The sequence below is a fragment of the Lysinibacillus parviboronicapiens genome (assembly GCF_003049575.1).
In the GTDB taxonomy this organism is placed as follows: Bacteria; Bacillota; Bacilli; order Bacillales_A; family Planococcaceae; genus Lysinibacillus; species Lysinibacillus parviboronicapiens.
Map to the genome: position 1 here is coordinate 1 of NZ_PYWI01000025.1, position 57,671 is coordinate 57,671.

The window sequence follows — 57,671 nt, forward strand, 5'->3', positions numbered from 1 at the left end:
CTCGTCGGCAGCGTCAGATGTGTATAAGAGACAGTTACTAAAAGGATACTTAGTGTAAATTAATAAATCTAATATATAATTTATATAAATCTATAAATTTTTTTTATATGAGGAGGGATATTTTGAATTTACATGCACTCCGACTATTCACAAAAGTTGCCGAGCTTAAAAGCGTGTCAAAAGCTGCACAAATACTTAGGATTAGTCAGCCAGCTGTCACAATCCAAATCAGAAATTTAGAAAAAGAAGTAGGTATGATACTGCTTGAATCGAAAGGAAGAGGAATTACCTTAACCCAAAATGGAGAATTTTTATTTACGCAGGCACAGCGATTATTTGATTTAGAAACAAATATTGAAAGTAAGCTAGAGCAATTAAAATGTATGGGTATTGAGGAATTACAAATTGCTTCAACACATGTTCCATCCCATTTTTTATTACCTAAATGGTTAGCGACCTATAAGCAGGCAAACCCTGCTACAAATATCCATTTAAAAACCGCCAATTCACAACAAGTTATTGAAGAGTTGCTCCATTATCAAGTGGATATGGCTTTTATCGTTAAAGAAGATGGCCACCATCCGGATATCGATTACAAATTTCTAATGAATTTAGATTATTGGTTTATCGTGCCTTATGGACATCCATTTGCTAAACAAAAAGTATCATTAGCCGAATTAATGCAGGAGCCATTTGTTTCAAGGGAGGATGGCAGTTCCACGAAAGAATTTTTAAATGCTTTATGTAAAGTTCATAAGACACCTCCACCAAAAGTAGGTCTGCAACTAGATGGCATCAATGAATCCATTCATGCCATTGCAGCTGGTTATGGCGCAATGCTTGCACCTTCTATAGCCGCCTCAAGTTTTATGGAACGACAACAGATTGCTCGTGTGCATGTAAAAGATTTGAATATTCAACGCCCTATTTATCTATGCACAAGAAAAAATGAACATAATACACCTTCAACTTTCAATACCTTTATTGAATTTATCAATCAATCAATTTCATAAAATATTTTCACACTACATTTGGATTTAATTTTACGATGAATTTGCCACCATGAAAATTTTCGTAACAAAGAAAAATGTAGTTTTTTTCATGTGTCATCTAGCAGTAATTGAGTGAGAAATTGTCTTTCATTAAATTCCTCTCGCTAGACAGCGGTCTGTCCTATAATATCTCTATTTCTAGATGACCAAGCGAGTACAAAGGGAAAATTGCTGATATTTTACGAAGTTTTTAGGATGGTGTATATCGTATTTTTGCGCTGTGTAATGGACCTTTCATGTCGCTGACCAACATATAGCCTCCATATATATATTCGTTTTTTTATAGACTTAGCAGTTAAAATGCCCTATAATAATCCATGAAATTATCAAAATACGAACATTAAGGTGGATTCCATGTCTGAATATACGCAAATATTTAAAGGGACTGCTTTTTCAAGTAAGTCATCACAAGAAGTACAAATCTTAAAAGGTTATTTATTCTGTATCAACGCTGACGGTATGATCGCAAAAACTGTAGCACCAGACCATACTGATTATCAAAAATTACTACATACATATCAAGGAAAAGAAAACTTTCACCATTTAGCAGATGGACAATATTTTTTACCTGGCTTTGTCGATCTACATGTCCATGCACCACAATGGGCACAAGCCGGAACTGCATTAGACATTCCACTTTATGACTGGCTGAACACATACACCTTCCCAATTGAAGCCAAATTCTCTGATTTACAGTTTGCCCAAGAGGTCTATGAAGATTTAGTTAGCACGCTACTTGCAAATGGCACAACTACCTCTCTCTATTTTGCGACTGTTCATAAAGAGGCAAGCTTATTGCTAGCGAAAATATGTGCTGAAAAAGGACAACGCGGCCTAGTTGGTAAAGTCGTGATGGATGACCCTGAACAAAACCCAGCATTTTACCGTGATGCCGATACCCAAACTGCGTTAGCTGATACAGAGGAATTTATCTTAGCTGTGAAAGCATTAGCGAAATCGACTAAACAAGGGGTCTATCCGGTAGTCACGCCACGTTTTATACCAAGCTGTACGAATGGCGCTTTGCAAGGTTTAGGAGAATTAGCTGCTAAGTACGATACGCATATCCAGTCTCATTGCAGTGAAAGTGATTGGGAGCATGGTTACGTACAACAGCGATTCAAGAAAAATGATGCCTTTGCGTTACATGATTTCGGTCTGTTAGGCGATAAAGCCGTGATGGCACATTGTAATTTTTTAAACGAGGAAGATGCAAATTTATTTGCTGAGACAGGCACTGCCATTGGCCATTGTCCAATCTCCAATGCTTATTTTGCCAACAGTGTTATTCCAATTGCGCAGTTCCATTCAAAGGGCGTGGATATCGGTCTAGGATCAGATGTTTCTGGTGGTTTTTCTCCTAGCCTTTTCGATAATGTAAGACAAGCTGTCATGTCATCTAGAATGCTAGAGGACGGTGTGGATGCCACCCTCCCGGCAGAACAACGAGGCGTACCAAATGCTCGAATTACTATCAATGAAGCATTTTATTTAGCTACAGCTGGTGGTGGCGAAAGTTTAAGCCTGCCCATTGGACGTTTACAAGAAAACTTCACATGGGATGTACAAATTATCGATACGAAATTATCATCTGCCAAACTACCAATTTTTAATGATCATGAAGATTTAAGCGATATCTTTCAAAAAATCATGTATCTTGTTCGCCCAGAAAACATTCGTGAAGTCTGGGTTCAAGGTAGTAAAGTTCATGAAAGAGCTAAATAAACGATTGACCATGAATTTATATGGAACAATGAAATCTTTGATTAATAACTTAACATTTCGAGGTGTGCATCTTAGTGGAAACGCAAATTAACAAGCAAAGTAACGATAAAAATAATACGCATCATTTAACCGTTTTACCCGATGAAAAAGTACCATTTGGTCAATCAGCCCTACTCGGTTTACAACATGTCATGGCTATGGATGTCTATGTCGTACCATTCCTAATTGCAATGCTAATAGGTCTACAATCAGAGCAATCAACCGCTTTGATTCAGTCAACCTTTATTGCAGCAGGCATTGCGACAATCGTGCAAACTCATTTCTGCATGAAACTTCCGATAGCACAAGGTCCTTCTTATGTACCTCTAGGTGCCATTGTAGGCATCTACGCCGCTAGCGGGAGTGGGGAACTTGGTTGGAGCTCAGTATTAGGCGCCAGCTTAATCGGTGCTATTTTAGTAATTATTCTAGGCTATACTGGTGTTTTCAATAAAATTGTGAAGACCTTCATCCCACCAGTTGTCGGCGGGACAATTATCTTCGTCGTTGGCCTTTCGCTCATGCCCGTTGGTTTAAGTTCTAATATTTATAACGGTGCTGGTGCTACGATTAAACAAAACATCTACTTAGCGCTTATTTCAGCAACTGTGTTAATTATCTGTGTGATGCTTGGTTCGGTCTTCCGTAAAAAAGGTCGTGTATTCCGTATCACCTCTGTCATTCTTGCTTTAATCGTAGGCAGTATTTCGGCAAACTTTATGGGCGTTTTAGATTTATCACCTGTTTCACAAGCAAAATGGTTTAGCATGCCACAACTTCCTTTTGTAGACTTCGGTTTCTCGTTTAATCTTTCTGCAATTATTACAATGGTTATAATTTATATTGTGTTAATGGCTGAAACAACTGGTACTTGGTTTGCAGTGAGTAATGTCATCGACAAACCATTAACAGATAAACAAATTAACCGTGGCGTTATTGGCGAAGGCATCGGCTGTTTCATCGCTTCGTTATTAGGTTCAACTCCTGTAACGGGGTACTCAACAAATGCAGGTGTTATTTCTATCACAGGTATTGCCAGCCGCCGTGTCTTTATTGTTGCGGGTGCTTGGTTTATTTTATTCGGATTTTCTGGGAAATTAGCTGCTTTAATTTCAGCCATTCCATCAGCAGTAATCGGCGGTGTATTTGTCATCGTTTGCGGCATCATTGCGATCAGTGGTTTACAAGTCATGAAAAATGAGAAAATTGGTGAAAAGGAAATGTACGTCATTGCTGTGCCTATGATTTTAACTCTAGCCTTAACATTACTTCCTGATGATTTCTTATATTCTTTACCAACAACTGTGCAATATTTATTCGGCTCACCAGTGGCAACGGCTGCTATAGTCGCCATATTATTAAATAAAGTATTACCAAGTGTTAAATAATACAAAATATTTAATACGATAAAAAGAACGTATAAAACCTCTGCTTACAATAAAATTTTGCAGTGGTTTTATACTGTAGCTATCAATTTTTTATTACATGAACAACTTGCAAGTCAGGAAAATGCTTCTTTCTTTCCACGGACGAGCCATCTAGCCTCCCCCTCAGAGCTTTCTTCCATTTTCTTTTTTTATATTTACAAATCTAGAAAATTAGATATAATATGCACATGGAACCTTTATTGATTTATAAAGCATTGTCAAACGAAACTCGAAGTCAAATCATGTCATGGTTAAAAAATCCTAGTGAATACTTCGATGAAAAACCGTATTTAGAACAAAACCTCAATTTTAAAATTGGTGTATGCGTAGGCGATATTCAAGCGAAAGCAGGACTTGCCCAGTCTGTTATTTCCGGTTATTTGTTGACGATGCAAAAAGCTGGTTTATTGGAATCTGAACGAATTGGTAAGTGGACGTACTATCGTCGAAATGAAAAGACCATACAAGAATTTTCTGAGTACATCAAAAAGAAACTATAAAGTGAAACTTCACTCAGGGGGATTTTCTTCATCCCCACTGAGTGTTAGTTGAACCAATCGGGCTTTTATGGTCAGTTTATCGCCCCACCGAGCTGATCGTTGTCATCTTTCAACTTGAAATGGACGTCTTACTGACCATTAATGCGGGATAAAGTGAAACTTCACTCAGGGGGGGGTTTTCTTCATCCCCACTGAGTGTTAGTTGAACCAATCGGGCTTTTATGGTCAGTTTATCGCCCCACCGAGCTGACTCGTTGTCATCTTTCAACTTGAAATGGACGTCTTACTGACCATTAATGCGGGATAAAGTGAAACTTCACTCAGAGGGGTTTTCTTCATCCCCACTGAGTGTTAGTTGAACCAATCGGGCTTTTATGGTCAGTTTATCGCCCCACCGAGCTGATCGTTGTCATCTTTCTACTTGAAATGGACGTCTTACTGACCATTAATGCGGGATAAAAGGAAGGGAGGCTTTTTTTGTTTTAACATATCTATAATTATAGATATGTATATATGATTGGAGGAAAATTTAACATGAAAAAAATTAACCCGTTACTTATCAGTATTCTAGCGCTAGGCGTATTCGGCATTATTACCACAGAAATGGGTATTATAGGTGTTCTACCACAGGTTACTGAAAAATTTAATATAACAACTTCACAGGCCGGATTGCTAGTAAGTATATTTTCTTTAGTCGTCGCCATTTCAGGTCCATTCCTGACATTGCTCGCTTCTGGTATTAACCGTAAAGTCATTCTATTAACGGCTGTTCTTATTTTTGGGATTTCAAATATTGTTTATGCCTATACAACTAAGTTTGACGTAATGTTAGTTTTCCGTATCATCCCTGCTATTTTTCATCCTGTCTTTTTTTCAGTTGCCCTCGTGACAGCGGCTAAACTTGTCTCTCCGGAAAAGAGTAGCAAGGCAGTAACGAAAGTTTTCTCCGGTATAACAGTAGGATTTGCTTTTGGCGTCCCAGTGACTTCGTATCTGGCTGAAAAGATTTCATTAGAAGCAGGTTTTCTGTTTGGAGCTGTTGTTAGTGCAATAGCCTTTTTAGGCATACTCGCTTGGCTGCCCTCTTTGCCTGTTACTGAAAAATTATCTTATGGTAAACAGCTTGGAATATTACGTAAACCACAGTTGTGGCTAAATATCCTGACCGTTATTTTTATTTTTGCGGCAATGTTTTCTGTGTACAGTTATTTTGCTGAATATCTAAGTCAAGTGACTAATATGAATGGGTCATGGATTAGTGTCATGTTGATGGCTTTTGGTACAATCATGATTTTCGGAAACTTTTTATTTGGAGGTTTGTTACACAAAAGTGTAACAAAGACCGTTATCATGTTTCCTCTACTATTTGCACTCGTGTACTTATTTATTTATTATCTGGGTTCGTATTTCATCCCGATGATTGTTATCGTATTTATTTGGGGTGCTGTGCATTCTGGGGGACTTATTGTCAGTCAGGTATGGTTAACAACTGAGGCAAGTGAAGCACCAGAATTCGGAAATAGCTTGTTTGTGTCATTTTCCAATCTTGGTATTGCCATTGGAGCCGCTGTCAGTGGTTGGTTTATCTCTTATTTTGGCATACATAATTTAATTTGGATTGGGATTATATTTTCACTGCTTGCCTTCTTACTAATCATAGTAAAAATCCAAATTTTCAAACCAAATGTGTAAAGAATCAATATGCATTAAGCTAACAAAAATCGTTAGGTAGATAAATATAGACAAGAATAGAAAAAGCACTCTCGTTTATAAACAATCGAAAGGTTCCCTGGTGAATAATTTACATTATTCCAAAATAAAAACTGGTTAGACATTCTAACCAGTTTTATTCGTATTATTTCTTCGTTATCTGTTCAAAATCACATAAATCAATCCATTTTTGAATGGACTGAATAACTTCTTGGAACGCTAAGCCATTGGGTGTCAGCTCATATTCTACTTTTTTTATGGAGGAATCAATGAATTTTTTATTGATGAGTCCAGCATCTACAAGCTCATTTAAACGCTCTGTTAACAAACGATCGGAAATTCCAGGGATAGCAGCATGAATTTCATAATACCTTTTCGGCCCTGCTAACAAGGTATAAATAATCATACCCACCCAACGTTTCCCTATAAATTCAATCGCCTGATGATAGCTACTACAAATATGTGAACAATTCGGTTGAGTCATATCATAACCTCCCGCCTGAGAATTTATTTTCTTCTATTGTAACATAAAATTATTTTTTATTTGACGTATAAACTTACTAATGGTAAGATTTAAAACATCAACTTACAATTAGTAAGTTTTAAGGAGGAAATTATGTCAACAACTCATACACAATCTCAACTATATACAATTATGCAAGAAAGAAAGTCTGTTCGTGTATACGATCCTACATTCAAAATCCCTCAAGTGGAGCTTGAAGAAATCCTAAAAGAAGCCACAACTGCACCTTCTTCTAGCAATCTTCAAGCATGGAGATTTCTTGTCATTCAAGATGATGCAACGAAAACAGAGCTTCGTGCCATTGCTAACAATCAAGCACAAGTTGAAACTTCATCTGCAATAATTGCAGTTCTAGGTAATGCAGAAATGTATAAACAAGTTGAGCAAATTTATACGCAAAATGTGGCGGAAGGGCATATGGATGAAGCGCAAAAGAATTTGATGATTCAAAATACACTTTCTACGTATCCAGCAGCTCCATTAGAGGTTAGAAAAAACATTGCAACATTTGATGCAGGTTTAATTTCCATGCAACTCATGCTGATTGCCAAAGAAAAAGGTTATGATACAGTGACAATGGGTGGATTTGATAAAGTGAAATTTGCTGAAAGATTCGAATTACCAGACCATCTCTTCCCTGTTGTCTTAATCGCTATCGGTAAAGCTGCAGCACCAGCATATGGCTCATCACGTTTGCCATTAGAAAATATTGCTCGTTTTATCTAAATTTGTGTAGACAAAAGGTATTCTGAATGATTACATTCAAGAATACCTTTTGAAATTTTAACAGAAATATTAGTTACACATATACCCTGGATTTTTCCATATTTAATTAGCTCTGTATGGACAATTTTTTAAACCCTCATAAAATTGCCTTTCTTTCGTATCCGCAAAATACATGTTTAATATTTTTATAATTCTTATTTAAACAGACACTAGCTGATTGGGGCGCAAGCGACGAGTGTCGCTGACAGCATTCGCCTTTCGCTACAAAACAAAGCTTCCTGGGGAATAGCAGACGCTGAAGATCACGCATGAGGAGTCTGAAGCCATACCCGCGAAAAGCATCCGCCATAGCGGAAATCAACGGTTTATACAGCTATTTCCATTATAAAAGACAAAAGACTATCACCAAACGCAAGCTTTTGAATTTTTCTACAAACTGAACTAAGTTTGTATTTTTTTCACACGTTCCTTATCAAATAAAATAATGTATTTTTCCGAAATTTCTGTTTTGTTTTATAATTCTTTGTTATACTTGAGCAAAAAGGTAGGGATTTAGATGACTTATGATTGTATTATAATCGGTGCTGGTTCGATGGGAATGGCAACGGGCTATTATTTAGCGAAGGCTGGAAAAAACGTATTAATGATTGATACCTTTGATCCCCCACATGAAGAAGGTAGCCATCATGGTGAAACAAGAATTATTCGTTTTGCTTACGGCGAAGGTGCTAGCTATGTACCTTTTGTTAAACGGGCTGGCGAGCTATGGCGTGAACTAGAAGCACAAACGAATGCATCACTATTTTACCAAACAGGAGTTATGAATGTCGGTGAAGTGAGCCATTCTTTTATTCAAAATGTCCTAACAAGTGCCGATCTTTACGATTTACCATTACAACAATATTCAGCTATTGAAGCAATGGAAAAATGGCCTAGCTTAACATTACCGGAAAACTTCGTGGCTTGTTTTGAGCCTACTGCTGGTGTACTTCGTGTGGAAGCTTGTATTAACGCCTATAAAAAGTTAGCTTTAGCAGCAGGTGCATCATACCATCCGAACGAAAAAGTACAGTCGATTGATGCCGGTGAGATTGTGCGTGTACATACGAAAAAAGGCATTTATGAGGCCAAGCAGTTGATTGTGACAGCAGGTGCATGGGCAACAGAGCTACTTCAAACAATGGATATCTCCTTACCTGTTACGCCAACACGAAAAACATTTGCTTGGTTTGAAGCTGATGAAACCCTTTATGGTGATGATGTATTCCCTGCTTACTGTTTTGAATTTGCAGATTCTGCTTACTATGGCTTCCCAAGCATTAACGGTGCTGGCTTAAAGCTTGGCCGACATGATGGGGGTGAAGCGATTAATCCAAACGAACCGCTTCGTCCATACGACGAACAGGATACCGTGGATTTACAAAATTTCATCAATCGCTTTATGCCCAAGCATGGTGCACTTAAATTCGGAAAAACATGTAAATATTCCATGACACCAGATGAGGATTTCATTATTGATTTTTTACCTAAACATCAAAATATTGTGATTGCAGCGGGTTTTTCAGGACATGGCTTTAAATTTAGTAGCGCGGTTGGTGAAGTATTAGCGGACCTTACCCTTCATGGAAAAAGCAAACAAGATTTATCACTCTTTCAGCTCAGTCGATTTAGCTAAATAACCAACAAAATGACTTCCATATTGACGAACAAATTATTTTTGTTACATACTATTATTTTTAATAATGGAGTGGCAATAATACTTACATCTTTTTTAAAAAAATCATTTTTTAGCTATGGTAATTGATGAACCTTGCTGTTTTAAGCTCAATTTATTGAATCTAAAAAAGTGTTCATCTCTTGACAGATGGACACTTTTTCCAGGCTAGTTTCTCTGACTAAGACCAATAAGCTAAAGAGCGCTTTCTCATCGATTCTCTGTATTGCTTCGTTGAGATTGGCAATGCTTTATTCGTTTTGTAATCCATGATAACACCATAGCGACGTACAACATCCATTTGATTAATTTCGCCTGTATTGTACAGTTTCTCCACTTCCAATAGATCTGTTTCTAACCATTGATAACGATTTTTGCGAATATAATCACGTTCGCTTACTGTAGCAGCAACATCAATTTCAAATGCATCGATATCGCGATCGATTTCATGGATAACTACGCCATAATCAAGCTTCGCACGTTCAAGCGAAACATATTCATCTTTTACATCCTCTAAAACAGCGTTTATATCACGCTCTAATGGATCGCCTAAACCGCCCCCTCCTGCTGAAGGACGTGTAAAGGAATCTCCCTTTTTCACTTCAATATTTGAGAAAATCGTGCCTAAAAACTTCTCTCCCTCTTGATTTGGATTCAAGATTGCTCCTTGTGCAATAGAGGGTAACCCGCCCATGATTCCCCAAGTAATGGAACGAGAGCGATCACAGCAATAGGACATAACTGTCTGGTCTACGTCTGTTAAAAGGCCTCCCTTTTCAACACCACAGCCACCACGATATTTACCAGGACCTGCAGAATCTGTAATGATTTCATGCTTCGTCGTAATGACTGGCGACAAACGTTCTTGACCTTCACATGGCTGGACACTCAATCCTACCCCGAACACCGGTGAAGTAGCGTTCGCACCATCACGATCAATACGACCGCCGTGCCCCCCTGCCATCCAGTCATACCACATAAAGTACCCACTGCTATTTTGTCGTTGATCGTAGCCCCCAATTAGTAAGTACTCTAAGTTAAACGAACATGCAATGGCACGCTCAGGCATAAGGTTCGACCATAACTCAAAGCATGCATTCATAATCTTTTCAAAAGAGCCTGAGCAATAGCCCGATACAGCTACTGGACTAGGGGCATTGACAACAGAGTTTTCTGGAAGATAAATTTTCACGACACGATAGAATCCTGAGTTCAATGGGATTTCTGGAAAGAAAGTTTTTGTCCCTGCATAAGTTCCCGAAAGTGCTGAACCGAATCCGGCATTTAAAAAACAACTAATAGCAGGATGAGAACCACTTAAATCATATAAGATTTCATCCTCTGTAATGGTCATTTTCACACGAATTGGAATCAAACCATCGCCTATTTGCGGATCCATGTCAATATAATCTACTGTTTCCCATTGTCCCTGCGGCAATGTCTTAATTTTCGCTCTCGTTAAACGTTCTACGTAATTTTGTACTTCGTCGAAAGCTAATAACACTGTATCCATACCATACTTCTCAATCATCTCTATTAGTTGCTTTTCACCAACTTTGGCTGCTTCTACTTGTGAACGTAAGTCCCCAATACGTTCTTGTGAAATACGCATATTCATCACAATGATATTCACGACATCTGCTAAATATTGACCTTTACTATAAATACGTACAGGTGGAATACGCAACCCTTCCCCGTAATGTTCTTTTGCCGTAATATCAAAGGATCCTGGGTTAGAACCGCCGACATCCGCCCAGTGTCCATTTGTTTGCATAAGCGCAATTAGCTTCTCTTCATGGAATACAGGAAGAATAACGCGAATGTCACTAAAATGTGTCCCACCACGATATGGATCGTTTATTAAAAATACATCGCCTGGATGAATATCATCTGCAAAATCCTCTAACACAGCTTTCGCAGTTAAATGCAATGTCCCAACATGAACGGAAATATCTTGCGTTCCTTGCATGATAGTATTTCCCTCCGCATCACATAACGCACAGCTAAAATCTCGGTTATAAATAACAAACGAATAACATGTACGTAACATTTGCTCGGCCATTTGATCGACCAAATTCACAAAGCCGTTTTTTAAAACTTCAAATGTTACAGGATCTAGATTTTGTACATTTCTATTGACTACTAACTTCGTTGTACTCATAGATCGCTTCCCCCTTATCATGTATTAGTTCACCGTAATAATGATATTTTTATATGCATCTACCTTAGCTGTAAACCCTGGTGGAATAACCGTTGTCGTATCTAATTGGTCAACAATTGCCGGACCAATTAATTGTGTGTGAACCGGAATCTTGTCACGATTATATACTATCGTTTCAACATATTGACCACCAAAATAAACAGGGCGTGTTTCTTTATAAGCATCTTCCAGCGAACCTTCAGGTACATATTGCGGGAAATTAGGCTTAGGCACTGTTCCAATTGCTGTCACATGCAATCCATAAATTTCTACAGCCTGTTCCTTATCAGAAAAAGCAAATCCCCGTTCATGCTCCCGATGGAAAGCTGCTAATACATCTTCCAGCGATGTTATTTGATCTGGAATTGCAACAGCTAATGATCGCCACTGTCCCTTATAACGAAGATCCACGTAATTCATCAATGTAGATGTATCATCTGAAATCCCTTCTTCTTCTAAGAGTATTTCCGCCTCTTTCCGTAGCTCAACAAATTGACTTGTCAGTTCCTCAGCAGATACATCGTTAACTTTTTTCACATAAGTTTTGGAAATATCATGTCGTACATCAACAAGTAAACATCCCATTGCAGCTGCTACTCCTGGATGAGTAGGAATAATGACTTTAGGGATGTTCAAATCTTTGGCTAAATATGCACCATGTAAAGGCCCTGCACCACCAAAGGCTACAAGAGCGAAATCACGCGGATCGTAGCCTCGACGCACAGAAATTAACCGAACTGCATCACTCATATTGGCATTGGCAACTTCTATTATGGCACTTGCAGCTTCTTCAATGGACTGATCAAATGCATCTGCAACTTTTCTTATAGCCTGTACTGCTGCATCTTTATCTAATTGCATCGTACCATCTAACAAATTTTCACCTAGTCGCCCTAAAACTAAATTAGCATCCGAGTTTGTTGGCTCTGTGCCACCCTGACCATAACACGCTGGACCTGGTAAGGCGCCTGCACTTTGCGGACCATTACGTAAGGAGCCACCTTCATCTTTCCAAGCTAAGCTGCCACCACCTGCACCAATCGTTAAAATTTCTATACTTGGGAATCCGATTGGATAACCATATTCAATCGACCAATCCTTCGTTATACGAATATCCCCTTCATACATGAGTGAAATATCGGTACTCGTACCACCCATATCCAAGCCAATTGCATTTTCAAATCCACATAATTTAGCAATATGTTTACTAGCAATTGCTCCAGCAGCTATTCCCGAACTCGCTAACCTGGCAGCATAGCGAGGGACTGTACTAGAAGTCATGACGCCCCCACCAGAATGTAAAACTAAAATTTCCTCTTCATAGCCTTTTTTATGCATTTCATCGCTCAATTTGCTAATATAATTACTCATAATTGGACCAAGAACTGCATTAATAATCGTTGTACTCATTCGTTCATGCTCGAAAATTTCTGGCAGCACCTCGCTTGAAATACATACATATATATCTGGTAGCTCCTCTTTCAAAATCCCTTTGACTATTGCTTCATTTTCGCCATTTACATACGAATTGAGGAAACAAACGGCAATAGATTCTGTCCCACGACGTTTTAATTTCTTTGCTAGTGCGCGAATTTCTTCTTCTTGAATAGCTTCAATAATATTTCCTTCATAATCGATACGTTCTGCTACTTCAAATCGATCACGCCGCTGAATATAAGGTTTTGCAGTATCTTTATACGTATCCCAAATATCTTCCTTCGTACCTCGACGAATTTCGGTTACATCTCGGAAGCCTTTTGACGTGATGAGTGCTGTTTTGGGCAATTTCCGTTCAATTAATGCATTTGTTCCAACCGTTGTCCCATGAGAAAAAATCTTAATATCTTTTCCATTCAGTTTCGCCTTCTCAACCCCATGTAATATTCCCTGCTCTGGGTTCGATGGTGTAGACGATGTTTTCGTAACAAATACTTCTCCTGTTTCTTCATTAAAGACAAATACGTCAGTAAACGTACCACCGACATCAATTGCTAAGCGAGTTTGTGCCATAGAATACCTTCTTTCATTTTATAGTTTTAACTTCATTCAGCAGATGTTTTTCTGCGCGAAAGCACAGCGACAGCGGCAGATGTTTTTTTGCGCGAAAGCATAGCGACAGCGGCAGATGTTTTTTGCGCGAAAGCACAGCGACAGTGGCAGGTACAGAAATCCCATTCTTCTCAAGGTTGGATGAATGCTAAAGGTTTTTCAGCGGATAATATCAACTCCTGCTGAATAAAGTTAAGCTTCCGGCGGATGTCACGGATTTTGAAAGGAGGCCAGCACGATGTCGGTCATTTCGGTAATGCCATAGGACGTGGCGTTTTTACCGATGCAGGTCAGTTAACCGTTGTCACAGGAAGTGACGGTTTTAGGTGTACTTCCTACAAAGAGCACAATTCAAAATCCGGACGTTAATGACACCGAGAAGTAATTAAATGACGCATGACAATCTATTAAATTATCAGAAATATCGTATTTAAGGCTACTAACTTCCGTAGCAACCTTAAGTTTCTTTAAGTGATAGCCCTTACATTTTCACATGCATGCTATACAGTAATATTTACGCAAATCTTTAAGCTCTTTATATACTTTGTGTACCTATAGTAATTGTCTTAAATACTGTAAAAAACTCTTTCGCAGCTTGCCCTTGCTCACGGGTGCCTGTACTTGAGTTTTTCATTCCTCCGAATGGCGCTTGAGGCTCTGCTCCCCCAGTTTCATCATTTACTTGAACAAGCCCAACCTCACTACGCTCAATAAAATCAAATGCTTTTTGAATATTATTTGTATAAATAGAAGCACTCAATCCAAACTCAGAATCGTTCGATAAGCGAATCGCTTCTTCATAATCTTTTACCTTCATTACTGCCAGAACAGGACCAAAAATTTCTTCGCGGGCAATCGCCATATTATGTGTTACATTTGTAAAAATTGTTGGATCAATATAGTACCCTTCAGATTTGTCTTTTGTCGGACAACCACCTAATACAAGTTCAGCCCCATCAGACTTTGCTTGTTCAATCGCTGATAAAATAGCATCATATTGCCCTTTTGATGAAACAGGACCCATCGTAACACCAACTTCTATTTTTTTTGCTTCTATGATTAGATGTTCTAAAATCTCTTCATAAACAGCTTCCTCGACATATACTCGACTAGTTGCAGTACAACGTTGACCTGTTTGTTTCATCGCACCCTCGATCGTCAATCTAGCTGCTTTATTAATATTGGCGTCTGCTAAAATAATGGCAGCGTTTTTCCCTCCAAGCTCTAGTTGGATTTTTTTATTGGTAGGACCAGCTGTGTTTAAAATGCTTTGCCCCACGCCATTCGAACCCGTGAACGTAATCGCTCTGACTTCAGGTGCTTCCAGTAAAACTTGCCCTACTTTTGATCCTCGCCCTTGCACAACATTTAAAACGTTTTTTGGCATACCTGCCTGTTCAAATAGTTCTCCAATTAACTTCCCTGTTAAAGCCGCTTCAATAGAAGGCTTCCAAACGACTGTATTACCATACACTAATGCTGGGGCAATTTTCCACAAAGGGATGGCCACAGGGAAATTCCACGGTGTAATAGCCGCCACAACACCAAGCGGCACACGTTTTGTGTACAATACTTTCGCTTCACTGGTAGAAGGTAATACTTCACCTGTTGCACGCATTCCTTCTTGTGCAAAATACCGCAAAATAGAAGCACCACGTTTCACTTCACCAAGCATTTCACCTTTCGTTTTACCCATTTCACGAGAAGCCATTTCTGCCACTTTCTCGCTATTTTGCTCTAGTAAGTCTGCCGTCACGCGTAAAATTTCACCACGTGCGATTGATGATGTATTTTTCCAACCTTCAAATGCTTTCTGAGCCCCAGCAACAACTGCTTTCGTTTCATCCAGTGTGAAAAGCTCAATTTGACCAATGCATTCAGACGGTTTTGCTGGATTAAATTGTTCTCGCATTTCTCGAATGATGGTTGTCATAAATTCCCTCCTTAAATTACGTCTGTTTGTAACACATCGTTTAACGGTGTATACAAAATGTTATGGGCATTCGCTACAGCTTCGTAAGTTATTCTACCGTTTATTGAATTCACACCTTTCGCTAATGCTGCGTTTTCAATCACTGCCTTTTCATAACCTTTATTAGCAATTTGTAATGCATACGGTAACGTCACATTTGTTAGCGCAATCGTTGATGTTCTTGCTACCGCTCCTGGGATATTTGCTACCGCATAATGTAATACCCCATGCTTTTCATATACTGGTTCGCTATGTGTCGTAATGCGATCAATCGTTTCAATTGAACCACCTTGATCGACTGCAACATCGACAATAACAGAACCTTTTGGCATTTCTTCCACCATGCTTTCGGTAACTAATCGTGGTGCACGTGCCCCATGAATTAAGACAGCTCCTATCAATAAATCAGCTGAAATATTAAATGCGGTGGACCAGCTTGTTTTTAAACGTCCGGCAAATTGGTCATCTAATTGGCGTAATCTGTCGACATTCGTATCTAAAATAGTGACATCCGCTCCGGCACCAACAGCCATTTTTGCTGCATTTGTACCGACAATTCCACCACCAATAATCACTGCTTTGGCAGGTGAAACACCTGGAACACCTCCAAGTAACACACCTTTTCCACCTTCATGCTTTTCTAGAAAATGTGCGCCAAGCTGAACAGCCATACGTCCTGCAACTTCACCCATTGGCGTTAATAATGGTTGTGCACCATTTTGTAGCTGAACCGTCTCATAAGCAATCGCTAAGACTTCTTTTTCAACTAGCTGTTTCGTTAAAGTAGGTTCAGCTGCTAAATGTAAATAAATCTTTCTTAAAATATTCATATTCTTGAGGTAATGGTTCTTTCACTTTGATGACCATGTCTACATCCCATGCTTCTTTCGCCGTAGGACAATCTCCGCACCTACCTCTGTATACGCCTCGTCTGTAATCCACTGCCTAATCCGGCACTCTTTTCTACTTTTACTAAATGACCGTTTTTTTGCAGATTAAAAACTCCCCCTGGAGTCATCCCTACACGATTTTCATTATTTTTTTTCTTTTGGAATCCCAATAATCATCGCTTACCCTTCTTTCTCAACGATCGTTTTACGTACATATTCAAATGTCTCATCTAAAATACGTAACATTTCGTCTAATTCTGCTTTCGATAAAATCAAGGGTGGCGAGAAGACAACTGTATCTTGATCGTACGTAACCATTCGTAAGATTAATCCCCGTTTCATTGTTTCTTGTACGAAAATCGGGCTCAAATATGACTGAAAAAGCTCGCCGGTCTCACGGCTTTTTACTAATTCAATTGCTCCAAGTAATCCAATAGTACGAACGCGTCCGATAAAGCTGTATTTTTCTTGAAGTGCTTTGAAGCCTTCTAACATCGCTTCACCCATGTGTGCTGCGTTTTCTACAAGCTTTTCACGTTCAAGTATTTCAATATTTTTAAGCCCAACTTGACAAGCGAGTGCATGGCCGCTGTACGTATAACCGTGCATTAATGTGCCTTTGGAAAGTTCACAATAATCTTGATGGATTTTTTCGGAAATCACCACACCTCCAAGCTGCGCATAACCGCTAGAAACACCTTTAGCAAATGACATCATATCCGGTACTACGCCATAATGCTCCATACCAAAAAGTTTACCTGTACGACCGAAGCCCGTAATGACTTCATCTGCAATGAATAAAATACCGTACTCATCACAAATTTTTCTCACTTCTTTAAAGTAATCTTTTTGTGGAATATTGACGCCTCCGGCACCTTGTACAGGCTCAGAAATAAATGCGGCAACAGTTTCGGGCCCTAGTGCTTCAATCATTTCGCGTAAATGACGCACGGACTGATTGTATACATAGTGAAAATCAGGCGCATGTGAGTTCGTAAAATCGCGGAAAGCTTGTAAACCTGTCGCATTTGTAGCACCCATTGCGACACCATGGTACGACAGGGTACGTGAAATAATTTTTTGACGTTCTGGCTGCCCCTTTAATAACCAGTAATGGCGCGCTAATTTAATCGCTGTATCGTTCGATTCCGAACCACCTGAAGTGAAAAATACCGTATTTAAATTCCCAGGCGCTAATGAAGCAATTTTAGAAGCTAAACGAATGGCTGGTTCATTACTAAATGTAGCAAAGCAAGAACTAAATGCTAATGTAGCCATTTGTTCCTTCGCAACTTCAGCAATTTCTTCACGACCATGCCCGACATTTACATTCCATAAAGAAGACATCCCATCAATGTAGGTATTGCCTTCCATGTCTTTCAAATAAATACCTTTCCCTTCTGTGAAAATGGCAGCAGGTCCTTGTGCTTGTTGTTGTTCGATGGACGTAGTTGGATGAAGGAAATGCTTCTGATCTAATGCCTTTAACTCTTCTTTTAGTTGAATTGTCATAAATCCCAACCTCTTTTCCCTTATTTTTTCATACACTTATATAACAGCAATTCCCATGCCAACCTCTAAAAAAAGAGGCAATTTTCTTTTTGAAAATGCCCCTTCTGTCACCCTAAATGTTTCAATAGATGATTTTATATTTCATTGCAAATCATTGTTGTTTTTTTCATGACCGTTGCAATACAACATGAGAAATCGTTGTTGTATTGCAGCCTTTTATGCATAAATACAAATTTGATGTAAAAACGCATCGTTAATCTTTATAGGAAACATGACGAGTTAATTGAAATTTTTGTATTTTCCGTACTAATGTAGATTGATCGCAGCCGAGTGCTTTTGCTGCTTGTCGTATGCTTGGATGTTCAGACAATGCTTGCTTAATCATTTGCTTTTCAAACGCAGCTACTTGCTCCTTTAATGTGCCAGCAAACGGTGTAGTTACAACATTCCCTTGACTATTTTGCTGTTGTGCTGTATTTTCTGTATCTCGCACAATAATGAGGTTACTATCTAACTCTTGTTGTACAGTGTTTGCCGTTATTTCCGGCTGGGTTGCTAATAAACAAATTCGTTCCACCATATTTTTGAGCTGCCGGACATTCCCTGGCCAATCATACCCCTCTAATATTTTCATAGCTGATGACTCAATCGTCCGATGGATACCATACTTTTCTCCAATTAAGGCTAAAAAATGATTGACCAGCGGAATTATATCTTTGCGACGTTGCCTTAAAGGAGGAATTTCAATCGGGATGATGTTTAAACGATAATATAAATCCTCACGGAAACCACCTTCCCTAACCATTTCCTGTAATTTTCGATTTGTCGCTGCAATTATGCGTACATCAATAGGAATAGGCTTTCCACTGCCAATACGCTGAACTTCAGATTCTTGTAGCACGCGCAATAATTTCGCCTGTAGCAGCAAAGGCATTTCACCAATTTCATCTAAAAAAACTGTGCCCCCTGATGCAATTTCAAATAATCCAGCTTTCCCTCCTTTGACTGCCCCTGTAAATGACCCTGCCTCATAGCCAAAAAGCTCCGATTCTAGTAATGTTTCAGGTATGGCACTACAGTTAATCGTTAATATTTGCTTATGGCTACGTCTACTATAAGCGTGAATGAGCTTTGTGATTTCTTCTTTACCAACACCCGATTCACCTCCGATTAACACGGTAGAATCTACTTCTGCAACCCTCATAACACGCTTTACAACTTGCATCATGGCGGGAGACACTGTAATTAAACTACTTTTTCTTGATTCTTTATTATGTAAGGCTTGTAGTTTATTTTTAAAAGTTTCATTTTGAACTTCTAATTTTTCTACTTCTTGTTCTAACAATTTTAGCTGTGTCATATCACGTGTAATTGCTACAACGTATTGCAACTCGCCGTCTTCATCAAAAATTGGCTTACCAGAAACTAAAAAGCATTTTCCGTTAATGAACGTTTGCAAAATGGTTACTTTTTCTTTTGATTCGATTACTTTCATCGATATGGAATCACTCATTAACCCTTCGTCTATTACGTCTTTTGCGTATCTTCCCATTAGATTCATGCCGACAATTTCAATATCAATATCATTTTGAAATAATATTTTGCCGTTGCAGTCACAAATCGTAATGCCATCTGAAATGGAATTTAATACTTTATGTGAAAGAGGATTCATAAAATCAATATCGCTAAATTGCTTCAATGACCTTACATTAAATAAGTTGCCATTCGATGTTTCTAATACATGAACAAAATGACCTTCTGCCTCAAATGTTACTTTTCCTTTACAATATTCTTTTAGTATTTTTTCAAGGAGCTCTATTTGGATATCACTTTTTACAATCACTTCATGGTTTTTCATAATAAAAAAATGTTCTGCATTATGAAGTTCTGTTATCGACATATAGGCCACATCCTCCCAAACTTGAAGAGGCTGGGACAAAAGAGAAAAAGTGTTGATGTCCGCTACGGCGGACGCTTTCCGGGGGGCGTGGCCTGAGCCTGTAGTCTCAGGCGTCACGCTAATCCCCCAGGAGTCGCCTCCTCGCTACCTCACTTCTGAATTTTATTTATGCCAAAAGGAAGAACGTCTAAATTTTTCTTCATTTTTAGATAGCAAAAATTTAATAACGCCTTTGCTCCTCTTTCTTAAAATTAAAAGTTATGTCCCAGCCTCTTCATCTTCAAGATAATATTCTACTCTGAAATTAATTTTTCCTCTATTTGTTCCACTGGGCGTCTTGAAGAGACTTTCCGCATAATAAAGAACAGCACAATAGAACCAATCAACACTAATGTGCTTAAGTAGAACTGAGGGCGTAAAGATTCAATGATCATTTGGCATAAATAGACAACTGTTAAAATACCGATTGTGACATATGATAGATATGGAAATAACCACATTTTAATGGATAATCGCTCGCCTGAAACATTATCATAATAACGCCGAAATCGAATTTGCGAAATCGCTATGAAAATATACACAACAATCATTAATCCCCCAACGCAGTTACCTAAAAAATAGAAGATGACTTCAGGAGAAATGAAGTATAGCATCGCACAAATATACGCTACAACTGTACTACCGATAATAGCTGGTACAGGTGCGCCGCGACGATTTTTAATGTACGAAAAAATTTTCGGCGCATTGCCTTGGCGCGCCATTTCAAGTAACATACGTGAACTCGTATAAAGTGCTGAATTTAATACAGAGATTAATGAAATGAAAATAACCACTTGAATAATTTGAGCAGCAATCGGAAGCCCAGCTATTGTTAAAATATTTGCATAAGGCGCTGCCAACAATTTTGAATCATTCCATGGTAAAATCATAATCATAATTGCTACTGAACCCACGAAAAATAAACCTAAACGGAATACGACATTTCGAATGGCACGAACAATATTTTTCGCAGGATTATCAGACTCTGCCGCTGCGATAGCTGCAACCTCAGCACCACATATGGAGAAAATCACGAATACGATCGCCGTTAGAATCGGTACAATACCATTTGGTGCAAAGCCGCCGTAACCAGTTAAAATGCCAAGTCCCTTTGGCTCATAATTGGGCCATATGCCGAATATCATCGCTGTTCCAACAACTAAGAATACGATTATAGCCATAACTTTAATGAATGATAACCAGTATTCAAACTCCCCAAATGATTTTACGGAATATATATTAATGATTGTCATTAATAATGTGACACCTACACTACCCACCCAAATCGGTATAACTGGAAACCAATTATGCAACATGCCTCCAATTAACGCAGCTTCTAATCCTACAATAAATACCCAGCTTGCCCAATATAGCCAACCAACTGTAAAACCTGCCCATGGACCAATATACTTCCCTGCATATGAAGCAAATGAACCTAACTCTACCGAACCACCAGATTTCTTTCCTAATACTATTTCTCCAGCTGCCATTTCACCAACCATCTGCATGACTAAGACAATGAGTAAACATGCAATCGCGTAAGAGACAACTGCTGCAGGACCTGTGCTTAAAATATTTTTTCCAGTACCAACGAATAACCCTGTGCCAATTACCCCACCGATAGAAATCATCGTAATATGCCGCGTCCTTAGTGATTTTTGCAAAGTTCCCATTAAACCACCCCTTAGTGTTTTTATGTAGACATTTACTAGCACCTTCTCTCTAATCCAATGTCTTCTGTTTAATGAGCAATTTTGATGCCAAAATCTACTTATCACAAAAAATAAGCTAAATAAATTCATCAATTTCGCCTTGGCATAATTGCGTCCGGATTTTGAATTGTGCTCTTTGTAGGAAGTACACCTAAAACCGTCACTTCCTGTGACAACGGTTAACTGACCTGCATCGGTAAAAACGCCACGTCCTATGGCATTACCGAAATGACTGACATCGTGTCGGCCCTCGTGCAGGCCTCCTTTCAAAATCCGTAACATCCACCGTAGGCTGGCTTTAGGCCAACAGATGTTTTTTGTGCGAAAGTGTAGTGCTAACGTAGCGGCAAAACATGATGTTGGTCACTCAGTCGTGTGTCGTTGTTGTTGTTGCTTTCGCACAGATAAAACCGTGTTGCTGTCGCTTCGCTTTCGCACAGATAAAACCGTGTTGCTGTCGCTTCGCTCTCGCACAGATAAAAACCGTGTTGCTGTCGCTTCGCTTTCGCACAGATAAAACCGTGTTGCTGTCGCTTCGCTCTCGCACAGATAAAAACCGTGTTGCTGTCGCTTCGCTCTCGCACAGATAAAAACCGTGTTGCTGTCGCTTCGCTCTCGCACAGATAAAACCGTGTTGCTGTCGCTTCGCTTTTGCACAGATAAAACCGTGTTGCTGTCGCTTCGCTTTCGCACAGATAAAACCGTGTTGCTGTCGCTTCGCTTTCGCACAGATAAATTGCCACAGGACGTGGCGTTCTTAGACTGAGTTCCTCTATTTCAGTAGGTGTTTAGACATCCACTGAAAAGGAACCACATCAGCTTTCATCTCACCACCTTCAAAGGTGGGCGTATTCTGTATCTACCGCTACGCTTTCGATACAAAAAACATTTGCTGAATGAAGATAAAAAATGAGGAAACGATTCTACATCTCTAGAGTGTTTGATGTGAAAATAGTAAATTAGGATAATTTGATGATACATTCTATGGTAAATCCGAATTTTTGATGCGAAATCGCATCATTGATATTTTATTTACATCATATTATCCATAAGCTCGATTAAATGAGCTCATAATATTCATTTCCTCTCTATACTTCGCCACTGTACGTCTGGAAATTTGTATACCTTCTGTACATAATATATTTGTAATTTGTTGATCAGCTAATGGGTTTTGTTTGTCTTCTCTCTCAATAAGTTGTTTTAGCCGTTTCTTAATATACATAATAGAATCCATTTTCCCGGAAGTATTCATGAGACCTTTTGTAAAAAAGGATTGTAATGCATAAATGCCATGGGGTACTTGTATATACTTCCCACGAATAGCTCGACTAATCGTCGACTCATGAACACCTAATACTCCTGCTACATCTTTTAAACGCATAGGCTTTATTGCTTCTAGACCGTCTATAAAAAAATCCTCCTGTAGTTGAACAAACCATCTTGCTAATTCGTAAAGTGTTTTATCTCGCTGTTCAATTCCTTGTAGTAACGCGAGTGCGTCTTTTATTGAATCCCGGTAGTAGGTTTTATAATTCAGATCATTTTTGAGTAAAGTTACGTAGCTTTCATCAATCGAAACGGAAGGTAAATAGTGCCGATTCAATTTGATAATCCATTCTTCCTCTATTTTCTTTACTTCTATATCTGGATTGACGTATGGAATCGTTTCCAATTTATCGCCTACAATTATCGGCTTTAATTTTTTTATATAGTGAACGGCTTTTTTCACTTCTTGCAGAGGTATATTGTATTTTTTGCTTAACTGTTTAAACGCCTGCGCTGCTACTAACTCTAAATCTGAACTTATAAATTGTGAAGCTATTATAGGGGCAAACTGGTCATTGTCCAATTGAATGAGTAAGTATTCTTTATAGCTTCGTGCGCCTACTCCAACTGGCTCAAAAGTTTGAAGTAAATCCAATATTGCTTCTACATGCGATAAGGTTGTTTTATATTTTTGAGCTACAATCTCTAACTCTACATCTAAAAATAAACGGTCATCTAAGGATTGAATTAAAAACTTTAAAATTCTCAAGTCAACAGACGATAGGTTTTTGTGCATAGGCACTTGTTCGAGCAAAAACTGCTCATAGCTTTCTTTTTCAGCAAGCTTCATCTCAATGATGTTAAATTGGTCATTTCTTGATACATCATATGGCAAAGAAAAGGTGTTAAAGGAACAGCTTGCTAACTGCATGATTTCCTCATATTGTCTTTTTGCTTCTGCGTCAGTTACAACTATCAGTGGATTTTCATTGGCTTTTTCATAAATGTATTGCTCTAGCTCATTAGCCGAATATTGCAGTATTTCTAAATGTTGCACAAGTTGTGCAGATAATACTTGTGTGACTTTTTGCGAAGTTTTGATAGTCATTTGCATACCACACACCCCCAAAACAGAATTTTCTACATCGTAACATGTTTATTCTGTTATTTTCTATTTTTTCAAAAATTGAATATTTTTCACTGTTGTTTTTGAAAGGGATTTTATTTCAACTTCAGAATTCTACCCTTGCATAATAACAGTTACTGTTTCCCCTCCACTAAAAATCATATTCTTCAAAATAAATAAAATATAATGATAGAATTTTCTAATTATTCTAAAAAACAATTGACTTATTCTCATAACACCCCATAAAATACACATATAATGTAATAGTTATTACAATACGGTAAAGGGAGGAGTCGTAAAATGTTTCATTTACCAACTGTGCAATTTACAGAAGAGCAGGAACAATTTCGTTTAGAAGTTCGCGCGTTTTTACAGCAAGAACTAGCAAATGGCACCTTCACACCAAAGTGTGACTCATGGTTAAGCGGTGATGACCCTAAGTTTTCAAAATTAATCGGGAAAAAAGGATGGATTGGTATAACTTGGCCAAAAAAATATGGCGGTCAAGAACGCAGTACAATCGATCGCTACATTTTAACCGAGGAGTTTTTAGCTATCGGTGCACCTGTTGCAGCGCATTGGTTTGCCGATCGTCAAACTGGTCCCTTGCTTTTACGTTATGGGACTGAAGAACAACGTCAATTTTTCTTACCACAAATTGTGAATGGGGAATGCTACTTTGGGATTGGTTTAAGCGAACCAAATAGTGGCTCTGACTTAGCATCTGTAAGTACACGCGCTGAAAAAGTAGAAGGTGGTTGGATTGTAAATGGCCAAAAAATTTGGACGAGTAACGCTCATCTTTGTCATTATATGGTCACTTTAGTGCGAACGAGTCCATTTGATGGAAAAAATAAACATGCGGGAATGAGCCAACTTATTGTCGATTTACAGGCAGATGGTATAACCGTTGTACCGATTAAGTTTTTGACAGGGGAACATCATTACAATGAAGTGTTCTTTGAAAATGTCTTTGTACCTGACAATATGGTTGTAGGGGCAATCGGTAATGGCTGGGCTCAGGGATTAGCAGAGCTCGCTTTTGAGCGCAGTGGCCCTGAACGTATTTTAAGCACTTTCCCACTCCTTGATGAACTTATTCAAAAACTGAAATATCAAAACAATAGAGAAGGATTAAAACAAGCATCTAAAGTTGTGGCACGTCTATGGAGCTTGCGTAACCTTTCAATAGGTGTGGCACAGCTATTAGAATCCGGTGAAGGGGATGACGTGTCGATCCCTGCTGCCCTTGTAAAAGCTCTTGGGACGAAGTTCGAACAAAGTATTCCTGAAATTACACGCTTATTAGTGCAAACCTATCCAACACTTGATGCCCAACGTAAAATTGATCGCTTAATGGCGGAATCGATTTTACATGCGCCAGGCTTTACAATTCGCGGAGGAACTTCAGAAGTACTATATGGTGTGGTGGCGAAAGGGGTTGTAGCACAATGAGTGACATGAAAGACATGATTGTAGATGTTGTAGAACGCATGTTAAAAGAAAATGTAGATAAAGATTTGGTCGATACCGTAGAACAAGGTAGATGGGCACCTGAAGTATGGAATATGTTTAAAGAAAACGAGATAACAGCGGTTGCCATTACGGAAGACAATGGCGGTGCAGGGGGCGATTTAGAGGATCTACTAAATATCGTTCGATTAACAGGGAAATATGCTGCTCCGATTCCATTTACTGAAACAACTTTAGCAAATTATTTATTGGAATTGACAAACTTACAGGTGAAAGATGATTTGGCGACGTATATGCTCTCTGCTGATCAAGCCTACACGCTAGTGAACGGAAAACTAACAGGTGAAGCGAGTCAGATTCCTTGGGCGCGTCATTCAAAATACTTGGTGACACTTGCGGAAAGCGTAGAAGGTATTCATCTAGTAGAAGTAGATTTAAAGCAAGCTGAAATTACACCAGGTACAAATTTAGCAAGTGAACCGCGTGATACAGTGAAATTTAATAACCTAGATATTTCACAAGTATCTGTTGTGTTATCCCCTGATCATATTCGTACTATGAAAACACTTGAAACAGCCTTTCAATTAGCACGGATGACGGGTGCTATCGACAAAATTAACGACTTAACGGTTCAATATACGAAAGAGCGTGAGCAATTTGGACGTCCAATTCACCGCTTCCAGCTCGTTCAGCAGCATATCGTACAATTAGCAGGTGAAACCGTTGTCGCTTTAGCGGCATTTAATAATGTAACAGATGCCCTTCTTGCGCATTGTCAAAATAATGAGACGGCTTATGCACGCATTCGTTTTGAAGAAATCATTCAAACCATAGCGACCACTTCCCATCAAGTGCACGCTGCCATTGGTACGACACATGAACATAGCCTGCACCAATATACGCGTAGACTTTGGTCATGGCGTGATGAAGGAACTAACATCTCGTATTGGACTGATTTTGTTGCTACACAACTACTAGAAAATAGTGGTGATAGCCTATGGGCGTACTTAACTGAAACAAAAATACCCACGACTATAGAAGGAGTGATTTTTAATGGCTGATTTACTATTTGAAGTGAACGATTATATTGCAACGATTACGTTAAATCGACCTGAAGCATATAACGCCTTCAGCGAAGAAATGATTACGGAGTGGATTAAAGCACTTGAAACGGTCCGTGATTCGGATGATATTCGTGTCGTAATCGTGAAAGGCAACGGAAAATCATTTTGTGCAGGAGGCGATATTAAAGCGATGCAAGCAGGGGCAGGATTTTTCCAAAGTGAAGAAGACCTCTCTTCTACAGGTTTAGCACGCAAAAATTCGCTTTGGAAAAAGATTCAACGGATTCCCCTTCTGCTTGAAGAAATTGATAAGCCCGTCATTGCACAAGTTCATGGCTTCGCAATGGGTGCAGGCCTGGATATGGCTTTAATGTGTGATATTCGTATTACCGCGAAATCAACAAAGATTTCAGAAAGCTATATAAACGTAGCAATTGTACCAGGCGATGGTGGCGCTTATTATTTACCGAAACTAATAGGCCTCGACCAAGCATTGGACATGTTCTGGACAGCTCGCATATTAACCGCTGATGAAGCAAAAGACAAAGGTGTTGTCACATTTGTTGTGGAAGACCATGAGCTCGAGGAATACACATTAAATTATGCTAAAGAATTAGCGAGTCGCCCAACCACTACCTTACAATTCATTAAACGCGCAGTATATCAAAGTCAAAAGATGGATTTGCGTACTTCTCTTGACTACATTTCATCACAAATGGCCATTGTAACAGAGCTCGATGACTTTAAAGAAGGTGTAAGTGCAGTCGTAGAAAAACGCAAGCCTATTTATAATTGAACTTATTCAGTGAGGGGCGACGCACAAATCGTGCTAGTGCAGACATTTATGACAGGACGTAACGTTCTTAGTGTCCTCCATCCCCCACTGATTAATAGTTAAGGCACGAATGATGTGGTGAAATTTAAATGTGTTCTTTTATCTGATACTCACGAATGCTTAATCTCTCACATAAAACTTCCTGCTTACTCTTTGTTTTGAAATAGGAGTCTTAGTGCCCGTTAGTACGGGATCAATGATGGTTATAGGAGGAAAAATGATGCAACCTCTTGAAAATATTCGAGTGTTAGATCTGTCACGTGTCTATGCTGCTCCTGCAGGCTCGATGATGCTGGCAGATTTAGGAGCAGAAGTAATTCGCGTAGAACATCCCAACGGCTCAGATAGCATGCGTGACTGGGGCCCATTTTTGAATGATCAAAGCACGTATTATTTATGTGCCAATCGTAATAAAAAATCGATTACATTGGATTTAAAAACAAATGAAGGCAGGGAGAAATTTAAAGAGCTTGTCAAAGATGCAGATATCATACTCGAAAATTTTAAAACGGGAGATATGACTCGAATGGGGCTAAGCTATGAGGAGCTTAAAAAAGTGAATCCGAGGATAATACATTGTGCGGTAACTGGCTTCGGCCAAACAGGCCCCCTCGCTTACGAACCAGGCTTTGATCCGGTTATTCAAGCAATGAGCGGGTTAATGCATGTGACAGGTTCAACTGAAGGTGAAGCAACAAGAGTTGGTGTCCCTATTGCGGATATTTTAACTTCTCAGTATGTTGTCATTGGTATTTTAGCTGCTCTGCGGATGCGAGATCAAACGAATGAAGGACAATTTATTGATTTAGCTTTATTAGATGTGCAAATGAGTAGCTTAGCAAATGTGGCAAGTGCTTTTTTAAATACAAGCTTTGCTTCGGAGCGTCTAGGTAACCGTCATAATAATGTAGCGCCCTATCAAGTATTTAACTGTGCGGATGGTCCTCTCATGATTTGTGTTGGCACAGATGGACAGTTTCAAAAATTTTGCCTTATGATGGAACACGAGGAATGGGCAAAAGATGCACGCTTTATGACAAATACGATGCGGAAGCAAAATGAAGCTGAACTTGTTAAAATGATTACTAACATGACCATGACCAAAACACGCGATGAATGGATTGTATTATTACATCAATACAAAATTCCAGGTGGCCGTGTAAATACGGTTGCTGAAGCATTAGAACAACCGCAATTTATGGCACGCGACATGATTGGTGAAATAGAGCACGAACAATACGGTAAAATGAAGTTCGTCAAAAACCCGTTAAAGTTCTCAAGTTTAAACATTCAGTATAAATTAGCGCCTCCGACACTTGGAGAACATACAAATGAATTCCAAAATTCCTCTCTACCAAAATAAAATTACGCTATAATAAAAGTAATTTTTATATAAGTAGGTGATGAGATGAATCAGGAGACATTCGAAAAAAACTATACAATGTCGTCGCTCCATAAAGCGATTAAAGTGTTAAAAGCTTTTACGAAAGAAGAGCCAAATCTTTCTTTAACAGAGTTAAGTAAAAAGACTGGAATAAGTATTTCCAGTTTGCAACGTTTTGTTTCTACCTTTGTGTACGAGGGATTTCTTCATAAAGACGAGCGTACGAAACGCTACCAATTAGGTCACTCACTGCTATACTTAGGAAACTTAGTTAAACAGGAATCTAGTCTAATTATTGTTGCAGAACCCATTTTAAAAAAGCTAAACGAAGACATGGGTGAAAGTGTTTCCATGAATATTATCGATGGATTGGAAAGACGCTGTATTTTAAACTATGATTCAACATATCCGCTATCAACGAAAATGTATGTTGGAGATACCTCGCCTCTTTATGCTGGTGCATCATCTAAAACATTGCTTGCATTTATGCCAAATGTTGAAGAATATGTAGAACATATTTCTCTTGAACCCATCACGGATAGGACAATTCTTTCAAAAGACCTGCTGTTGGAGGAATTACAGCAAATCCGATCTCAGCGTTTTGCAAAAAGTAGTAGCGAGCGTGTGCGCGGAGCATGCTCTGTGTCAGCACCGATTTTAAATGCTTCACATCAAATCATCGCTTCGGTGACGCTTGTCATTCCAGAAGTACGATACAGTGATTATGATGAATATCAATTAATTGAAACAATTCAACACGTCGCAGTGGAAATTGAAAAGCAACTGTATTAAAAACGAGGCTGGGACAAAACTTTAAATTTTAAGAAAGAGAAGCAAAGGTATTATTAAATTGTTGCTATCTAAAATGAAGAAAAATTTAGACGTTCTTCCTTTTGGCATAAATAAAATTTAGAAGAGAGCACTAGTTGATGGTAGCGAAGACGGCGACTCCTGGGGGATTAGCGTGACGCCTGAGACTACAGGCTCAGGCCACGCCCCCGGAAAGCGTCCGCCGTAGCGGACATCGACAATTACAGCAAAAAAGTGTTAAATCGACATCAGTCAATCTAACACTCTTTCTCTTTTGTTCCAGCCTCTTTATGCTTTAATAATATTGTCAAATTCGTGCCAATGATGCAAACGCGGCAATCGCACATGTTCATTGTAGGATTGATTTTTTAGAATCACTTTCGTCTCTATGTCTTGCAGTGTTTCAAGCACAGCAGGTTTATCATCAACATAAACATCTAAAGCTAGGTTTTTTATAATAGCTACTTTCTCTGCATCTTGCATACCGCAGAAAAAGTGCCCTTCTTTAATTGGGAAACCTAGTGCGCTCATCCACTCTTGTGTTTGCGCACAATAGTGTTTTGGACGTGAAGTAATATAATAAATGTCATGTCCCTGCTGATTCAAGCCTTGCAGTGTTTCAAGTGCTTGCTCAAAAATTGGGCAATCCGTAAAATAAATTTCTTCTAAAGAACTATTCCACATCGCTGAACCTTGTGAATCCGTTAACCCAAAAGGCTCATGTATTTCAACTCTTTGCAATGCTTGAAAGGTTTCAATAGGTATGTTTTTCTCTAGTTTTTTATTATAAAGCGAGAAAGCATGTGCGCGTAAATCAATTAGTGTATCATCTATATCAAAACCAAATTTCATCTTATCTTTTTCCTTTCAAGAGGCCCAGTCTTCAAAATTGGATGCAAAGCTTTGTTCTTTTTCAATTTGCTGTGCCAACACTTTTTCAATAGCCTGCTCTCGTATCTGTTGAAACTCTTGTACGTTAAATTGGGCAATCGTTGCCTTCGCTAGCATCGATGCAAGACAATCTGCATCCTTTAAGGCACTGTTTAGTCCAAATGCTCCTGTAGGTGTCATCGTGTGGACGGCATCTCCTAATAATACAAGTCCGTCTGTTCCCCAGCAGTCACAATGACTACTAAAGACATCAAGCAACACAAAATCTTGCCACGACTGAATATGGTGAGTCACTGTTTCAGCTAATTCAGGAAATGTATCTGTAAGCTGTTTAATAAACGGTGTAAACGCTTGTTTTCTGAGCTGTGGAAAACTACCTTGCTCAATATTCCAGCCAATTTGAATAAAGCCTCCTGCCTGCGTGAACAGTGACAATTGTTTATCCTCGACTAATGCCATTTTAATGGACGGCTCCCACCCTTGTGGTGCCGGAATTTTTGCCCATAGTAAATCAAAGCCATGTTTGTGCTTCTGCGTGTCAATGTGTGCTTGCTTACGAATTGTAGAGTAACGTCCATCCGCTCCAATGATAAGCTGACTGACGATTTCAATTGTTTCTCCCTCTCGTGTTGCAACAACACCGACATAACGCCCCGATCTATCTGTAATGAGTTTTGTCACTTTTGTATTTAACAAGCAAGTGAAGTGTGAAAATTGTTGTGCTTCCTGCAATATCCCTTTTAGTAAATGTGCTTGTGGTACATGTATACCTAAATGACCAATTGCTGTATCTGGAAGAATCGTTTTAAATGCTCTACCTTTTGCATAATACTCTAACTTTTTCATCCGTAATATGCCAAGCGCTTCGACGGTTTGCAAAAGATGATGACTTGTTAACACGGCCTCGCCCTCTTCGTTTAAATGCTCCCCACGAAATGCCTGCCCAAGCGCTGCGTTTTGTTCCAGTAGTATGACAGAAAGACCCTTTTTCGCTAATAAATGCGAAAGTAGTGCACCACTTGGTCCAGCCCCAACGATACAAACATCCGCTTGATAGTTCACTTTTTCTCACCTTTCTTCGGGTAAGCAATAATGCGTAAATCTTGACCTACTTTGTCAAATGAATCAAATTCAACATCCCATGCTTCCTCCATAGAGGTCGGGCTATGACCAGCAATTGGTGTAAGTGAAAGACGACCACCTAAAACCTTTGGCGCAACATAAATGACATATTTATTGATAGCACCATTTTGTAAAAATGAGGCATTCACAGCGCTACCACCCTCGACTAAAATGTCTGTAATGCCTAGCTGATAGAGCTTTTCAAGCATTTCATCAATAACAAGACCTTCCCGTTCACGACTTACAGGTAAAACGGTTACACCTTTCTTTTCTAGTGCTGTGATTTTCTCCTGCTCCACGCCTTTACTACATACAATTATCGTTTTAGCTTGTTCTATATTTAATACATGGGCATGTGGTGGTATTCGAAGCAAACTATCCATAATAATCCGCACTGGATTTTTGCCGTATCCTTGTTTTAGTCTCGTTGTTAAGGAAGGATTATCTGCTATAACTGTGCCAACACCCACTAAGATTCCATCTACTTCATGACGAATATGGTGGACATCTTCCCTTGCAACCTCACCTGTCACCCATTTGGAATGGCCTGTATGTGCAGCAATTTTCCCGTCCAAGGTCATCGCATATTTAGCAAGTACAAATGGGCGTTTTGTCAGCATATTATGAATAAAACGTTCGTTTAAACGACGAGATTGTTCTTCTAGGACGCCAACCTCTACTTCTATACCTGCATCCCGTAGCAATTGTATGCCACGACCTGCTACAGATGGATTAGGATCTTGCATCGCCACCACAACCCGACTCACTCCTGAGTCTTTCACTAAATTCGCACACGGTGGTGTTTTACCGTAGTGTGAGCATGGCTCAAGCGTTACATAGAGTGTTGCTCCTTGTGCGTGTTCGCCGGCCATGCGGAAAGCATGCACTTCCGCATGTGGCTCGCCCGCTTTTCGATGTAAACCAGTTCCCACAATGACGCCGTCTTTCACAATAACAGCCCCTACAAGTGGGTTCGGATTTGTATTTCCTCTCGCACTCGCTGCTAAATCAAGTGCTAATTGCATATATTTTTCATCTGCAGTCATCTTCGCAACCTCCACTTACTTTGTTTCACGCATATGGCCTGATTTTTCTACTTTTGTCTTTAAATAAAAGCTATTCGTCTCTGTTAAACCACCCCATAAAGGGACATGTCCTTCAGCAGCTAAACCACGCTCCTGTAATGCTGCCAGCTTTTTCGGATTATTGGTAATAAGCGTTACAGGCTTTGTACGAAGTGTAGCTAACACAGAAATGGCATCCTCATAAGAGCGAGTGTCATCAGCAAAGCCAAGTGCATGGTTTGCTTCAACTGTATCTAATCCTTCTTCTTGTAATAGATAAGCAAGTGATTTTGAGAATAGACCGATACCACGCCCTTCATGATCTGCTAAATAGAAAATCGCACCGCAGCCATGCTCTACAATCATTTTCATCGATTCATGTAATTGATAGCCACAATCACAACGCTGACTACCAAAAATATCACCTGTATGGCAGATACTGTGCATGCGGATTAAAGCATTCTCTGCATTCGTAAAATCACCAAAGACAAGCACTGATGATTGCTGCAAAAATGCTAAATTAGCCGTTACTAGACCATCAATTACTTCTTCTTTCGAGAGATTTGCTTCAATTTTCAACCAGTTATACCATTGAAATGTTGCTGAAAAGTCGCCTTGCTTGATTGGTAATTTCACCGGACCAATTAGACAAATATTTTCTGTTTCAGATTGCTTTATGATTGTCATTTTGTCCTTCACTATATCCATAACTTTAGTAGTAATTGTCATATTTTTCTCCAACTTTCTATTCTAAACAGCTAGCCAATTTTGCTAACTGAGCGCTTGTATTTACACGTCACTTACATAACGTAACTAAGTTTATAATAATAACTACAAACTGTCAAATAACTGCTTCTATTCTAAGAAAAAATTTTCTATGAACCGAAAACTGTTTGAAGACGTTTCAATCATATACTAATAGCTTATGGAGGTGCTATTTTTTCTGTGCAGGCTAGTCTATAATAAGCTGAGGTAAGTTGTTATGACGAAAGGAAGTTTAGAATGAACTTAGAAAAAAATGTCCAGGTGAAGCAACCAAAGTACCAGCAAATCGCGGTGGATCTTGCCTCAAAAATTGTGGAAAAAAAATATCAAATAGGCGATAAAATATATGCAAGATCTTCGCTTGCCAGCCAGTATAATGTATCTGCTGAAACCGCTAGAAGAGCGATTGCAGTGTTACAAGATTTAGAAATCGTCGAAGCATCCAAAGGCAGTGGTGTCTTCATTAAATCATATGAAAAGGCAGCACGATTTGTCCGGCAATTCCATGATGTCCAATCCGTTCATGAGCTTCAAAATGAGCTTTTAACGAGTATTCATAAGCAACAAAATGAACTGTTGAATTTACAGGAAAAAACAAAACAGCTTATAAGTCGAACTGAACATTTCCGCTCCGTCAATCCATTTATTCCTTATCAAATTGAAATGACAGCAGAAAGTCCATGCATTCACCAAACACTGCAAGAATTAAATTTTTGGCAAAATACCTCTGGCACAATTGTTGGTATACGACGCGGGAACGAATTATTACTATCACCTGGACCCTATCTTTCATTCGAAGATGGAGACATTATTTATTTTATCGGTAATGACGAAAGTTTAGCTCGTGTGCAGAGCTTTTTATATCCAAATTAAAATCCACTTAAGCGCTGATATAACAGCGTTTAAGCGGGTTTTTTCTTATTTGTCGATTTGACAAAAGTAACAACCTTTTGTTAACGTTAAGTTGTTACTTGTTCATTTTTGGATATCATTATCCTCAAATAGTATAAATTTAAACTTCCTTTAGGAAGGATTTTTCTCTTATCTCACGATGTATAGGCAAAAGCGGCAGAGTGAAGGTCACGTATACATGTGGTGTCGTTTTATCATACTTATTAGCAGAAGATAACCGCCTACCTTCTTTACTTCAAAAGGCGAGCGTCTTACTGCTTGTTAATGTGAGATAAATTTATGAAAGGAATGGTTCGATGGAAAAAATAAAAGTAGAACATGTTTCCAAGGTCTTTGGAAAACATATTCCACAAGCATTAGAACTCGTCAAGCAACAGAAAAGTAAAACCGATATTTTAAAAGAAACAGGTGCAACCGTGGGTGTTTATGATGCTAGCTTCACCGTAAATGAAGGTGAAATTTTCGTCATCATGGGTTTATCTGGCAGTGGGAAATCAACACTCATTCGACTACTCAATCGTCTTATTGAACCGACAAACGGAAATATTTTTATCGATGGAGAAAACATTTCCAAGATGGGCAAAGACGCTTTACGAACCGTTCGGCGTAATAAAATGAGCATGGTATTCCAAAACTTCGGTTTATTTCCTCACCGTACACTACTACAAAATACCGAATACGGTCTTGAAATTAGAGGCATTTCAAAAGAAGAACGTAAAACAAAAGCGGAACAGGCTCTTGCGAATGCAGGCTTACTCGCCTATAAAGACCAGTATCCAAATCAATTATCTGGGGGAATGCAACAACGTGTTGGTTTAGCCCGCGCACTTGCAAATGATCCTGAAATATTATTAATGGATGAGGCATTCTCGGCACTTGACCCTCTTATTCGAAAAGAAATGCAAGATGAGTTACTCGATCTTCAACAATCATTGAAAAAAACAATCTTGTTTATCACCCATGACTTGAATGAGGCACTTCGGATTGGTGACCGCATCGCCATTATGAAGGACGGCTCTATTATTCAAATTGGTACGGGTGAAGAAATTCTAACGAATCCAGCAAATGACTATGTTCGAACATTCGTAGAAGATGTCGATCGCTCGAAAGTACTAACAGCTGAAAACGCTATGGTTCGACCTGTATATGTCAATGTCGACCTTGACGGACCTACAGTAGCACTTAAAAGAATGCGTGAAGAGACTGTAAGTATACTAATGGCTGTAGATAAAAATCGGAAGTTAAAGGGTTACATTACCGCTGACGATGCACTAGCCGCTGCTAAAAGACATGAGCAAACCGTACATTCCATTGTACAATCAGAAATTTTAACAGTTCCCCCTGACATGCTTTTACAGGATATATTAGGAATGATTTATAATTCCCCTACTCCAATTGCAGTAGTTAAAGATGAACGTTTACTCGGTGTTCTCATCCGAGGCGTAGTCATTGAAGCACTTTCTTCGTTCAATGAGGAGGCCGAAGTACATGAATAATTTTTTAGACAATTTACCAACATTACCACTTGCCCCTTGGGTAGAATCAGCTATGGACTGGTTGACGAGTAATTTTTCTGTATTCTTTAGTGCGATTCAAAAAACCGGAAAACTACTCATGAGTCAGGTCACTGATTTATTAATTGGCATTCCTGCCATTATTCTAATATTACTTGTTGTCATTTTTGCGTTTTTCGTAACTGGCAAAAAGTACGGGCTTGCTGCGTTTTCTTTAATAGGTCTGTTATTTATTTATAATCAAGGCTTATGGACACATCTTATGGAAACAACTACACTCGTGCTGTTTTCAAGTGTCATTTCGATTGTAATCGGGATTCCATTAGGTATCCTTATGTCCAAATCGAGTGTGGCGGAAAGCATTATTAAACCGATACTCGATTTCATGCAAACGATGCCTGGTTTCGTTTATTTAATCCCAGCTGTTGCGTTTTTCGGTATAGGTATCGTGCCTGGTGTATTTGCATCTGTTATTTTTGCCTTACCACCAACGGTACGTATGACGAATTTAGGCATTCGCCAAGTACCGAAAGAATTAGCCGAAGCAGCTGATTCCTATGGTAGTACGTCTAGTCAAAAACTATTTAAAGTAGAAATTCCCCTTGCCAAATCAACTATTATGGCAGGTATTAACCAAACTGTCATGCTATCACTTTCGATGGTCGTTATCGCCTCAATGATTGGTGCACCTGGCCTCGGCCGTGAAGTATTAACAGCATTGCAACGTACACAGGTTGGGAATGGTTTCGTTGCAGGTTTAGGACTCGTGATTTTCGCGATTATTATCGATCGCTTAACTCAAAGCTTTAATAAAAAGAAAGAACTGTAAGACGTGCATTCACACCCACCCATACCAATGAGCTTATGAATCCAAGGCGCAGATAGTGCAACAAGCAACTTTCGCCTGAGAGAATAGAATTGCCGTTTGAGTGTGTGGGTTGACTGCAAAATCATGAAAGAAGAAAGGAAGATTCGATGAAACTGAAAACTTTATCTAAATTAGGAATGGCATTAGGGCTTGGCCTCATGCTTGCTGCCTGCAGTGGGGATGATTCTAGTAAGAGTGGAGATTCAAAAGAAGTAAATTTAGCTTATGTTGAATGGGATACAGAAATCGCTTCGACACATGTCGTAGGTCAGGTTCTGGAGGACTTAGGCTATGATGTTACGTTAACACCACTGGATAACGCGATTATGTGGGAAGCTGTTTCAAAAGGAGAAGCGGATGGTATGGTGGCTGCTTGGCTACCACATACACATGGTTCTCAATATGAAAAATATAAAGACAATCTAGATGAGCTTGGCGAAAACCTTGCAGGTGCTAAAATCGGACTAGTAGTACCGAGCTATATGAATGTCAACTCCATTGAAGATTTAAAAAATGAAGCAGACCACACGATTACAGGTATTGAACCAGGTGCTGGTATTACAGCTGCAACTGAAAAAGCATTAGAAGAGTATGATAATCTAGCAGATTGGAACCTATTAACTTCTTCTTCTGGTGCGATGACAACGGCTCTTTCTAAAGCGATTGATAATAAAGAAGAAATTATCGTGACAGGTTGGTCTCCACACTGGAAATTCGCTTCATATGACTTGAAATATCTAGAGGATCCAAAAGGCGTCTTTGGCGGAGAAGAAACGATTAACACATTCGTACGTAAAGGTTTAAAAGAAGATCAACCTGATGTCTATAAAGTATTGGATAACTTCCACTGGACATCAGAGGATTTAGAAAGTATTATGCTAGAAATTATGGATGGTAAAGATCCAAAAGAAGCTGCTAAAGACTGGGTTAAAAACAACGCAGACAAAGTTGCTGAATGGACGAAGGATATTGAAAAATAAACAGTAAAAACAGCACTGCCGTTATGAGCTAACGGCAGTGCTATTTTAATGCGATTGTGCACTATTTAAGATATCAATTTTAAAGAAATTGCGGCACCTAAAACTAAAACAATACAGACAATCCGACGCCAATCTTTCGATTCATTGAAAAACAACATGCCCAACAGTGCGCCACCAGCTGCCCCAATTCCCGTCCAAATTGCGTAGGCTGTACCCATCTGTAACGTTTCCATCGCATAAGCGAGTCCAGCAAAGCTAAGCGTGAACGCAACAATAAGAAGCGTTAAATTTTTCATGCTCTTGCTGTCATTATATTTACTAATCATATAAACACCCATCATTTCACAAAGCCCTGCGACAACTAATGCAAGCCACGCCATTATGCCTTCACCTCTTTATCTTGTGGTTCTCCCGTTAAAAGCTTTAAGCCTACGACTCCAGCTAGTAAAACGACGATACATAAGATTTTTGCCAACTTCCACGGTTCCCCAAATAGCAAGCTATCCGCACACACCGTCCCTGCGGTTCCTAAACCCACGAACACCGCATATACCGTGCCAACTGGTAAAGTTTCGCCCGCCTTAATTAATAAATAAAAGCTAATAAATATAGCAATAGCTGTACCAATCCATTCCCACACACTTCCTGCATGCTTTAGGCCAATTACCCAACCGACCTCAAAAACAGCTGCTACAATAACACTAAACCATTGTTTATTCATTTCGTATCTCTCCATTCATTTGTAATCATAGTTAACATTGCACAATAAATATTCGCGCCAGAGCGTGATGGCCTTTACCTGAGCGTTTGTCCCTTGCACAAGAGCGATACTCACTTGGACCCGAGCGATAAGCCCCTCTACCTGATCAGAACTCACCTGCACCTGAGCGATAAACCACTCTACCCGAGCGGGACTCACTTGGACCCGAGCGATTAACCCCTCTACCTTAGCGAACCCCCTACTATCCTATCCAATCTATAAATAACCAGACCACGAAATATTCATCTCTAGCGTTGGCAACATAGCCACATTTTAGCCAAACAAAAAAAGCCTGCGGAAACACTGTTAAAAACAGTATCTCCCAGGCTTTTATCCTTCCGTGTCACAAAAATAATTTTGTGGTTTTCTCTCGGACCAGGCTAGCTTATGCTACGGAACCCTAGAAAACTTTCATATCTGATTGTCAGTTTAGTATAGCAAATAACTTAGAAATTTTCCACTGGAACGTAGCCAACTTTGTCGACTAATGTCTGTCCTTCTTCAGATACAATCCAATCGACAAATCTTGTGACATTCGGATTGTCAGTTCCCGCTGTCACCGCATAAAATTCGGACGTTAGTGGGTATGTACCATTGCGAATATTTTCCTTTGTGGGTGCAACACCATCGATAGACAGCAATTTTATTTCCTTACTCCCCACCATCTCGGTCGAATAATATCTGAATGTGTAGCCAATAGCGTTTTTATAATTGCGATATTTTGAAACTTCATGTATGATGCCCCCCATTCCTGTCGCCACATCCTCCGCAGGGGCCTCCATAATAGGCATATCCCCCATAATCTTTTCGAGTGACGTTTGACTTCCACTATCTGCTGGACGCTGAAACGCACGAATAGTATCATCAGCCCCTCCAACCTCACGCCAATTCGTAATTTCACCGGCATACATTTGTTTTACTTGTGCAAGCGTTAGATTATCGACACTATTTTTATGATGGACAAAAAAGACAAAAGCCTCGCGTCCAATAGGCGTCAGATTCAATGTCAGCCCTCTCATGTCTGCTCTTTTTTGCTGTGACGCTGACGGAGCTGCTGCAAAAATTAAGTCAACATCTTCATAAATTAAATTATGGTAGGCCACGGGTGTACGGTTTACCATTACTTCACTTTCATCGGACGGATAACTTTTTTTCGGATATGTTGCTTCCACAAAAGCAGCATACAGTGGATACATTGCCGTAGCCCCATCTATACGAGGCAGAGGCTCCTGTAATTGTAATGAGGCCTTGGACTTCACAACCTTATTTTGTGCTGCAAAGGGTTCATAGGCAAAGACATCAATTTCGGCATCGACCGTTGGTATATTCATTTTATAATGATATTGGATGGGAGCAATCGAAGCACTGACAAGCGCTACCCCCATTATTCCAGCAAACCATGCCTTGCGCTGCTTTGTCGTAAACCATTCAAATATCAGACAAGTAAACAGTAAAAACAGGCTAATTGGAACAACAAGGAGAAGGCCCTTATAATGCATCAAACCATTTAATAATGTGATTAAAGCGACAATTCCTGTGAAAAATAGTAAACAGATAAACACAAATATGGTTTGTATAATTTTCATGTACTTTCCTCCTTTATACAATGGTGTAAATTTACACTTCTCTATTTTTAAGATAGATGATTTCAGGTAGAAAGGCAACTGCATTTTCTGAAAATTATGTTAAAATAAATTTTAGTACTGATAGGAGGTATGTACATATGGCAATTGAAAAAGTACGCGAACATTTTGCTCAGTGGCATTTACAACACAAAATACAAGAGCTTAACGAGAGCTCAGCAACGGTTGAATTGGCCGCACAAGCGCTTGGCTGTGAGCCTGAGCGGATTGCAAAAACGTTATCGTTTCTTGTCAATGACGGTGCAATTCTAATCGTTGCCGCAGGTGATGCTAAAATTGACAACGCGAAATACAAATCAATCTTTGGCACAAAAGCGAAAATGGTGGCAAAAGAAGAGGTCCTTGAACGCATAGGACATGATATCGGTGGCGTTTGTCCATTCGGCATTAATGAGGGAGTTGCAGTTTACTTAGATGAATCGCTCAAACGTTTTACGACCGTATTTCCTGCTTGTGGTAGCAGTAACTCCGCTATCGAGTTGACTATTGCTGAATTAGAAAGATATACACCCTATAAGGAATGGATCGACGTCTGTAAAGGCTGGAACGATTAATGAAAAAGAACAACAAGCGGCATCAAGCTTGTTGTTCTTTTTACTCGCTTTCCCGTGACGAACCAACTGGCTCATTCGTCTCGTAGCTTTTTCATCAGCAGATAATAGCGCTAAAAATTATGTATTGCTAGGGTGAGGCGTAGTTAATAGACGCTCAAAATGGCAATGTGCTTGGCTAAATAATTTAATCAGTGATGACCATTCCAAAAGCCAGAAATATAAAAAAGACTCCTACTAAGAACAGATAAAGCAAGAGTTACTAAAATTTACTCAGAATGAAAAAGTATAATCGGATACTATTCGAAAGAGACGTAAAGAAAAAACTTATTGCAATGTTTGTGAGTGACATGAGCGTTGATAAGAAAAGAAATGTAAGAAGGCCCGAATCTGTTGCAATCACTGAAATTGAATTCTTATAAATACTAATGTGCTTATCATCCTAACAAGATAAGAGTAAGTAAAAATATTCCCCCCTGTAAAATATGGTGAGTCATTTGCTATGAGCATATTTTGATGAATAAACCATTTTCCATCTGCCCTCTCATTGATAGCAATTAATCATCTCATCAATCCTAATTATGTAAATGTTAAACATTCTTTAATAAGAATTTATTTTTATTTACTTAATATACAAATAAAAAAAGCCAAAGTTCAAAATTAATTTCGTTTTTATTACAAAAGGCAGTTGAAAGTTCGATTCAACCGAACTTTCAACTGCAACTCATATATTGGATTTTATCAGTGCCTCTTAAAAATTCTAGTGCTGTTTATTTTTGCATTGTACAACCCTTTATTCTTTGTTTTGCTCCTCTAAAAAATAGTGATTATTGCCAATGATTAGTAGGAGATTCAGTAGCAGGGCTAACAGGAGGCGTAAGTCCTGAAAGCACAGGCGTTACTACACTACCCGCACCTAGGCGAATTTGTTGAACTTGTAGTACTTTTACAGTAAGCTCCAGTACGATTTTTTCACGCAATTTGCTAAAAGTTCCTTCAGGTCTTGCCATAGTTGGTGAAAAGTCAAGTTCAAAGAAGTTTGCAGCTACTAATTCGCCAAAAGGTTGTTCATTGTATTTTACGAGGTTTTGGAAGAAAGCCTTATCCAATCGAGCATCCAATTGGGTATGATCATTAAGGAAGTTCACTTCGGCAAACTCGGAAATCCCTAGGATTGGCGTAGGGCCTCCAGGTTCTTGTGGGAAAGTAAGGTCTGCAAAACCAGAAAACGGAACATCGGCAATTCTATCTTGAAGTGCCCCATTACATGCTGATGAAGCATATTCGATATTTTTACGAATATGGCCCGCTACGAATAATTTAGCTCTTGTTACCCTAAAAAAGTCAGTGCCCGCAATACGTGTAAATCTAACCGGTACCAGTTTCACTTGATTTAGGAATACATTTTTTTTCACTCTTTTGATTTCAGTTGCTGCAGGACTAAGCGTAATATCCGACTCCACAACAATTTGAAGTGTTGGTTCCGAAAGTACAACCGGTATTTTTATAATGGGCGTCGAAAGCGGTGTAGCGACTACTGGCGTATTCGCACTAGATAATGGTGTTTGTTCAGTTGATGTTACTGGACAAGGAAGACAAGGTTGGATCTGATTATCTAATTGATCACTCAAAAAATTCCCTCATTTCATTTTTAGTATTAGAGAGCTCTCTATATTGTTAGAATATGTAGCAACCAAATCGGTGCATGGACGTTTTACTAATGCTTTTACTCATTTTAATAAAAGGGATTTTTGAGATGAGAGATAAATTTCAATTAGCCTCTAGTCCCTTGGCTATCATAACTGACTCGAATTTGCTGTACTTGTAGTATATGAATGATTAATTCTAAAACTATGTTTTGGTACAATTGATTTGCATCATTTAATGACTCATTTTGTGCAGGTACTGCATTCCGAGTATGAGATGAGGTATACTCAATATTCTGATGTATATATCCTTCAATAAATAAATTAGCCTTTGATGCTGTACACGTCCCATTTCCTAATGCTTGAGAAAACTGATGAGGTACGAATCTACAATCTGTTAGTATTACCTCATTCGAGATTTCTTTAAATGCCACAATTCCTTTTTCAAATAAAATATTTTCTTCTAGACCTATTTCAATTTTGTATTCCCCTACTACAACTGGAACTCTGATATGCATAAAATCATCGGAAGAGTATGCGTGATTATTGGTTTCACCTTTTTTAATTGATGGTGCGCTATGTAAGGGCACTACAACTGATTTAGAAGGATTATTCTTCTGACTATTTTTATCATTAGTATCCGTTTTCATTAAACATATAATTTCATTAATTTTTGAGCGAACCAAACGACAATTAGGCTGTTCAGGATAATCCGTTGTAGTATTAAATAGTTTGGTTTCAAATTGAGGCGTAAGGTGATTGTTTAGGTCAAGAAATTCAAATGTATTTCGAACCATCTCACCACAGATCGGAGCATGAAGAAAATCATCAATTGTCACGTGAGTAGAAAATGGGGTTTTTTGAGTTATGGAACATACTGTCCCAGAAGATGCATGACCACTATCTGTAGAACTGTTTTGCGCCATCTCTTCTATATCAATAGGACGCCTCACTTTATTCCCCACATCGGATTCAGAAGGACTAACAATTTTACAATCAGAGTTTAATTGGGCTGCAAAATCCTGTTCTTCCCCAGTATTTGTTTCATCTGTCTCTTCCGGATCAAGGTGATGAACGATTTCTTCCTCATCATTATTTACTGAAGGTATGAGTAGTTCACGATTGGAATCTAAATGGGCTGCAAAGCAGGTTTTATCTTTTTTTTCGGAATCAGTAGAATTTAGTTGAGATACGTGATCTATGTTATTTGAAAGTTTAATTTGATTCATCCACTCGGTGTAATCGATTTGCTTGGAACTTACTTCCTTCATCTTTTTATAGTTAATCCATGGAGTTTTCATTCATTCACTCCCAAATGATGTTTAGTCAAATTAAGTGCAACATTTGCTCCGAAAAAACTCCTGCACTTTTTTCCGGCCAAGACATTTTCTTAGTCGATTTATCTTTTAATGTTAGGCTTTATGAGTTCTTCTGGGGAGACATAATCAAAATTCATTTTCAACTTGAAAAACTCACTAAGTAACCTGTTTTCAGTCTTATTACTACCACGCCACGTTGCCATCAGAAAATGAATCTGTAAAAAGTGATGTCATTTCTTTTTCTAACGGCTGATCACAGCTACACTCTTTCTCTTCTATTTTTGCTCGAAGATACGATTGATGGCTCATAAGGATTTCCACTGTTCAAAAGAGAAACATTTTATAAGACATCATTAATGAGCTACTGTTATTTTGACTAAATGTTTCACAATCTATTTTATGCTTTATTTTTACTTTTGCCACAAAGCGCTTTCCAAATCTCAGTGGCAATTGAGATACAAATGTTTGGGAGACGTTGGTTTAGGAATTGATCTATGTGTTACCTCAAAAATTTTAAAAATTGATTAGACAAAGGTGAGAATTTATAAAGAGGAGTTTCTGAAGGCAAATTTATGTTAACAACATTAACATAAATAAACTGAAGTGACCGCAATTGACACGAAAGAATAAAATAATCAGGATACCTTTAGATAAATAGGTGACATTCCGATCGTTATCTATATATTATTTTGTTTTCAACTCTGTATAACGTAAAATCTACAAATAACACCTATTAATGCATTTACAATCGTTAATATATAACGAAAAAGCAGTTGAAAGTTCGATTCAACCGAACTTTCAACTGCCAACTCATTTGTTTTGCTCCTCTAAAACTAGAGATTAACAATAATCAGTAGGAGGTTCAATAGCAGGACTAACTGGAGGCGTAAGTCCTGAAAGAACAGGCGTTACTACACTACCCGCACCTAAGCGGATTTGTTGGACTTGCAATACTTTTACAGTAAGGTCCAGTACGATTTTTTCACGCAATTTGCTAAAAGTTCCTTCAGGTCTTGCCATAGTTGGTGAGAAATCAAGTTCAAAGAAGTTTGCAGCTACTAACTCGCCAAAAGGTTGTTCATTGTATTTTACGAGATTTTGGAAGAAAAACTTATCCAGTCGAGCATCCAATTGGGTATGATCATTAAGGAAGTTCGCTTCAGCAAACTCGGAAATTCCTAAAATCGGTGTAGGACCTCCAGGTTCTTGTGGGAAAGTAAGGTCTGCAAAACCAGAAAACGGAACATCGGCAATTCTATCTCGAAGCGCCCCATTACATGCTGATGAAGCATATTCGATATTTTTACGAATATGTCCTGCTACAAATAATTTAGCCCGTGTTACCCTAAAAAAGTCAGTGCCCGCAATACGTGTAAACTTAACTGGTACCAGTTTCACTTGATTTAGGAATACATTTTTTTTCACTCTTTTGATTTCAGTTGCTGCAGGACTAAGCGTAATATCCGACTCCACAACGATTTGAAGTGTTGGTTCTGAAAGTACAACCGGTATTTTTATAATGGGCGTCGAAAGCGGTGTAGCGACTACTGGCGTATTCGCACTAGATAATGGTGTTTGTTCAGTTGATGTTACTGGACAAGGAAGAAAAGGTTGCATCTGATTATCTAATTGATCACTCAAAAAAATTCCCTCATTTCATTTTTAGTATTAGAGATGTTCTCTATATAGCTAGAATATGTAGCAACCAACTCTATGTATGGACGTTTTACTAGTTCTTTTAATTTTATAAAAGAGATTTTTAAAGGAGACATAGGTTTTTAATTAGCCTCTAGTCTTGGGGTCATTATAACTGCCTGGAATTTGCTGTACTTTCTTGTGTACCATTTTTCCATTTCCATACGTCTTTTTTGCATAATAAAAGCCCTCCACAATTGTTGTGGAAGGCTTTTTCATCTTTCGCGTTTTATAGAGCTCAAATGGTCAAATAGTAACCTCAATACTCCCACTTGTTCTTTCTTCAGTAAACCTTGTATATCTTGGTATTTCTTTTTGAGTATTGCCAATTCGGTGTTTTGTTTTAAAAAAACATTAATCCATTTAGTCAATAAAATAACGCGAAACTTCTGCTTATGTTTTCTGTTTGCCCGGTAGAGGCAATTTATCACGAAGATGAATTGTTTCATGAAGAAAGACAGGTTATTAGCCAGAAAATCACTTTATTTTAATAAGTAGTGTTTTCCATTAAGTTGCGCAGTAGATCGTTATCTTTTTTAGTTATGTTAACGCAATGATTGCTCCAATATAGCAATTCGTTCAGCAGTCACTTCTTTTGAAATACCATGAATGTGTATATAGCGGTTGCGTTTATGCTTTGTACATTCAATTGTACAGCCACCTAAGTGTTTTGCCTCATTCTCTTGGGAGCTTAAAATCTGTTTATTACATTCAGGATTGGCACAATTAATGTAACGTTCACAAGGTGTGCCATCAAAATGATCTTTGCCAACAATAGTTGGGCTTACTTGATTTATCGGGACAACTAGGCGTTCATCAAAGACGTAACATTGCCCATTCCAAAGCTTGCCTTGTGCAACTGGATCTTTACCATACGTTACAATGCCACCATGTAGTTGACCTACATCATCATAACCTTCACTTATTAGCCAGCCAGAAAATTTTTCGCATCGCACACCACCTGTACAGTATGTTAAAATACGTTTTCCTTCTAATAATTCCTTATTATCTTTAATCCATTTGGGTAATTCACGAAATGTTTCAATCTCCGGTCGAATCGCACCTTCAAAATGACCTACATCAAATTCATATGTGTTTCGAGCATCAATAACAACAGTATCATCTTGTTGCATTTGCTCATAAAAATCCGCAGGTGCAACGTAACGACCTGTCATTTCGAGCGGGTCAATATCATGCGCTAAGTTTAAATTTACCAGCTCAGGTTTTGGACGCACATGCATTTTCTTGAAGGCATGACCCTCTACCTCATCAATTTTAAAGACAATGCCTTTAAATAACGAATTATTTTCCATCCATTCTATATAAGCATTCGTTTCTTCAATTGTTCCAGAAACTGTACCGTTAATGCCCTCAGAAGCCACTAAAATGCGACCTTTTAAGTTCATCTTTTTACATAATTGTAAATGCTCCTCTGCGAAGTCATCAGGTGATTGAATAGTTGTATAATGGTAATACAGTAACACTCGATAGTTCAATATATTTTCCACCTATCATTTATATTTGCAGGATATACCTGATAGCTACTATCATCAAAAACTCAGTATTAAAAATACTATTGAAACTAGCATACATAGTTAATCGCAACAATAACCAGATCATTTTAGTTTCGATAATGATTAAGTGCTAGTAAGGTTGCTGAATGATATTCAGCGGGTAAATCGTCCTCGTGAAAAATTGCCTCTACCGGACAAACCACTTCACAAGCACCACAATCAATACATAAGTCAGGGTTAATGACATATTGTGTATCTGTTAAATCAATACAATTCACGGGACAGGCATCTAAACAGATGGCCGCTTTTTCATCTTTACATAATTCTGTAATTACAAAAGCCATTATAAATCCCCCATTATAGAAAGTTGTTGTTTGATTTCCTCAGGTGAGTGTTGCCAGTACTGCTCGTTAAAATTAGCCAAAAACTGATGAAGTAATCTTTTTGAATTTGCATCGAGGTGATTCAAAATAACTTTACCTTTAAGTGCTTTGTCTAAATAATTCACTTGCTCTGGCAACGATTTGTAGCCTAGTTTTATGCGACGTTCTTCTTTTGACACGCGCACTTCACTTGCAGTACATCCCGCATAATAAGGTCCATTTTGAGCAATTTGAATAGCTACCCAAACAATCCAATAACGATGATAATCATCGCTAGCATGGGTTAAATCAGCGGTAAATCGAACTTTTTTTTCGATAATACTTCGCCCATGTAAGGCCTCTAAATCGATATATACGTGTTGGTTTTCACAATCTATAATAAGCGGCGTGACATTATTCAAATCAAGGGTGCCTACGCCGTAGCCGCCGTCGCCATCACTTGAATCGTTGCTTAAAATAGTAAAATGTAATTTTTCTTTCATGAAATCATCTCCACATCGAATTGGATTTCTTGAATAAGATTAGGTTTCACTTGACGAAAAATAGCTGTCTGATGAATTACATCGCTTATTCTTCAGTAAAATGGCATCAAAAAAACAGCATCGTACGCACAGTGTACAAGATGCTGTAAACCTAAAATCGTTGATAACTGTATCGTGTCCACATTACAACCACATCACGTATAGTATTTTACAAATGAATGTAATTGAACGTATTCGTAGTAGTTTTTAAATTATACGAAATGGTTGTTTAGAATTTCTTCTAATAAATAAAATATACATTCTATCGTCATTTCCTGCCATCAGACTTATGTCTGAACTATTAATGCATTACTGTGGCTATGTTTAAATAAATCAATGATAGCTAAAATCCCTAATAGCCTGATATACAAGCTGTTAGGGATTGGAAATACTTATTTTGTCGTTACTGTTCTTCCATAAGTCATAAATCTCCATAATTTCTCTAATGGACCCATTTTAAAGAACTTAAACCAAATAACACTATAGATGATTTGAATTAAGAAAGTTAGGGTTGCAATGATAACGACATGATGAGGTGAAACAACTTCTAGTCCCATTAATGAAATAAGACCTAGACCGATAAAACTTTGCGCCCAATAATTTGTAAAGGCCATTTGGCCAACACGACCGATTGGCTGAAGAAGTTTTGCAATCCAGTTATTTTCTAACAATAAAAACAAAGTACATAAATAAAAATAAGTCGTCGGTATTACCCCTAATCCCAAAATAGATTGAAGATTTTGGTCATTTCCTTGTGCAGCAAACCAGATCCAAATGGAGAAACCTATGAATAATGGGAACGTAGTGATTTGTATCCATTTAATTTGTTTAGAAAATTCACGTACATGGCTAACCCAATCTGCCTTCGCTACTAAAAAGCCGGATAAAAACATAATAAAAATGGCAACTGCATCATTTCCTAGAAGACCACAAACAGTTGATACTACGCCTGTGATCGGCACAAAAATTTGCATAACTATCGCAATGACGTGAACAGTTATCAGGCTAAACAACCATTTACTTATAGTTGAAACTTTTGCATGATAGAACGGTAAAAGGAAGAAACCAATCACTGCATAAATGGCAAGAATGGAGCCCCAGAAAACAAAAACGTGAACGATACCAATAACTAACAGCGCGAATAAACGTCTTGCAAAACGCCATCGTGGCTTGTCACCACGACTTTCAGCACGTGAAGCGAAAATATAGAACCCTACTCCAAATAAAAATGAAAAAATGGAAAAGAATTTTTTCTCGACAAAAATATCGATTAATTTATCAATAATACCATTTATTCCACTAAAATCAGGCATGGGTCCGCCTTCTATTATGACTTGATACGCAGTGACATTTATAAACAATATGCCGAATAGCGCTAATCCTCGAATAATATCTAAGGAAACGATTCTTTCTTTTTGTGTAACAGATGGATTCATATTTTTAAAACTCCTTATCTTCAATACTTAATTTCTCTAGGATTATCTTAACTTTCCAGCCTTACAGCTGTTTAATTTAAAGCTTACATAAACCTTAAGGATTTGCATTATTTACATGTATGTTGATGTTTTAAGGTCGTAAATAGGTAAAGGTTTTTCAACTCCACTACTTTCTATGAATTTACTTTCGTTATTTTTAAAGCGATATTAGTATTTTGGTGGGGTACCTGGAGCACCGAATTTTTCTGGATATGTGCATACAAATGGATGAATAAATATATTTAAACAATAGAAATTCTTGAACCTCTCGAATTGAACTACCCCCTTAAAAATGGACAGTTTCATCAAAGCTACAATAAATGACTTCGGTATTGTGCCGGAATCCTTTAATTCAGTCCCTCGAACCTTCCTTTGTTATAATCCTCAAGTTATTTATTTAAAAGCTTTCATTAACTACTATAAAAGTTCCCTTTAACACTAAAAATAGAAGCCGAATTTCGGGTTCTTTTTTATGTGAACGAAAAGTTTAGCTTCCTCACACTCCTACCCATACATAAAATTAATGCTCTAATTGTGTCTTAACGTTCAAATTATACAGGGAAATATTACTAAATATAACAATTTATATTGCTATATTCACATAGTGTGTTATTTTTAAATAAGTAATATAGTGCTAAATAATCAATATATTACCTAATAGTTAATGCAGTACTAAAGGAGGACTTTTTATGAAAAAGAAATTAAAATTCAATCAAGTGTTAATTGGGGTCAGTACAATAGCACTGTCGTTAGGTGGGTTACAAGCAGAAGCATCAGCCGCAGAAAAAACGCCTTATAATGTATTACAAATAAAACCTGCTGGCATAGAAACTCCAAAAGATGACATTGTTCTCTCTACAAAGGCTGATGAAACATTATCATTTGAAAAACGTTTGAAAATTGGAGATTTTTCGCAACACCCAGCTCCAACTATAAAACTTGCTGAAACGAAGCAATTGCAGCAACAGTACTCGATGGCAGAGCTTAATAGAATGAGCGATAGTGAACTAATTGATACGCTAGGAAATATTCGCTGGCATCAAATTACAGACTTATTCCAATTCAGTGAGGACACAAAAGTTTTTTATCAAAATAAAGAACGCATGCAAGTCATCATCGATGAATTAGGGAAACGAGGAAGGTCTTTTACGCAAGAAGATTCTAAGGGTATTGAAACATTTGTTGAGCTACTACGTTCTGCTTTTTATGTAGCATTTTATAATAACGAACTAAGTTATTTAAACGACAGAAGTTTCCATGATAAGTGTTTAACGGCATTAAAGGAAATGGCTAATAATCCAAACTTCAAACTTGGTACAGATGAGCAAGATAAAGTGGTATCTGCCTATGGAAAATTAATAGGTAATGCTTCTAGTGATGCGGAAACCGTTCAGTATGCTGCGAAGATTTTAAAACAGTATAACGAAAATCTCTCTACATATGAAAGCGACCCTTTAAAAGGAGCAGCTATATATGATTTAATGCAAGGGATTGATTATGACTTGCAGTCGTATTTGCAGGAGACACTAAAAGAAGCGAATACGACGATGTGGTACGGAAAGATTGATAGCTTTATAAATGAAGTGAATAAAATTGCGCTTATCCAAAATGTAACAGATGACAACGGTTGGTTAATCAATAATGGCATTTATTATGCAGGTCGTTTAGGAGGATTCCATAGTAATCCAGATAAAGGTTTAGAAGTTGTTACACAAGCGATGCAAATGTATCCTTATTTAAGTGAGGCTTATTTTGTAGCTGTTGAGCAAATTTCAACAAATTATGGGGGAAAAGACTATAGTGGAAATACAGTAGATTTACAGAAAATACGGGATGAAGGTAAGAAGCAATATTTACCGAAAACATATACATTTGATGATGGGTCAATTGTATTTAAGACGGGGGATAAAGTAACTGAAGACAAAATTCAAAGATTGTACTGGGCTGCAAAAGAAGTAAAAGCCCAATATCATCGTGTAATTGGGAATGATAAAGCATTAGAACAAGGCAATGCTGACGATGTATTAACAGTTGTAATTTATGACTCTCCAGATCAATATCAATTAAACCGTCAATTGTATGGCTATGAAACAAATAATGGTGGTATTTATATTGAGGAAAAAGGAACATTCTTTACATATGAACGTACACCGGAGCAAAGTATTTATAGTTTAGAAGAGTTATTCCGCCATGAATTCACACATTATTTACAGGGCAGATACGAGGTTCCTGGTTTATTCGGAACAGGAGCTATGTATCAAGATGAACGACTAACATGGTTCCAGGAAGGAAATGCAGAATTCTTTGCAGGATCCACTCGTACAAATGATGTTGTTCCACGTAAGAGTATTATTAGTGGATTATCTGATGATCCATCACAACGCTATACAGCGGAACAAACTATGTTTGCAAAATATGGAGCATCATGGGATTTTTATAACTATTCATTTGCACTGCAATCTTATATGTATCATCATCAATTTGATACATTTGATAGGATTCAAGATTTAATTCGTGCGAACGATGTGAAAAATTACGATGCCTATCGTAACGCCTTAAGTAAAGATCCACAACTCAATACCGAATACCAAGCCTATATGCAGCAATTGATTGATAATCAAGAAAAATACGAGGTGCCACAAGTATCAGAAGATTATTTAGTGGAGCATGAACCTAAAGCGTTAAGCGAAGTGAAGCAAGAAATTGCCGATGTTGCTAACGTAAAAGATGCAAAAATCATAAAACATACGTCTCAATTTTTTAATACATTTACAGTCGAAAGTACGTATGTAGGTAGTGAAACAAAAGGTGAATCTAATGATTGGAAAACAATGAGTAAACAAGTGAACCAAGTACTGGAGCAACTGTCGCAAAATGAGTGGAGCGGCTATAAAACAGTGACAGCGTATTTTGTAAACTATCGTGTGAATGCTGCAAACCAGTTTGAATATGATCTTGTTTTCCACGGCATTGCAACGGATAAGGGAGAAAATCAAGCACCTCTTGTCAATATAAATGGTCCATATGCTGGAATCGAAAATGAAAAAATCCAGTTCAAGAGCGATGGTTCAAAAGATGAGGATGGGGAAATCGTTTCTTACCTTTGGGATTTTGGTGATGGAAAAACAAGTGAAGAGGCAAACCCTACTCATGTATACGAAAAAGAAGGAACATACAATGTGACATTAACAGTGAAAAATGATAAGGGAATAGAAAGTAAAGATCAAGCAATTGTCACTGTACAAAAGGGAGCTCCTCATCCAGAAGAAGCGAAGATAATTCCATTTAATATGCCCCTAAAAGGTAGTTTGATTGATGTTGATACAGATGTATATCAATTCGAGGTTACGTCTCCAGAAGAAATAGATATTTCTGTCGTAAATGAAAATCAAATTGGCATGACATGGGTGCTTTACCATGAGTCTGATATGCAAAATTACGCATCCTATGGACAGGAAGATGGAAATATTATTAAAGCGAACTATAAAGCGGAACCTGGAAAGTATTATTTATATATTTATAAATTTGATCATAAAAACGGAACATATACAGTAAATGTACAGAATGGAGCACAAACAGAGATAGAACCAAATAATCGTCCAGAAGAAGCGAATATCATTCCATTTAATCTGCTCCTAAAAGGTAGTTTGTTTGATGGTGATGAAACAGATGTATACACATTCGAGGTTACGTCTCCAAAAGACCTAGATATTTCTGTCGTAAACGAAAATCAAATTGGCATGACATGGGTCCTTTTCCATGAGTCTGATATGCAAAATTACGCATCCTATGGACAGGAAGATGGAAATATTATAAAAGCTAACTACAAAGCGGAACCTGGAAAGTATTATTTATGTATTTATAAATTCGAGAATGAAAACGGGACATATACAGTTAAAGTACAATAATAGCGTATACGAAAATTCCTACTTATCTGTGACGAGTAGCATTGAAAAGCGAAAGTTATCTCGAATTTATATGGATGGAAATTTAATTCTGCATTAAAACTATAAGAGCCTAGCTACAATAAACATGTAGCTAGGCTCTTTATAGTTATTTAATTTCTGATTCCATCATGTTCCTCTAATGATAATTGTATTTCTTCTCCCTCTTCTATTCTTTTTTTTATATTAACTGCACCCCAATCACACATTAGATCAATAACGTGCGTTAGACTTTCACCATATTCTGTTAATGAATATTCAACTTTTGGAGGACTTTGATTGTATACTTTTCTAAGTATAATATTATCTTTTTCGAGTTCACGAAGCTGTTGAATGAGCATTTTTTGTGTGATATTTGGAATCATTCTTTTCAATTCACTCGTTCTTTTTCTTTGATCCATCATCAGAATACATAGAATCACAATTTTCCATTTACCACCAATTATATCCAAAGTGGCTTCTATCGAGAAATTATATTTTTTCATTTTTAATCCTCCTAATCTAAGGCTTTCATAAATTGTTACTTAATAGTAACTAGGTTACTTTAAAGTGGGTACTAAACAACCATAAAAGTATAGTATACCATCATAATTAATCGAAGCATTCCACATGCTTTTTTAATTTGAAAGGGGTTTTTTATTAATGAAAACACTTGTAATTGTTAGCCATCCAGATTTATTAAATTCGCGAATCAATAAAAGATGGGTGGAAGAATTAAATAAATACAATAAGGAAATTACAGTTCATGATATTTACAAAGAATATCCAGATGGAAATATAAATGTTGCAAGAGAACAAGCGTTAGTGGAAGAACATAGCTCCATAATTTTTCAGTTCCCTTTACAATGGTTTAGCACGCCTCCTTTGTTAAAGAAATGGCTTGACGATGTACTATCCTATGGCTGGGCTTATGGTTCCACAGGAAAAGCACTAGTTGAAAGGAACATCGGCTTAGCTATTTCAGCAGGAATAAGAAAGCGTGATTTCCACGAAGAAGGAAAATATAAATTTACATTAGAAGAAATAACAGTACCATTTAAAGCCACAGCCCTATATACTGGAGCGACCTTTCTTCCCACTTTTGCTGTTTATGGAGCAGAGAGTGAATTATCTGATCAAGAAGTTGAACAAAGTGCACCAGAGTATGTTAGTCATATTTTTAATCAGGCAAAAGTATAATAAACACGGCTATTTACTTTAGATTAGTGTCTCAATAACTGTCATACCTTCATTGGTTTATTTCGGATTATTCTTCACAAAATCTAGCATCTACTCATTTACGAACCACTCAGGATGGTAAATGAACTCTTAATGTGACATTCCTGATTTCGATCGTTTACTTAACTTCACGATTGATACGAAAACATTTGGTGAAAACTGTGTAGTAAACATTCTATGCCAATAAAATAAAGTCCACTTTAAAATGGGCAACGTTATTTCCTTTGTCAACTTGTTGTGCCTGAGTTCGGTAATGTACTGGACTTAGGCTTTTTAATATGACTTACAAAACCTTTCCAACTCTCAGATTGTTCATTCACGCATGTAGTAAAAGAACGCTTCTGTTTGCGTTCTTTAGCAGAGACTCCTTTTTAAAGAAAGGAGTTTTATCACTATCAGGGCATGGACAACTGTTAACATATAGTTTCGTCTCATGCTGCAGTTTTTTAAGCTTATACTAGTTTTTAATCCCTTTTCAAAAGCCATAACTACATATTTTATAGTAACGAGAACATTTTAGAAAAGAGGAAAAAAATGAAGAACAGACGTAGCAAACTAGGTTTTTGTTATCCTGGCTATAGATACTGCGGACCTGGATGTTCTGGCCCTGACGAACCAACGAATCCAGTCGATGCCTGCTGCAAGTTTCATGATGAATGTTATTCGCGATATGGTAGAACAAAGTATTGTGATCAATTATTTCAAAGTTGTTTATTGCCAAAAATTAACCCTCATAACAAAATGGGCAGAGATGCTCGATTGTTCTACAATATTTTCGAAATACGTAACAAGTTTTATTAATTTTTATAGGGAATCCTGTTTTCAGGTAAACAGGATTCCCTTGTACTATTTACACTTTGTTAGTGAACCCATTTCATAATTCAATGTCATATTCTTGGCACCATTCAAGTGCTTTTTTCTCCATTTGTGAAACAAATGCTTTTTTAGCAGGGCTATAATCGCGAGTAATCATACTGATTCGCCAACTCTTCTTTAAACTCACTATATCTTGCCGCTTCATCAGGGTTTGCAAGCAGATACTCTCGAAATGCTAAATGTCGTTCAATGTGCGGATTGTCAAATTGATAAAAATGAATATGATGTGTTCTATTGTCCCCACCTTTACGAAACAATCTTCTTCCCTCAATGCCCCAATCACCACCTACATCATATCCCAATGATGCCATTTGTTCGTTATATGTATCCACTTTTTCAATGTCATCTACAATACACATCATGTCAATTACAGGTTTTGCCTTCATTCCCGGAATTGAAGTACTACCAAAATGCTCAAATGACTGAATGTTATCACCAAAAATAGCCTTTAAAAATTGTACCTCCAACTCGAACAACATTTGCCATCTCGCTGTATACGCAGTTAATCTTACTTTCATTTGATCACCCCCATCCTTTAAATTACAGTACTTTAAAGAATTAAGAAACATTCATTATTTGCAAATTTTCGTATTTTATCAGAGGCTACAATTTGCTGGTACACACACTAAGGAATTGTGTACATTGTTTATTATTTTTTTGTATAATAAATACATACAAACTGGAAGGGACTGAATTATGCGCAGATAGCAATATTTTTTCATCCAACTCAATAAAAAATTTGGAGGTAAAAGTATTGATAGAACAACTCTCTACCAAAAGATTGCTGTTAAGAACAATGAAAGAATCGGATGCACATCATTTATTTAAAATTTGGTCAGATCCAGATGTTACGAAATTCATGAACATTTCTACCTTTACACATGAGGATCAGGCACAAGAGATGATTGAATTACTAAATGAATTAGCACTGGATCACAAAGCAATTAGCTTCACTATTATTGAAATCGCTTCAAATGAAATCATTGGTTCTTGCGGATTTAATGCCATTGACTTTGAAAACGCTAGAGCAGAAATTGGCTATGATATTGCCAAAGCTTATTGGGGAAAAGGTTACGCCCCTGAGGGAATTATGGCATTAGTAAATTACGCTTTCACGACATTAGCTTTCAATCGGATTGAAGCAAAAGTAGAGCCAGGAAATGTGAATTCTATCAAAGTTTTAGAAAAGCTTCATTTCACATTCGAAGGAACTCTCAGACAGTACGAAAAATCGAACGAAGTTTTTAAGGTCATCAATAGCTATTCATTATTAAGAAGTGATGGATTCAATAATTAAAAAATAGTTACAATACCATAACAGGCTCATCAAAAGTCCTTTCACTTTTGATGAGCCTTTACTTATTTTTTATTTAATTGAAATCCAAATTTCTGAATATAAATCTGGACTAAATGGATCTTCATCTGAATAAACTTCAAGCTCTGCAGAACCTGCAGGCTCATAAGGATTAGATGGGAACCATTCAGAGTAAATTTGCTTCCAGGTATTTTGCATAGCATCTGGCATTGGGCCATGTACTTCAAAAACTACCCATTTTGCTGCTGGTACCTCCATTGTTAACAGATTGTCTGGTACCTCTCCCACATGCTCAGTCGCAATCCAATAATCCATTAAACTGTTTTCCTTATAGTGCTTATCTGGTACACAAACACCGAGCACCCCTTTTATTTCCCCATTGTTCAATTTAAATAATACATCGTCCATACCTTTGTTGTTCATTTCATCCCAGAATAGAGGGATACCTTGCGTATTCTCCCCATTTTGGCAATTATACGTTCTTTTTACCCCTACAACTTGAAACTTTTCTTTTTCTACAATTTTATACTTCATTGGTTCTGCTCCCTTCAAGCTCACCTGAATGATCAGGCGGTTGTATGATTGTAATGGTCCTTGCTGTTTTCTTGCTTCACTCGGCGTTACGTTATGCTGCTTGCGAAACGCTTTTGTAAAAGCCTCAGGAGAGTCATAGCCATATTTGTAGGCGAGGTCGATAATTTTGTGTTCTGTATTCATTAACTCTTGTGCAGCTAAAGTCAATCTTCTGCGTCTAATATAATCAGCAATCGACATGTCCGTTAATATAGAAAATATCCGTTGAAAATGAAAGACTGAAGAATTTACCTCTTGTGCAATTTGATCCATTGTTAAATCATTTAATAAATTTTCTTCCATATAATTAATTGCTTTCTGAATCGACTCTATCCAACTCATGCCCTCACTCCTTGTTTATAGATTAAAGTATCCGGATTTTATTATCCTGTCATTTTATGCTAACTTTGGACGGGTAAAATTGAAAGAAGTTTCTGCTGTTGATTGTGGCCTATATTTCTATTATTAATAAGA

At 38.0% G+C, this 57,671-nt stretch carries 46 protein-coding genes, 2 pseudogenes and 1 riboswitch; of the genes and pseudogenes, 21 read left to right on the plus strand and 27 right to left on the minus strand.

The features are described from left to right. Positions 1–122 precede the first annotated feature (122 nt). The 5 genes from C9J35_RS17795 to C9J35_RS17815 all read left to right on the plus strand — a co-directional run bounded on the left by C9J35_RS17795 (position 123) and on the right by C9J35_RS17815 (position 6,435). Positions 123–1,013 carry a LysR family transcriptional regulator gene (locus tag C9J35_RS17795; RefSeq protein WP_107925660.1) on the plus strand — a complete coding sequence of 297 codons (891 nt, stop codon included), beginning with the start codon at positions 123–125 and terminating at the stop codon, positions 1,011–1,013. Positions 1,014–1,406: 393 nt separating this feature from the next. Next, on the plus strand, positions 1,407–2,777 hold the full coding sequence (guaD, locus tag C9J35_RS17800) for a guanine deaminase (protein WP_107925662.1): 1,371 nt from the start codon (positions 1,407–1,409) through the stop codon (positions 2,775–2,777). 74 nt (positions 2,778–2,851) lie between these two features. Then, entirely contained in the window at positions 2,852–4,204 is a 1,353-nt protein-coding gene (locus tag C9J35_RS17805) for a uracil-xanthine permease family protein (RefSeq protein ID WP_107925664.1), read from the plus strand. Positions 4,205–4,431: 227 nt separating this feature from the next. After that, positions 4,432–4,743, plus strand: a complete 312-nt coding sequence (locus C9J35_RS17810; RefSeq protein WP_107925719.1) for an ArsR/SmtB family transcription factor — start codon at positions 4,432–4,434, stop codon at positions 4,741–4,743. 534 nt (positions 4,744–5,277) lie between these two features. Further along, positions 5,278–6,435 (plus strand): MFS transporter, encoded by a 1,158-nt coding sequence (locus tag C9J35_RS17815; protein ID WP_107925666.1) that lies wholly within the window; start codon positions 5,278–5,280, stop codon positions 6,433–6,435. A 163-nt stretch (positions 6,436–6,598) separates the two neighbouring features. Here C9J35_RS17815 and C9J35_RS17820 read toward each other — a convergent pair whose 3' ends face one another. After that, on the minus strand, positions 6,599–6,937 hold the full coding sequence (locus C9J35_RS17820) for a winged helix-turn-helix transcriptional regulator (RefSeq protein WP_107925668.1): 339 nt from the start codon (positions 6,935–6,937) through the stop codon (positions 6,599–6,601). A gap of 132 nt (positions 6,938–7,069) precedes the next feature. On the opposite strand from C9J35_RS17820, the gene C9J35_RS17825 reads away from it, so the two are divergent. Both C9J35_RS17825 and solA read left to right on the plus strand, forming a co-directional pair. After that, positions 7,070–7,702 carry a nitroreductase family protein gene (locus tag C9J35_RS17825; RefSeq protein ID WP_107925670.1) on the plus strand — a complete coding sequence of 211 codons (633 nt, stop codon included), beginning with the start codon at positions 7,070–7,072 and terminating at the stop codon, positions 7,700–7,702. 556 nt (positions 7,703–8,258) lie between these two features. Next, positions 8,259–9,377: an N-methyl-L-tryptophan oxidase gene (gene solA / locus C9J35_RS17830; RefSeq protein ID WP_107925672.1), complete on the plus strand. Its 1,119-nt coding sequence runs from the start codon at positions 8,259–8,261 to the stop codon at positions 9,375–9,377. A gap of 220 nt (positions 9,378–9,597) precedes the next feature. On the opposite strand, the gene C9J35_RS17835 is transcribed toward solA, so the two are convergent. From C9J35_RS17835 to rpoN, 9 genes and pseudogenes are all read right to left on the minus strand, one after another. Next, complete coding sequence (locus C9J35_RS17835; protein ID WP_107925674.1) at positions 9,598–11,577, minus strand: hydantoinase B/oxoprolinase family protein; 1,980 nt, start codon at positions 11,575–11,577, stop codon at positions 9,598–9,600. A gap of 24 nt (positions 11,578–11,601) precedes the next feature. Continuing rightward, complete coding sequence (locus C9J35_RS17840; protein WP_107925676.1) at positions 11,602–13,626, minus strand: hydantoinase/oxoprolinase family protein; 2,025 nt, start codon at positions 13,624–13,626, stop codon at positions 11,602–11,604. Positions 13,627–14,200: 574 nt separating this feature from the next. Continuing rightward, entirely contained in the window at positions 14,201–15,598 is a 1,398-nt protein-coding gene (locus tag C9J35_RS17845) for an aldehyde dehydrogenase family protein (protein WP_107925678.1), read from the minus strand. Positions 15,599–15,609: 11 nt separating this feature from the next. Beyond that, positions 15,610–16,704 (minus strand): annotated as a pseudogene (gene ald, locus C9J35_RS17850) (alanine dehydrogenase). A gap of 3 nt (positions 16,705–16,707) precedes the next feature. After that, complete coding sequence (locus C9J35_RS17855; protein WP_054768550.1) at positions 16,708–18,039, minus strand: aminotransferase family protein; 1,332 nt, start codon at positions 18,037–18,039, stop codon at positions 16,708–16,710. Between the two features lie 253 nt (positions 18,040–18,292). Then, positions 18,293–19,939 carry a sigma-54 interaction domain-containing protein gene (locus tag C9J35_RS17860; RefSeq protein ID WP_107925680.1) on the minus strand — a complete coding sequence of 549 codons (1,647 nt, stop codon included), beginning with the start codon at positions 19,937–19,939 and terminating at the stop codon, positions 18,293–18,295. Between the two features lie 293 nt (positions 19,940–20,232). Further along, complete coding sequence (locus C9J35_RS17865) at positions 20,233–21,651, minus strand: amino acid permease (protein ID WP_107925681.1); 1,419 nt, start codon at positions 21,649–21,651, stop codon at positions 20,233–20,235. Positions 21,652–22,025: 374 nt separating this feature from the next. Beyond that, positions 22,026–22,433 (minus strand): hypothetical protein, encoded by a 408-nt coding sequence (locus C9J35_RS23420; RefSeq protein ID WP_153062970.1) that lies wholly within the window; start codon positions 22,431–22,433, stop codon positions 22,026–22,028. Positions 22,434–22,732: 299 nt separating this feature from the next. Then, complete coding sequence (gene rpoN, locus C9J35_RS17870; RefSeq protein ID WP_107925689.1) at positions 22,733–24,070, minus strand: RNA polymerase factor sigma-54; 1,338 nt, start codon at positions 24,068–24,070, stop codon at positions 22,733–22,735. Positions 24,071–24,382: 312 nt separating this feature from the next. On the opposite strand from rpoN, the gene C9J35_RS17875 reads away from it, so the two are divergent. From C9J35_RS17875 to C9J35_RS17895, 5 genes are all read left to right on the plus strand, one after another. Next, positions 24,383–25,537 (plus strand): acyl-CoA dehydrogenase family protein, encoded by a 1,155-nt coding sequence (locus C9J35_RS17875; RefSeq protein ID WP_107925691.1) that lies wholly within the window; start codon positions 24,383–24,385, stop codon positions 25,535–25,537. Beyond that, the gene (locus C9J35_RS17880; protein WP_054768544.1) at positions 25,534–26,616 is read left to right on the plus strand and encodes an acyl-CoA dehydrogenase family protein; all 1,083 of its coding nucleotides are present in this window, start codon (positions 25,534–25,536) and stop codon (positions 26,614–26,616) included. The genes C9J35_RS17875 and C9J35_RS17880 overlap by 4 nt, the downstream gene beginning before the upstream one ends. Then, positions 26,609–27,415 (plus strand): enoyl-CoA hydratase/isomerase family protein, encoded by an 807-nt coding sequence (locus C9J35_RS17885; protein WP_107925693.1) that lies wholly within the window; start codon positions 26,609–26,611, stop codon positions 27,413–27,415. Before C9J35_RS17880 ends, C9J35_RS17885 begins: the two co-directional genes overlap by 8 nt. Before the next feature lie 256 nt (positions 27,416–27,671). Further along, on the plus strand, positions 27,672–28,817 hold the full coding sequence (locus C9J35_RS17890; RefSeq protein ID WP_235616359.1) for a CaiB/BaiF CoA transferase family protein: 1,146 nt from the start codon (positions 27,672–27,674) through the stop codon (positions 28,815–28,817). Between the two features lie 45 nt (positions 28,818–28,862). Continuing rightward, a complete protein-coding gene (locus C9J35_RS17895; RefSeq protein ID WP_107925697.1) occupies positions 28,863–29,630 on the plus strand; it encodes an IclR family transcriptional regulator in 768 nt (255 codons plus the stop codon). A gap of 306 nt (positions 29,631–29,936) precedes the next feature. Here C9J35_RS17895 and C9J35_RS17900 read toward each other — a convergent pair whose 3' ends face one another. The 4 genes from C9J35_RS17900 to C9J35_RS17915 are packed head-to-tail and all read right to left on the minus strand — an operon-like array spanning position 29,937 to position 33,454. Continuing rightward, positions 29,937–30,500: a 5' nucleotidase, NT5C type gene (locus tag C9J35_RS17900; protein WP_107925699.1), complete on the minus strand. Its 564-nt coding sequence runs from the start codon at positions 30,498–30,500 to the stop codon at positions 29,937–29,939. Positions 30,501–30,515: 15 nt separating this feature from the next. After that, positions 30,516–31,601 carry an FAD-dependent monooxygenase gene (locus C9J35_RS17905; protein ID WP_054768543.1) on the minus strand — a complete coding sequence of 362 codons (1,086 nt, stop codon included), beginning with the start codon at positions 31,599–31,601 and terminating at the stop codon, positions 30,516–30,518. Further along, positions 31,598–32,707: a bifunctional diaminohydroxyphosphoribosylaminopyrimidine deaminase/5-amino-6-(5-phosphoribosylamino)uracil reductase RibD gene (ribD, locus tag C9J35_RS17910; RefSeq protein ID WP_054768542.1), complete on the minus strand. Its 1,110-nt coding sequence runs from the start codon at positions 32,705–32,707 to the stop codon at positions 31,598–31,600. Before ribD ends, C9J35_RS17905 begins: the two co-directional genes overlap by 4 nt. A 15-nt stretch (positions 32,708–32,722) precedes the next feature. Further along, entirely contained in the window at positions 32,723–33,454 is a 732-nt protein-coding gene (locus C9J35_RS17915; RefSeq protein WP_054768541.1) for a GTP cyclohydrolase II, read from the minus strand. Positions 33,455–33,727: 273 nt separating this feature from the next. On the opposite strand from C9J35_RS17915, the gene C9J35_RS17920 reads away from it, so the two are divergent. The 4 genes from C9J35_RS17920 (at position 33,728) to C9J35_RS17935 (ending at position 37,764) form a co-directional block, all read left to right on the plus strand. Beyond that, entirely contained in the window at positions 33,728–34,363 is a 636-nt protein-coding gene (locus C9J35_RS17920) for a GntR family transcriptional regulator (RefSeq protein WP_010858692.1), read from the plus strand. Between the two features lie 335 nt (positions 34,364–34,698). Then, complete coding sequence (locus C9J35_RS17925; protein ID WP_054768540.1) at positions 34,699–35,898, plus strand: quaternary amine ABC transporter ATP-binding protein; 1,200 nt, start codon at positions 34,699–34,701, stop codon at positions 35,896–35,898. Then, a complete protein-coding gene (locus tag C9J35_RS17930) occupies positions 35,891–36,745 on the plus strand; it encodes an ABC transporter permease (protein ID WP_107925700.1) in 855 nt (284 codons plus the stop codon). The genes C9J35_RS17925 and C9J35_RS17930 overlap by 8 nt, the downstream gene beginning before the upstream one ends. Before the next feature lie 146 nt (positions 36,746–36,891). After that, positions 36,892–37,764, plus strand: coding sequence for a glycine betaine ABC transporter substrate-binding protein (locus C9J35_RS17935; RefSeq protein WP_107925702.1), 873 nt, complete (start codon positions 36,892–36,894; stop codon positions 37,762–37,764). Between the two features lie 65 nt (positions 37,765–37,829). On the opposite strand, the gene C9J35_RS17940 is transcribed toward C9J35_RS17935, so the two are convergent. The 3 genes from C9J35_RS17940 to C9J35_RS17955 form a co-directional block, all read right to left on the minus strand. Next, positions 37,830–38,144: a DMT family transporter gene (locus tag C9J35_RS17940; RefSeq protein ID WP_054768539.1), complete on the minus strand. Its 315-nt coding sequence runs from the start codon at positions 38,142–38,144 to the stop codon at positions 37,830–37,832. After that, on the minus strand, positions 38,144–38,485 hold the full coding sequence (locus tag C9J35_RS17945) for a DMT family transporter (protein ID WP_054768538.1): 342 nt from the start codon (positions 38,483–38,485) through the stop codon (positions 38,144–38,146). Before C9J35_RS17945 ends, C9J35_RS17940 begins: the two co-directional genes overlap by 1 nt. 356 nt (positions 38,486–38,841) lie before the next feature. Then, positions 38,842–38,939, minus strand: a riboswitch (guanidine-I (ykkC/yxkD leader). Positions 38,940–38,970: 31 nt separating this feature from the next. Beyond that, positions 38,971–40,110 (minus strand): PstS family phosphate ABC transporter substrate-binding protein, encoded by a 1,140-nt coding sequence (locus C9J35_RS17955; RefSeq protein WP_107925706.1) that lies wholly within the window; start codon positions 40,108–40,110, stop codon positions 38,971–38,973. A 137-nt stretch (positions 40,111–40,247) separates the two neighbouring features. Here C9J35_RS17955 and C9J35_RS17960 point away from each other — a divergent pair, with 137 nt between their 5' ends. Beyond that, a complete protein-coding gene (locus C9J35_RS17960; RefSeq protein WP_054768537.1) occupies positions 40,248–40,721 on the plus strand; it encodes a YbaK/EbsC family protein in 474 nt (157 codons plus the stop codon). An 824-nt stretch (positions 40,722–41,545) separates the two neighbouring features. Here the strand turns inward: C9J35_RS17960 and C9J35_RS17965 are convergent. The 7 genes from C9J35_RS17965 to C9J35_RS17995 all read right to left on the minus strand — a co-directional run bounded on the left by C9J35_RS17965 (position 41,546) and on the right by C9J35_RS17995 (position 49,232). Further along, positions 41,546–42,349 (minus strand): CsxC family protein, encoded by an 804-nt coding sequence (locus tag C9J35_RS17965; protein ID WP_107925708.1) that lies wholly within the window; start codon positions 42,347–42,349, stop codon positions 41,546–41,548. A 143-nt stretch (positions 42,350–42,492) separates the two neighbouring features. Then, positions 42,493–43,665 carry a BC_2427 family protein gene (locus C9J35_RS17970; RefSeq protein ID WP_107925709.1) on the minus strand — a complete coding sequence of 391 codons (1,173 nt, stop codon included), beginning with the start codon at positions 43,663–43,665 and terminating at the stop codon, positions 42,493–42,495. Positions 43,666–44,523: 858 nt separating this feature from the next. Next, positions 44,524–45,324, minus strand: a complete 801-nt coding sequence (locus C9J35_RS17975; RefSeq protein ID WP_201262087.1) for a CsxC family protein — start codon at positions 45,322–45,324, stop codon at positions 44,524–44,526. Between the two features lie 599 nt (positions 45,325–45,923). After that, positions 45,924–46,874 carry an oxygen-dependent tRNA uridine(34) hydroxylase TrhO gene (trhO, locus tag C9J35_RS17980; protein WP_054769976.1) on the minus strand — a complete coding sequence of 317 codons (951 nt, stop codon included), beginning with the start codon at positions 46,872–46,874 and terminating at the stop codon, positions 45,924–45,926. A 125-nt stretch (positions 46,875–46,999) separates the two neighbouring features. After that, positions 47,000–47,236, minus strand: coding sequence for a ferredoxin family protein (locus tag C9J35_RS17985; protein WP_010858682.1), 237 nt, complete (start codon positions 47,234–47,236; stop codon positions 47,000–47,002). After that, positions 47,236–47,757 (minus strand): YwhD family protein, encoded by a 522-nt coding sequence (locus tag C9J35_RS17990; protein ID WP_107925711.1) that lies wholly within the window; start codon positions 47,755–47,757, stop codon positions 47,236–47,238. Before C9J35_RS17990 ends, C9J35_RS17985 begins: the two co-directional genes overlap by 1 nt. A gap of 431 nt (positions 47,758–48,188) precedes the next feature. Further along, entirely contained in the window at positions 48,189–49,232 is a 1,044-nt protein-coding gene (locus tag C9J35_RS17995; RefSeq protein ID WP_107925713.1) for a DUF418 domain-containing protein, read from the minus strand. Positions 49,233–49,960: 728 nt separating this feature from the next. Between C9J35_RS17995 and C9J35_RS18000 the strand changes: the two genes are divergently transcribed. Continuing rightward, positions 49,961–53,179: a collagenase gene (locus tag C9J35_RS18000; protein WP_107925715.1), complete on the plus strand. Its 3,219-nt coding sequence runs from the start codon at positions 49,961–49,963 to the stop codon at positions 53,177–53,179. 149 nt (positions 53,180–53,328) lie between these two features. Here the strand turns inward: C9J35_RS18000 and C9J35_RS18005 are convergent, their stop codons facing one another. Beyond that, positions 53,329–53,700 (minus strand): winged helix-turn-helix transcriptional regulator, encoded by a 372-nt coding sequence (locus C9J35_RS18005; protein WP_054769975.1) that lies wholly within the window; start codon positions 53,698–53,700, stop codon positions 53,329–53,331. Between the two features lie 157 nt (positions 53,701–53,857). On the opposite strand from C9J35_RS18005, the gene C9J35_RS18010 reads away from it, so the two are divergent. Next, positions 53,858–54,394, plus strand: a complete 537-nt coding sequence (locus tag C9J35_RS18010; protein ID WP_054769974.1) for an NAD(P)H-dependent oxidoreductase — start codon at positions 53,858–53,860, stop codon at positions 54,392–54,394. A 573-nt stretch (positions 54,395–54,967) separates the two neighbouring features. Then, positions 54,968–55,234 carry a Parvovirus coat protein VP1-like protein gene (locus tag C9J35_RS18015; protein WP_107925717.1) on the plus strand — a complete coding sequence of 89 codons (267 nt, stop codon included), beginning with the start codon at positions 54,968–54,970 and terminating at the stop codon, positions 55,232–55,234. 73 nt (positions 55,235–55,307) lie between these two features. Here C9J35_RS18015 and C9J35_RS18020 read toward each other — a convergent pair. Then, positions 55,308–55,827 (minus strand): annotated as a pseudogene (locus C9J35_RS18020) (GrpB family protein). A 236-nt stretch (positions 55,828–56,063) separates the two neighbouring features. On the opposite strand from C9J35_RS18020, the gene C9J35_RS18025 reads away from it, so the two are divergent. Next, complete coding sequence (locus C9J35_RS18025) at positions 56,064–56,606, plus strand: GNAT family N-acetyltransferase (RefSeq protein ID WP_054769973.1); 543 nt, start codon at positions 56,064–56,066, stop codon at positions 56,604–56,606. A gap of 69 nt (positions 56,607–56,675) precedes the next feature. Here C9J35_RS18025 and C9J35_RS18030 read toward each other — a convergent pair whose 3' ends face one another. Next, positions 56,676–57,539, minus strand: a complete 864-nt coding sequence (locus tag C9J35_RS18030) for an AraC family transcriptional regulator (RefSeq protein WP_054769972.1) — start codon at positions 57,537–57,539, stop codon at positions 56,676–56,678. Between the last annotated feature and the right edge of the window lie 132 nt (positions 57,540–57,671).

What these genes read in the sequence shown, in the direction of transcription:
- C9J35_RS17960 (WP_054768537.1), top strand. Translation starts at nt 40,248, where the DNA reads ATGGCAATTGAAAAAGTACGCGAACATTTTGCTCAGTGGCATTTACAA.
- C9J35_RS17900 (WP_107925699.1), bottom strand. Translation starts at nt 30,500, where the DNA reads ATGAAATTTGGTTTTGATATAGATGATACACTAATTGATTTACGCGCA.
- C9J35_RS17840 (WP_107925676.1), bottom strand. Translation starts at nt 13,626, where the DNA reads ATGGCACAAACTCGCTTAGCAATTGATGTCGGTGGTACGTTTACTGAC.
- C9J35_RS18000 (WP_107925715.1), top strand. Translation starts at nt 49,961, where the DNA reads ATGAAAAAGAAATTAAAATTCAATCAAGTGTTAATTGGGGTCAGTACA.
- C9J35_RS17890 (WP_235616359.1), top strand. Translation starts at nt 27,672, where the DNA reads ATGATGCAACCTCTTGAAAATATTCGAGTGTTAGATCTGTCACGTGTC.
- C9J35_RS17970 (WP_107925709.1), bottom strand. Translation starts at nt 43,665, where the DNA reads ATGAAAACTCCATGGATTAACTATAAAAAGATGAAGGAAGTAAGTTCC.
- C9J35_RS17995 (WP_107925713.1), bottom strand. Translation starts at nt 49,232, where the DNA reads ATGAATCCATCTGTTACACAAAAAGAAAGAATCGTTTCCTTAGATATT.
- C9J35_RS17940 (WP_054768539.1), bottom strand. Translation starts at nt 38,144, where the DNA reads ATGGCGTGGCTTGCATTAGTTGTCGCAGGGCTTTGTGAAATGATGGGT.
- C9J35_RS17825 (WP_107925670.1), top strand. Translation starts at nt 7,070, where the DNA reads ATGTCAACAACTCATACACAATCTCAACTATATACAATTATGCAAGAA.
- C9J35_RS17915 (WP_054768541.1), bottom strand. Translation starts at nt 33,454, where the DNA reads ATGACAATTACTACTAAAGTTATGGATATAGTGAAGGACAAAATGACA.
- C9J35_RS17810 (WP_107925719.1), top strand. Translation starts at nt 4,432, where the DNA reads ATGGAACCTTTATTGATTTATAAAGCATTGTCAAACGAAACTCGAAGT.
- C9J35_RS17875 (WP_107925691.1), top strand. Translation starts at nt 24,383, where the DNA reads ATGTTTCATTTACCAACTGTGCAATTTACAGAAGAGCAGGAACAATTT.
- rpoN (WP_107925689.1), bottom strand. Translation starts at nt 24,070, where the DNA reads ATGCAAATGACTATCAAAACTTCGCAAAAAGTCACACAAGTATTATCT.
- C9J35_RS17930 (WP_107925700.1), top strand. Translation starts at nt 35,891, where the DNA reads ATGAATAATTTTTTAGACAATTTACCAACATTACCACTTGCCCCTTGG.
- C9J35_RS17925 (WP_054768540.1), top strand. Translation starts at nt 34,699, where the DNA reads ATGGAAAAAATAAAAGTAGAACATGTTTCCAAGGTCTTTGGAAAACAT.
- C9J35_RS17820 (WP_107925668.1), bottom strand. Translation starts at nt 6,937, where the DNA reads ATGACTCAACCGAATTGTTCACATATTTGTAGTAGCTATCATCAGGCG.
- C9J35_RS17985 (WP_010858682.1), bottom strand. Translation starts at nt 47,236, where the DNA reads ATGGCTTTTGTAATTACAGAATTATGTAAAGATGAAAAAGCGGCCATC.
- C9J35_RS18030 (WP_054769972.1), bottom strand. Translation starts at nt 57,539, where the DNA reads ATGAGTTGGATAGAGTCGATTCAGAAAGCAATTAATTATATGGAAGAA.
- C9J35_RS17865 (WP_107925681.1), bottom strand. Translation starts at nt 21,651, where the DNA reads ATGGGAACTTTGCAAAAATCACTAAGGACGCGGCATATTACGATGATT.
- C9J35_RS17845 (WP_107925678.1), bottom strand. Translation starts at nt 15,598, where the DNA reads ATGACAACCATCATTCGAGAAATGCGAGAACAATTTAATCCAGCAAAA.
- C9J35_RS17955 (WP_107925706.1), bottom strand. Translation starts at nt 40,110, where the DNA reads ATGAAAATTATACAAACCATATTTGTGTTTATCTGTTTACTATTTTTC.
- C9J35_RS17855 (WP_054768550.1), bottom strand. Translation starts at nt 18,039, where the DNA reads ATGACAATTCAACTAAAAGAAGAGTTAAAGGCATTAGATCAGAAGCAT.
- C9J35_RS17895 (WP_107925697.1), top strand. Translation starts at nt 28,863, where the DNA reads ATGAATCAGGAGACATTCGAAAAAAACTATACAATGTCGTCGCTCCAT.
- C9J35_RS17990 (WP_107925711.1), bottom strand. Translation starts at nt 47,757, where the DNA reads ATGAAAGAAAAATTACATTTTACTATTTTAAGCAACGATTCAAGTGAT.
- C9J35_RS17920 (WP_010858692.1), top strand. Translation starts at nt 33,728, where the DNA reads ATGAACTTAGAAAAAAATGTCCAGGTGAAGCAACCAAAGTACCAGCAA.
- C9J35_RS17835 (WP_107925674.1), bottom strand. Translation starts at nt 11,577, where the DNA reads ATGAGTACAACGAAGTTAGTAGTCAATAGAAATGTACAAAATCTAGAT.
- C9J35_RS18015 (WP_107925717.1), top strand. Translation starts at nt 54,968, where the DNA reads ATGAAGAACAGACGTAGCAAACTAGGTTTTTGTTATCCTGGCTATAGA.
- ribD (WP_054768542.1), bottom strand. Translation starts at nt 32,707, where the DNA reads ATGACTGCAGATGAAAAATATATGCAATTAGCACTTGATTTAGCAGCG.
- C9J35_RS17815 (WP_107925666.1), top strand. Translation starts at nt 5,278, where the DNA reads ATGAAAAAAATTAACCCGTTACTTATCAGTATTCTAGCGCTAGGCGTA.
- guaD (WP_107925662.1), top strand. Translation starts at nt 1,407, where the DNA reads ATGTCTGAATATACGCAAATATTTAAAGGGACTGCTTTTTCAAGTAAG.
- C9J35_RS17860 (WP_107925680.1), bottom strand. Translation starts at nt 19,939, where the DNA reads ATGTCGATAACAGAACTTCATAATGCAGAACATTTTTTTATTATGAAA.
- C9J35_RS17885 (WP_107925693.1), top strand. Translation starts at nt 26,609, where the DNA reads ATGGCTGATTTACTATTTGAAGTGAACGATTATATTGCAACGATTACG.
- C9J35_RS18010 (WP_054769974.1), top strand. Translation starts at nt 53,858, where the DNA reads ATGAAAACACTTGTAATTGTTAGCCATCCAGATTTATTAAATTCGCGA.
- C9J35_RS17880 (WP_054768544.1), top strand. Translation starts at nt 25,534, where the DNA reads ATGAGTGACATGAAAGACATGATTGTAGATGTTGTAGAACGCATGTTA.
- C9J35_RS18005 (WP_054769975.1), bottom strand. Translation starts at nt 53,700, where the DNA reads ATGAAAAAATATAATTTCTCGATAGAAGCCACTTTGGATATAATTGGT.
- C9J35_RS17935 (WP_107925702.1), top strand. Translation starts at nt 36,892, where the DNA reads ATGAAACTGAAAACTTTATCTAAATTAGGAATGGCATTAGGGCTTGGC.
- C9J35_RS17945 (WP_054768538.1), bottom strand. Translation starts at nt 38,485, where the DNA reads ATGAATAAACAATGGTTTAGTGTTATTGTAGCAGCTGTTTTTGAGGTC.
- solA (WP_107925672.1), top strand. Translation starts at nt 8,259, where the DNA reads ATGACTTATGATTGTATTATAATCGGTGCTGGTTCGATGGGAATGGCA.